Source organism: Rhodococcus sp. NPDC019647, from assembly GCF_044389235.1.
Taxonomy (GTDB): Bacteria; Actinomycetota; Actinomycetes; order Mycobacteriales; family Mycobacteriaceae; genus Rhodococcus_F; species Rhodococcus_F oxybenzonivorans.
This window is the reverse complement of sequence record NZ_JBIRXS010000011.1, coordinates 1-57,671: the sequence shown is the minus strand read 5'-3', so window position 1 is coordinate 57,671 and position 57,671 is coordinate 1. Positions and strand designations below refer to the sequence as shown.

General features: G+C 65.1%; 51 protein-coding genes and 2 pseudogenes (1 of these 53 running past the window's edge). 34 read left to right on the top strand and 19 right to left on the bottom strand.

Annotation, left to right across the window (positions count from 1 at the left end; translation table 11 throughout):
• A protein-coding gene (locus ACH49N_RS20375) for an aromatic ring-hydroxylating dioxygenase subunit alpha (protein ID WP_358274252.1) crosses the window boundary here: on the bottom strand, positions 1–332 show its start. 790 nt of this gene lie to the left of the window's left edge; the window shows 332 of its 1,122 coding nt (coding positions 1–332); it begins with the start codon at positions 330–332; its stop codon lies off the left edge, out of view.
• Positions 333–459: 127 nt separating this feature from the next.
• Here ACH49N_RS20375 and ACH49N_RS20370 point away from each other — a divergent pair, with 127 nt between their 5' ends.
• The gene (locus tag ACH49N_RS20370; RefSeq protein WP_358274250.1) at positions 460–1,107 is read left to right on the top strand and encodes a PadR family transcriptional regulator; all 648 of its coding nucleotides are present in this window, start codon (positions 460–462) and stop codon (positions 1,105–1,107) included.
• Between the two features lie 47 nt (positions 1,108–1,154).
• Here ACH49N_RS20370 and ACH49N_RS20365 read toward each other — a convergent pair whose 3' ends face one another.
• Positions 1,155–1,973, bottom strand: a complete 819-nt coding sequence (locus tag ACH49N_RS20365) for an SDR family NAD(P)-dependent oxidoreductase (RefSeq protein WP_317767066.1) — start codon at positions 1,971–1,973, stop codon at positions 1,155–1,157.
• Between the two features lie 270 nt (positions 1,974–2,243).
• Between ACH49N_RS20365 and ACH49N_RS20360 the strand changes: the two genes are divergently transcribed.
• Together ACH49N_RS20360 and ACH49N_RS20355 are read left to right on the top strand one after the other, a co-directional pair.
• Positions 2,244–3,587: an MFS transporter gene (locus ACH49N_RS20360; protein WP_250772371.1), complete on the top strand. Its 1,344-nt coding sequence runs from the start codon at positions 2,244–2,246 to the stop codon at positions 3,585–3,587.
• A gap of 229 nt (positions 3,588–3,816) precedes the next feature.
• Complete coding sequence (locus ACH49N_RS20355) at positions 3,817–4,731, top strand: NAD-dependent epimerase/dehydratase family protein (RefSeq protein WP_358274248.1); 915 nt, start codon at positions 3,817–3,819, stop codon at positions 4,729–4,731.
• Positions 4,732–4,807: 76 nt separating this feature from the next.
• Here the strand turns inward: ACH49N_RS20355 and ACH49N_RS20350 are convergent, their stop codons facing one another.
• A complete protein-coding gene (locus tag ACH49N_RS20350; protein WP_358274246.1) occupies positions 4,808–6,274 on the bottom strand; it encodes an ornithine decarboxylase in 1,467 nt (488 codons plus the stop codon).
• A gap of 124 nt (positions 6,275–6,398) precedes the next feature.
• Between ACH49N_RS20350 and ACH49N_RS20345 the strand changes: the two genes are divergently transcribed.
• The 4 genes from ACH49N_RS20345 (at position 6,399) to ACH49N_RS20330 (ending at position 9,339) form a co-directional block, all read left to right on the top strand.
• Positions 6,399–7,454 carry a C45 family peptidase gene (locus ACH49N_RS20345; RefSeq protein WP_358274244.1) on the top strand — a complete coding sequence of 352 codons (1,056 nt, stop codon included), beginning with the start codon at positions 6,399–6,401 and terminating at the stop codon, positions 7,452–7,454.
• A gap of 137 nt (positions 7,455–7,591) precedes the next feature.
• The gene (locus ACH49N_RS20340) at positions 7,592–7,843 is read left to right on the top strand and encodes a hypothetical protein (RefSeq protein ID WP_358274243.1); all 252 of its coding nucleotides are present in this window, start codon (positions 7,592–7,594) and stop codon (positions 7,841–7,843) included.
• Between the two features lie 168 nt (positions 7,844–8,011).
• Positions 8,012–8,770: a ParA family protein gene (locus ACH49N_RS20335; RefSeq protein WP_213576444.1), complete on the top strand. Its 759-nt coding sequence runs from the start codon at positions 8,012–8,014 to the stop codon at positions 8,768–8,770.
• Positions 8,770–9,339, top strand: coding sequence for a hypothetical protein (locus tag ACH49N_RS20330; RefSeq protein ID WP_358274241.1), 570 nt, complete (start codon positions 8,770–8,772; stop codon positions 9,337–9,339). The genes ACH49N_RS20335 and ACH49N_RS20330 overlap by 1 nt, the downstream gene beginning before the upstream one ends.
• Positions 9,340–9,432: 93 nt before the next feature.
• Here ACH49N_RS20330 and ACH49N_RS20325 read toward each other — a convergent pair whose 3' ends face one another.
• Complete coding sequence (locus tag ACH49N_RS20325) at positions 9,433–10,857, bottom strand: MFS transporter (RefSeq protein WP_358274240.1); 1,425 nt, start codon at positions 10,855–10,857, stop codon at positions 9,433–9,435.
• Between the two features lie 237 nt (positions 10,858–11,094).
• Between ACH49N_RS20325 and ACH49N_RS20320 the strand changes: the two genes are divergently transcribed.
• The 5 genes and pseudogenes from ACH49N_RS20320 to ACH49N_RS20300 form a co-directional block, all read left to right on the top strand.
• Positions 11,095–11,514, top strand: a complete 420-nt coding sequence (locus tag ACH49N_RS20320) for a hypothetical protein (RefSeq protein ID WP_358274239.1) — start codon at positions 11,095–11,097, stop codon at positions 11,512–11,514.
• 28 nt (positions 11,515–11,542) lie between these two features.
• Positions 11,543–13,066 (top strand): alpha-amylase family glycosyl hydrolase, encoded by a 1,524-nt coding sequence (locus ACH49N_RS20315; RefSeq protein WP_358274237.1) that lies wholly within the window; start codon positions 11,543–11,545, stop codon positions 13,064–13,066.
• Positions 13,063–15,792, top strand: coding sequence for an MGH1-like glycoside hydrolase domain-containing protein (locus tag ACH49N_RS20310; RefSeq protein WP_358274235.1), 2,730 nt, complete (start codon positions 13,063–13,065; stop codon positions 15,790–15,792). Before ACH49N_RS20315 ends, ACH49N_RS20310 begins: the two co-directional genes overlap by 4 nt.
• A 207-nt stretch (positions 15,793–15,999) precedes the next feature.
• Entirely contained in the window at positions 16,000–17,604 is a 1,605-nt protein-coding gene (locus ACH49N_RS20305) for an MFS transporter (RefSeq protein ID WP_358274233.1), read from the top strand.
• Positions 17,605–17,834: 230 nt separating this feature from the next.
• Positions 17,835–19,616: pseudogene (locus tag ACH49N_RS20300) on the top strand (glycoside hydrolase family 15 protein); the annotation flags it as partial.
• Between the two features lie 36 nt (positions 19,617–19,652).
• Here the strand turns inward: ACH49N_RS20300 and ACH49N_RS20295 are convergent.
• From ACH49N_RS20295 to ACH49N_RS20270, 6 genes are all read right to left on the bottom strand, one after another.
• Positions 19,653–21,368 (bottom strand): SulP family inorganic anion transporter, encoded by a 1,716-nt coding sequence (locus ACH49N_RS20295; RefSeq protein WP_358274232.1) that lies wholly within the window; start codon positions 21,366–21,368, stop codon positions 19,653–19,655.
• 10 nt (positions 21,369–21,378) lie between these two features.
• Positions 21,379–24,132: a cation-translocating P-type ATPase gene (locus ACH49N_RS20290; protein WP_358274231.1), complete on the bottom strand. Its 2,754-nt coding sequence runs from the start codon at positions 24,130–24,132 to the stop codon at positions 21,379–21,381.
• 28 nt (positions 24,133–24,160) lie between these two features.
• Positions 24,161–25,003, bottom strand: a complete 843-nt coding sequence (ppk2, locus tag ACH49N_RS20285; RefSeq protein ID WP_358274230.1) for a polyphosphate kinase 2 — start codon at positions 25,001–25,003, stop codon at positions 24,161–24,163.
• 25 nt (positions 25,004–25,028) lie between these two features.
• Positions 25,029–25,427, bottom strand: coding sequence for a hypothetical protein (locus ACH49N_RS20280; RefSeq protein WP_358274228.1), 399 nt, complete (start codon positions 25,425–25,427; stop codon positions 25,029–25,031).
• Between the two features lie 162 nt (positions 25,428–25,589).
• The gene (locus ACH49N_RS20275; protein WP_358274226.1) at positions 25,590–26,999 is read right to left on the bottom strand and encodes a hypothetical protein; all 1,410 of its coding nucleotides are present in this window, start codon (positions 26,997–26,999) and stop codon (positions 25,590–25,592) included.
• 6 nt (positions 27,000–27,005) lie between these two features.
• A complete protein-coding gene (locus ACH49N_RS20270) occupies positions 27,006–27,404 on the bottom strand; it encodes a hypothetical protein (protein ID WP_159924432.1) in 399 nt (132 codons plus the stop codon).
• A 203-nt stretch (positions 27,405–27,607) separates the two neighbouring features.
• Between ACH49N_RS20270 and ACH49N_RS20265 the strand changes: the two genes are divergently transcribed.
• From ACH49N_RS20265 to ACH49N_RS20240, 6 genes are all read left to right on the top strand, one after another.
• On the top strand, positions 27,608–29,038 hold the full coding sequence (locus ACH49N_RS20265) for a DUF2252 domain-containing protein (protein ID WP_358274224.1): 1,431 nt from the start codon (positions 27,608–27,610) through the stop codon (positions 29,036–29,038).
• On the top strand, positions 29,035–30,402 hold the full coding sequence (locus ACH49N_RS20260) for a diacylglycerol kinase family protein (protein WP_358274222.1): 1,368 nt from the start codon (positions 29,035–29,037) through the stop codon (positions 30,400–30,402). The genes ACH49N_RS20265 and ACH49N_RS20260 overlap by 4 nt, the downstream gene beginning before the upstream one ends.
• Before the next feature lie 112 nt (positions 30,403–30,514).
• The gene (locus tag ACH49N_RS20255) at positions 30,515–30,919 is read left to right on the top strand and encodes a hypothetical protein (RefSeq protein WP_358274220.1); all 405 of its coding nucleotides are present in this window, start codon (positions 30,515–30,517) and stop codon (positions 30,917–30,919) included.
• Between the two features lie 88 nt (positions 30,920–31,007).
• A complete protein-coding gene (locus tag ACH49N_RS20250; protein WP_358274219.1) occupies positions 31,008–31,496 on the top strand; it encodes a hypothetical protein in 489 nt (162 codons plus the stop codon).
• Between the two features lie 112 nt (positions 31,497–31,608).
• Positions 31,609–31,923: a three-helix bundle dimerization domain-containing protein gene (locus ACH49N_RS20245; RefSeq protein WP_358274218.1), complete on the top strand. Its 315-nt coding sequence runs from the start codon at positions 31,609–31,611 to the stop codon at positions 31,921–31,923.
• Between the two features lie 120 nt (positions 31,924–32,043).
• Positions 32,044–32,517, top strand: coding sequence for a hypothetical protein (locus ACH49N_RS20240; RefSeq protein WP_358274216.1), 474 nt, complete (start codon positions 32,044–32,046; stop codon positions 32,515–32,517).
• Positions 32,518–32,530: 13 nt separating this feature from the next.
• On the opposite strand, the gene ACH49N_RS20235 is transcribed toward ACH49N_RS20240, so the two are convergent.
• Entirely contained in the window at positions 32,531–33,331 is an 801-nt protein-coding gene (locus tag ACH49N_RS20235) for an MBL fold metallo-hydrolase (protein WP_358274214.1), read from the bottom strand.
• Between the two features lie 34 nt (positions 33,332–33,365).
• On the opposite strand from ACH49N_RS20235, the gene ACH49N_RS20230 reads away from it, so the two are divergent.
• The 6 genes from ACH49N_RS20230 (at position 33,366) to ACH49N_RS20205 (ending at position 39,845) form a co-directional block, all read left to right on the top strand.
• Entirely contained in the window at positions 33,366–35,399 is a 2,034-nt protein-coding gene (locus ACH49N_RS20230) for a phage holin family protein (protein WP_358274212.1), read from the top strand.
• Positions 35,400–35,539: 140 nt separating this feature from the next.
• A complete protein-coding gene (locus ACH49N_RS20225; RefSeq protein WP_358274210.1) occupies positions 35,540–36,685 on the top strand; it encodes a glutamate--cysteine ligase in 1,146 nt (381 codons plus the stop codon).
• A 122-nt stretch (positions 36,686–36,807) separates the two neighbouring features.
• The gene (locus ACH49N_RS20220; RefSeq protein ID WP_358274207.1) at positions 36,808–37,260 is read left to right on the top strand and encodes a DUF6325 family protein; all 453 of its coding nucleotides are present in this window, start codon (positions 36,808–36,810) and stop codon (positions 37,258–37,260) included.
• 31 nt (positions 37,261–37,291) lie between these two features.
• Positions 37,292–37,573, top strand: a complete 282-nt coding sequence (locus ACH49N_RS20215) for an SHOCT domain-containing protein (protein WP_159924470.1) — start codon at positions 37,292–37,294, stop codon at positions 37,571–37,573.
• Between the two features lie 29 nt (positions 37,574–37,602).
• Positions 37,603–37,980: an SHOCT domain-containing protein gene (locus ACH49N_RS20210; protein ID WP_358274423.1), complete on the top strand. Its 378-nt coding sequence runs from the start codon at positions 37,603–37,605 to the stop codon at positions 37,978–37,980.
• Positions 37,981–38,129: 149 nt separating this feature from the next.
• A complete protein-coding gene (locus ACH49N_RS20205; protein WP_358274206.1) occupies positions 38,130–39,845 on the top strand; it encodes an alpha/beta-hydrolase family protein in 1,716 nt (571 codons plus the stop codon).
• Positions 39,846–39,867: 22 nt separating this feature from the next.
• On the opposite strand, the gene ACH49N_RS20200 is transcribed toward ACH49N_RS20205, so the two are convergent.
• The 6 genes from ACH49N_RS20200 to ACH49N_RS20175 all read right to left on the bottom strand — a co-directional run bounded on the left by ACH49N_RS20200 (position 39,868) and on the right by ACH49N_RS20175 (position 46,545).
• A complete protein-coding gene (locus tag ACH49N_RS20200) occupies positions 39,868–41,439 on the bottom strand; it encodes a long-chain fatty acid--CoA ligase (RefSeq protein WP_358274204.1) in 1,572 nt (523 codons plus the stop codon).
• Between the two features lie 36 nt (positions 41,440–41,475).
• Positions 41,476–42,063: an alpha/beta hydrolase gene (locus ACH49N_RS20195; RefSeq protein WP_358274202.1), complete on the bottom strand. Its 588-nt coding sequence runs from the start codon at positions 42,061–42,063 to the stop codon at positions 41,476–41,478.
• Between the two features lie 16 nt (positions 42,064–42,079).
• The gene (locus tag ACH49N_RS20190) at positions 42,080–43,408 is read right to left on the bottom strand and encodes an MFS transporter (protein ID WP_358274201.1); all 1,329 of its coding nucleotides are present in this window, start codon (positions 43,406–43,408) and stop codon (positions 42,080–42,082) included.
• A 107-nt stretch (positions 43,409–43,515) separates the two neighbouring features.
• On the bottom strand, positions 43,516–44,568 hold the full coding sequence (locus tag ACH49N_RS20185) for a 3-keto-5-aminohexanoate cleavage protein (RefSeq protein WP_358274200.1): 1,053 nt from the start codon (positions 44,566–44,568) through the stop codon (positions 43,516–43,518).
• A gap of 49 nt (positions 44,569–44,617) precedes the next feature.
• The gene (locus ACH49N_RS20180; RefSeq protein ID WP_358274199.1) at positions 44,618–45,532 is read right to left on the bottom strand and encodes a TauD/TfdA family dioxygenase; all 915 of its coding nucleotides are present in this window, start codon (positions 45,530–45,532) and stop codon (positions 44,618–44,620) included.
• Positions 45,533–45,570: 38 nt separating this feature from the next.
• Positions 45,571–46,545: a quinone oxidoreductase gene (locus ACH49N_RS20175; protein ID WP_358274197.1), complete on the bottom strand. Its 975-nt coding sequence runs from the start codon at positions 46,543–46,545 to the stop codon at positions 45,571–45,573.
• A gap of 202 nt (positions 46,546–46,747) precedes the next feature.
• Between ACH49N_RS20175 and ACH49N_RS20170 the strand changes: the two genes are divergently transcribed.
• The 5 genes from ACH49N_RS20170 (at position 46,748) to ACH49N_RS20150 (ending at position 50,982) form a co-directional block, all read left to right on the top strand.
• Positions 46,748–47,758, top strand: a complete 1,011-nt coding sequence (locus ACH49N_RS20170) for an AraC family transcriptional regulator (RefSeq protein ID WP_358274195.1) — start codon at positions 46,748–46,750, stop codon at positions 47,756–47,758.
• A 151-nt stretch (positions 47,759–47,909) separates the two neighbouring features.
• Positions 47,910–48,731, top strand: coding sequence for a class II glutamine amidotransferase (locus ACH49N_RS20165; protein WP_159924492.1), 822 nt, complete (start codon positions 47,910–47,912; stop codon positions 48,729–48,731).
• A gap of 56 nt (positions 48,732–48,787) precedes the next feature.
• The gene (locus ACH49N_RS20160; RefSeq protein WP_358274193.1) at positions 48,788–49,150 is read left to right on the top strand and encodes a PH domain-containing protein; all 363 of its coding nucleotides are present in this window, start codon (positions 48,788–48,790) and stop codon (positions 49,148–49,150) included.
• A gap of 589 nt (positions 49,151–49,739) precedes the next feature.
• Positions 49,740–50,336 (top strand): hypothetical protein, encoded by a 597-nt coding sequence (locus ACH49N_RS20155; RefSeq protein ID WP_358274191.1) that lies wholly within the window; start codon positions 49,740–49,742, stop codon positions 50,334–50,336.
• Between the two features lie 7 nt (positions 50,337–50,343).
• Positions 50,344–50,982, top strand: coding sequence for an RES family NAD+ phosphorylase (locus ACH49N_RS20150; RefSeq protein WP_358274189.1), 639 nt, complete (start codon positions 50,344–50,346; stop codon positions 50,980–50,982).
• A 210-nt stretch (positions 50,983–51,192) separates the two neighbouring features.
• Here the strand turns inward: ACH49N_RS20150 and ACH49N_RS20145 are convergent, their stop codons facing one another.
• The gene (locus ACH49N_RS20145; protein ID WP_358274187.1) at positions 51,193–51,567 is read right to left on the bottom strand and encodes a hypothetical protein; all 375 of its coding nucleotides are present in this window, start codon (positions 51,565–51,567) and stop codon (positions 51,193–51,195) included.
• A gap of 289 nt (positions 51,568–51,856) precedes the next feature.
• On the opposite strand from ACH49N_RS20145, the gene ACH49N_RS20140 reads away from it, so the two are divergent.
• The gene (locus ACH49N_RS20140; protein ID WP_159924498.1) at positions 51,857–52,420 is read left to right on the top strand and encodes a helix-turn-helix domain-containing protein; all 564 of its coding nucleotides are present in this window, start codon (positions 51,857–51,859) and stop codon (positions 52,418–52,420) included.
• A gap of 10 nt (positions 52,421–52,430) precedes the next feature.
• Positions 52,431–53,003 carry a PIN domain-containing protein gene (locus ACH49N_RS20135; protein ID WP_358274185.1) on the top strand — a complete coding sequence of 191 codons (573 nt, stop codon included), beginning with the start codon at positions 52,431–52,433 and terminating at the stop codon, positions 53,001–53,003.
• 126 nt (positions 53,004–53,129) lie between these two features.
• Here ACH49N_RS20135 and ACH49N_RS20130 read toward each other — a convergent pair whose 3' ends face one another.
• Positions 53,130–53,720: a TetR/AcrR family transcriptional regulator gene (locus ACH49N_RS20130; RefSeq protein WP_159924500.1), complete on the bottom strand. Its 591-nt coding sequence runs from the start codon at positions 53,718–53,720 to the stop codon at positions 53,130–53,132.
• Positions 53,721–53,813: 93 nt separating this feature from the next.
• Between ACH49N_RS20130 and ACH49N_RS20125 the strand changes: the two genes are divergently transcribed.
• The 3 genes and pseudogenes from ACH49N_RS20125 to ACH49N_RS20115 all read left to right on the top strand — a co-directional run.
• Positions 53,814–55,064 carry a macrolide family glycosyltransferase gene (locus tag ACH49N_RS20125; RefSeq protein ID WP_397504753.1) on the top strand — a complete coding sequence of 417 codons (1,251 nt, stop codon included), beginning with the start codon at positions 53,814–53,816 and terminating at the stop codon, positions 55,062–55,064.
• Positions 55,065–55,359: 295 nt separating this feature from the next.
• Positions 55,360–55,908 (top strand): annotated as a pseudogene (locus ACH49N_RS20120) (recombinase family protein); the annotation flags it as partial.
• 109 nt (positions 55,909–56,017) lie between these two features.
• Positions 56,018–57,671: zinc ribbon domain-containing protein (locus ACH49N_RS20115; protein WP_358274182.1), on the top strand; the 1,654-nt coding region annotated here is incomplete at its 3' end.

Genomic DNA, 57,671 nt, shown 5'->3' with positions numbered 1-57,671 from the left:
GCCACCATCGCCGACGGGTTGATCGTCTCCTGCGCCGGCATCTTGGTGCATCGCCCGGCGGAGTTGAAACGCAGGCCATGGTAGGGGCACTGCACCTCGTCCGCACCGATGCGGGTGCCCAGCGACAACGGGGCGAGCCGATGCCAGCAGGCGTCGGCAAGGGCTACCGGACGGCCGTCCGTGGTGCGGTAAATCGTCATCGGCTTGTCGGCAATCCTGCGGGCAAGCAGCTTCGCGGAGGTCACTTCGTAGTCCCATGCCGCGACGTACCACGCGTTGAGGGGGAAGGCCATGTTCTTGGCGGTCGCGCCGCCCGGGCCGAGATCGGTCATGCGATGTCCTTGGGGGTCGTCACCTACTGAAATCCGCAATAACTACATGCATAGCTATTGGGTGATGTGACGCACACACTATCTATCGATATAGTGGTTGGCAAGACAGCCCGGCCGATGAGGAGACATGAGCCTTCGCTACGCATTGCTGGCCCTGCTCACAGCGGGCCCGCTCACCGGATATGACGCCGCCAAACGGTTCGGGGGTTCCGTCGGGCACGTCTGGCACGCACCCGACTCGCAGATTTATCCCGAACTGCGCCGCATGCAGAAAGACGGATTGATCGAGGGCGAGCAGGTCAGGTGGGGACCCCGGAGCACCAAAACGCGATACAGCATCACCGACGACGGCATCGCCGCCTTCCGAGCGTGGATGAATACTCCGCTCGACCACGCCCCTGAACGCGATGCCCACCACATGCAGGCCGCCTACTTCGAATGGGCAGACCCTGATCGTGCGCGGGAAATCCTGCACAAGCACATCGAGTACTACAGCACTCAAGTCGAGTTGCTCACCGCCGTCCGGGACGGAATCAAGGCCGGTACGGATCCAGCAATCGTCCGGCGACTCGATCACTACCCGGCGCACGAACACGCACGGATCATCGCGTACAAGGCTTACACCTACGACGGCATGATCGCCCGGAGCCGGTCCGAGATCGACTGGGCGCACAAAGGACTTGCTCTCCTTGACGAGCTTGCGGGCACCGAGTCGTCACCCCCGGACCACGACGATGACAGCGCTACCGAACACCCGGTCGCTCTGCACTCGTAATTCGGATCGGGTAGGACGACTGCGGCCGGCGGTTATTCCATTTCTGGTCAAGGGTTTCGGGGGCGGTTTGTCCAGCCACCGGTCGGGCGCGGCACCCAGCCCCCGGCACCGTGCGTGCCGCCGTCGACGTGGATAGTGCTGCCCGTGACGAACCGGGACAGGTCGGAGGCCAGAAACAGCGCGGCACCCGCGACGTCCTCGGGTTTGCCGGGGCCGCCGAGCGGTGACCACAACGGCCACAGTGCGCGGTCCTGCTCGGGCACCAAGTCTCCGTAGGGAACTTGTGCCGTCTCGATCAGGTCCGGGGCAACCGCGTTGACCCGGATTCCCGCCGGACCCACCTCGGCCGCGAGCGAGCGGGTGAATTGCATCAGCGCCGCCTTGTATGCGGAGTAGACGGTGTGCCCCGGAATTGCTCGGTGCGCCTCGACGGTGGTGAGGTTTACCACCGCTCCGCGGCCGCGCTCGGTCATCCCCGGAAGTAGTGCATGCGTCAGCCGCAGCGCATGCGCGAAGTTCACCTCATGTAGGCCGGCCCACTGCTCGGCGGTGTCGGCGGTGAACTCTTGAGGCGCGCGTACGAAGTGGCCGACGTTGTTGACCAGGATGTCCGGTCGGTGCTCGACCAGTGCCGGTTCTACCTGCGAAGAGCAGACGTCGGCCACGATCGCGTCCAGCCGCCCACCGGCCGCACCGTCGAAGTCGACGACTCCGATGGGGTTCACGTCAGCGATGAGGACATGCGCGCCGTGGGCCGCGAAGCTGCGCGCGATTGCGGCTCCGATGCCGGCCACACCGCCGGTGACGACGGCACGCCGGCCACGCAACAGTGCGCCTGGTGTGAAAGTGAGGGTCATGCTTGTCATCTCATGACATGTTGGTGCCGCGATACCCCTTTGCTCCCGGTCACCGGGAGGTTCACACCGCTCCACACGGTCTTTCGGATTTCATCGAGCCCGTGGGCAATGCAAAAGCACGCCGCCGGACTCCGTGCAAGGCGAACTACGTTGACCGATGATGGTGAACCGGTGAAATGACGTTTGTCTCAACCCTACTGGCGAAATGACCCTTCCGATCCGATCGGTTCGGAGCCCATCGCCAGTCAGCTTCCCTGTAAATCTGCAAAGGAGCACCTGATGACGAATCCGCCCCAAGTGCCGCCCGCACGCCAGGCGACACCCACCGAGGACCGTCTTTCCTCGCACGACGGATCCCTGCTCCGCAAGGTCGCATTGTCAAGCCTCCTGGGAACAACCATTGAGTACTACGACTTTCTTCTCTACAGCACCATGGCTGCCCTCGTATTCGGGCAACTGTTCTTCCCGGCCTCGAATCCGGCTGTCGGTACAGTTGCCGCATTCGGAACCCTTGCCGCCGGTTACGCCGCGCGACCGCTCGGCGGTGTGATATTCGGGCACTTCGGTGACAAGCTCGGCCGAAAGTCGATGCTGGTAATCACCATGACCACTATGGGTATCGCCAGTGTGTTGATCGGAATGCTGCCCACATATGAGGGGATAGGAATCCTCGCGCCGATCCTGCTCATCGTCCTTCGCGTTATTCAAGGCATCGCGGTGGGTGGAGAATGGGGAGGTGCGGCGCTCATGGTCGTCGAACACGCGGATGCGGACCGCCGCGGGCGGTGGGCCGGGATCATGCAACTCGGAACACCGTTCGGCTTTCTTCTGTCGACGGCAGCGATTGCGGTCGTGACTCTCCTCCCGGAATCTGCGCTCTTGACCTGGGGATGGCGAATTCCCTTCCTGTTGAGCGCTATCCTGATGGTGATCGGACTCTACGTCCGACTCCACGTGGTCGAGAGTCCCATTTTCGTGGAGGCGTCAGCCAAACGAAAGGACAGGCGCAGTCCCGCCCTGGAGGTACTCCGCCGTCCGAAGCAACTCGTCTTGGCGGTAGCCGCCGGCCTGGCTCCGTTTGCCCTGACCTCCCTGACAAGTACGCATGTTGTGGCTTACGCATCCGGAATTGGCTATGCGGTCTCCGATGTCATGGGTGCGCTCCTCGCAGTGGTCGCCATATCGATCGTCTTCATACCACTGTTCTCGACCCTCTCAGACCGGCTTGGTCGACGTCGAGTCATGATCTCCGGGGCCATCGGAACGGTGTTGTTCGCGTTTCCGCTGTATGCGATGATCAACACGAAATCCATGTTGGTCATGGTAGGCGCTTTGATGTTTGCGCAACTCCTGCAGAATGCAATGTACGCGCCGCTGACGCCGCTGCTGTCCGAAATGTTTGCTACCCGTGTGCGCTACACAGGAGTTTCCATGGCGTACCAGACCGCAGCCCTTCTCGGTGCCGGATTCACTCCCCTGATCGCCAGCGGCCTGGTCGCGGCAACCGGGTCGAGTGTGCCGTTGAGCTTGATTGCCGCAATCACCGCTCTCGCCTCGATCGGAGCACTCGCACTCACTCCCGAGACCAATGGACGTGACCTGAATCAGAATCTCGTACCGTAGTTTCGAGATCATCAGACAGAAGTCCCCGCACGCGGTGGCCGGGAGATCGAGCCACACGCCCCACCGATGACCACTGAGTGGGAATTACGAATCGAAAAGACCGTGATCAACGGCTAGGTTGGGCGATGCATCCGGCCAATTACGCCGAGGTCCAGAACACTCACACGCATACCCCGCTGCTCCCTCGGCCAGCGGCGCTGGGGGCAGGCGCGAAGAAGGGCGAACACGAATGAAGGTTCTTATCGTCGGCGGCACCGGAATGATCGGCGCCTACACCGCACTACATCTGCGTGAGCAGGGCAACGACGTCACCGTGGCAGCGCGCAACGCTCTCGGCGACGAGTCCCCGGTCCGAGACTTCCCGGTCCTGCTCGGTGATTACACCGAGCAGACCTTCACCGTCGAGCAGCTTTCCCCTTTCGACGCCATTGTCTTCGCCGCCGGCCAAGACGTGCGCCACATGAGCGGAGACGTTGATCAAGCGGCGTTCTGGGAGAAGACGCAGATCTCCGGCATTCCCCGCTTCGCTGCGCTCGCCAAGCGCGCCGGTGTGCCGCGTTTCGTCCAGGTGGGCAGCTACTACCACCACCTGCGTCCAGACCTCGCCGACACCGTCCCCTATATCGCGGCTCGGCGTGCTGCCGACGAGGGTGCTCGGGCGCTCGCCGACGAGTCGTTCAACGTCTCCACTCTCAATCCACCATCGATCCTCGGTGCTATCTCCGGAGTCTCCGCGCGGCGGTATGGGCGGATGATCGCGTGGGCAGCCGGTGAGTTGCCGGATATCCCGGACTTCGCGCCGCCCGGGGGGTCGAACTATATGTCGGCTGATTCTCTTGCGCAGGCGATCTGGGGCGCACTTCAACACGCCGAACCGGGCAAGGCGTACCTCGTCGGCGACGAGAATCTGACCTTTCGCGAATACTTCCAGATGCTCGTCGACGCCGCGGGCGGTACACGCAGCATCGACGAACGGGACGAGGAGCACCCCCTGCTGCCCGACACGATGATCGTCCAGGGCCGGGGCAACACCATGCACTACGAGCCGGATGCAACCGAGACCGCGTTGCTCGGCTATACCCAAGCAGATTGCACACGTGCCATCGCGCAGATCGTGCACACCGCCCGTCGCGCTTCCGTATGAGACCGCGCACAGCACAAGGGTCTCTCCCGCGGACCCGCTCGATGGCCATACGATCCGCGCGTCGACCTGTCCGTCATCAGTTGTCGACAACGACCCGGAATTGTTGGAGTGAGGCATCGGTCGCGTCCGGAATGTTCATTCCCGCGTCCACACCGCTGCGCAGGTAGTCGACGACGGCCTGATCGAGCAGCTCTCCCGGCACCACTGCGGGAATACCCGGTGGGTACGGAGTGATCTGCTCGGCTGCGATTCGGCCGGCCACCTCACCGGCGTCGACCATCTCGGCCTTACCGAAGAACGCATCCCGCGGCGACAGCACCGATTCGAGCTGCAATTCCTCGGGGCTCGGCAACGAAATCGAGGGTGGGGGATCGAAAGAGGCAGCGGCCTGGGCCACTTGGTCGAGTGCGGTGACGAGTCGGTCGGCGGTGTCGTCGTCGTCGGCCATCGACATGGTCGCCATGATCCGGCGATGATCGTGCATCCCGAGGTCGAGGTGGCAGTTTTCCCGCACCCAGTCGGTGCACTGGAACCCGGACACACCGAGTTCGCTGACGTCGATGAGGATCTGCAACCGGTCGAGGTCGTGCGACGCTTCCTCACCGAGCAGCCGGTCCTCGAGTACGGTCAGTCCGTCGATTCCGGCGATTCGTTCCCTGGTGCGGCCGGCGAGCGCAAGAGCACGGCCGAGTAGGTCCGCGCCGTGCTCGACCATCTGCCGCCGCCACCCGTCCATGGCCGAATACAGCATCACGTTCGGGCTCGTCGTCATCAGCAGGTCCGCGCACGCGGACAGATGAGTGCCGTCGACCAGGTCACCCTGCACGTGATACACCGAGCCTTGCTCGAAGCCCGCGCCCATCTTGTGGACGCTCACCACGCAGACGTCGGCACCGGCGTCCATCGCCCACGTCGGTAGGTCGTCGTGGAAGGGAAGATGTGCACCCCACGCCTCGTCGACAATGAGCGGCTTGCCCCGCTCGTGGCACACCTTCGCGATGGCACCGATGTCCGCACAGGTGCCGTAGGGGCTGGGACTCACGATCAGGGCACCGGCCGCGTCGGGATACTTCTCCCACATGGCCCGCACCTGGTCCGGCGATGGAGGATGAGAAAAGTGCATCTCCTCATCCCAACGTGGGGTGATCCACCGGGGCGTCACACCGCTGAACACCAATCCCGCCACGATCGATTTGTGCGAATCGCGTGAGACCAGCAACCCGCCGGGATCATTGCCCGCGACGGCCATCATCGCGGCCTTCACCGACAGCGAGCTGCCGCACGTCGAGAAGAAGGCCTGCTCGGCCCCGACCGCCTCCGCCATCAGCTGCTCGGCCTTGGACAGGTAGCCGTTACTCGACTTCCGGTCATCCAGACCGCCGGAAGCGAGCACGTCCGAACGGAACGGACCAACGCCGAGGACCTTCGTCACCCGATCGTCCGCGCCGCGTCCCTGACGATGCCCCGGCGGGGAGAACCCATATCGGTCGAGCCGATGATATTCCTCCAACGCATCCAACAACGGTGTCTGCGACTGATCCATACCGAGACGTGTACCCGCCCTATCAAGTCCTGAACACCGACGCGTCGAAGGCTCCCGCTCCGCCCACCGGCCGACGGTTCGGCGTACCTTGCGGGTTGTATTCGCACGGCAGCGAGGAGGTCCGATGACGGTCATCGAATGTGCCGGAAACGGGCGGGAGCGCGGCCGCGCCCACGGCGAGCAGGCCCGCGACTCGGTACAGGCCGCCCTCGAGCGGTGGCGAGAGGGTACGAGTGCTCGCAGTCGTCAGCACCTCGCGGCGACGGGGCTGCTTGCGACGGTGGAGGCCGCGGTTCCCGACCTGGCCGAGGAGATGCGCGGCATCGCGGAGGCGGCAGCGGTCCCGTTCGCGGAAATCCTTGCGTACAACTTCATGGACGAACAGTGGTGGGTGCACCGGGAACACATCGAACTCGGCTGCAGTGTCCTCGGAAAGGCCGACGCCGATGGCGTGTATCTCGCCCAGAACATGGACTTGCCCGACTTCATGGACGGATCCCAGATCGTTCTGCGCATCCGTCCGGAGGTAGGGCCCGCGGCACTTGTGCTCAGTTCGGCGGGAATGATCGGATTGACCGGAGTCAACGACGCCGGCGTCGGCGTCTGCGTCAACGCCCTCGGCATGTTGCGCCACAACTCCGCCGGGCTGCCGGTGGCCGCTGCGATTCGGGGTGCGCTTGCTCATTCATCTCGCGACCAAGCGGTCGACTTCCTGCACCGCATCTCACATGCGAGCGGTCAACACTACGCCGTGGGGGATGTGAACGGATTCCACGGTGTCGAGTGTTCGGCCGATGAGGTGGTGGTCAGTTGCCCCGCGGACTCACCGCTCTTGTTGCACACCAACCATCCGCTGGCGAACGACGACATCGATCCGGATGCCGAACGAGAACTGCAGAGAGAAGGACGGTTTACCGATTCCGTGGCTCGCCTCGACTTCCTCGAGGCGAACACCAACAGGGCCTGTGATCGCATCACCGCCGAGGTGCTTCTCGCCGACCGCACCGCACCCCTGTGCGTCACACCCCGGCAGGGACGCCGGACCCAGACGTTCGGGGCCGTCTCCTTCGAGCTCGACACAACTCCGCCCACGGCACGCTTCTGCCTCGGTCTCCCGGACGAGCAACCCTGGATCGAACCCGGATGGCACGCGCCACCTTCGCCTGACCATTCCGCATAGATCGCAGACACCACCGAGCGAAACGCCTTGGGTCGTCGAGGCCTGCGGCCCTGCAAGCAATGACCGGCCGTGAGGAATTCTGTCCGGTGCGGCGTGTCGGTTAGGTCGTTCGACTTTCTGGTCCCAGAATTGCGGGCATGGCCGAGATTGTTGCTTCCCGCCGCCGAGGGCGGCCCAGCAAGGGAACCCGTGCTGTCGTCAAGGCGCTGGTGCCACCAGAGCTCAAAGAAGCAGCTGCCAGCGCCGCGAAGGCGCACGGCATGACTGCGAACGACTACATCGCGGGGCTGATCGCGGCCGACACGGGCCTGACCGAGCTCATGGCATCGATTCACGAGAAACGTTCCGCCACAAACCAGTCCATGGAACCCCGAAGATCAGGACCGTGACGGATCGCCGGTCCGGGCAGTGAGTGGCGACCGGTTGCTCGTAGCGATAGTCACAGAAAATCGTCCTCCGCCAAAGATGGTCTCAGGACTGAAAAAACTCAACGCGACACGTACGCCGTCACGGATGAGTACTTTTACGTCACGATATTTTCACGAAGGGACAGGCCCATGACCCGCACCATCGCAGTGGTCAACCATAAAGGCGGCTCCACCAAAACCACGAGCACGGTCAACCTTGCCCAAGCCCTCGTCGAAGCCGGCTACACCGTCCGCGTCGTCGACCTCGACCCACAGTGCAACGCCACCACCTGGCTCGGCGCCACGCCCGAAGCCGTCGACAACGATGTCCTGTCGGTACTCATGCTGGTGTCGAGCATCGAAGACGCCACCACCATCACCGCGTCCGGGATTCACCTCGTTCCTGCCACCAAGGAACTCGATTCCGTCGGGCCCTACTTCCTCAAGAAGCCCGGTGCACACGGCATCCTGCGCAAAGCCCTCGCCGGCGCCCCCGACGTCGACTTCAACCTGATCGACTGCCCCGGAGACTTCGACCACCTGACCATCAGCGCACTCGTCGCCTGCACCGAAGTGCTCGCCGCTGTCATGACGGGGGCCATGGAACTCGAAGCGCTCATGCGGATCGAGAACTACATCACCCAGCAGGTCGAGCTGCTCAACCCCACTGCAAAGCTCAATCACATTCTGTGCGGCCGCGTCGAACTCGGACAGGTCATCGACCAGCAGGTCCTCGCCGCGCTCCGCGAGACCTATCCCGACCAGACGATGCGCACCATCATCCCGAAGTCCGTCCGTGTCAGCGAAAGTTACAGCGCCGAAGAACCCGTCGTCAGATGGGCACCGTCCTCGTCCGCAGCACGGGCCTACCGCGATGCCGCCCAAGAACTCGTCGAAAGGACCTCGTGATGAGCGCGACACGTAAGCCTGGACTCGCCAACAACCCGCTCGAACGCCGCCACCAGCCCCGTGCAGGCGCCCACCCGGAGGGGACGTACTCGAAAACTCGTCGCGTGGACGTGCTGACGAGCGTCGCACGGAAGCCCGGACTCGCCAACAACCCGCTCGAACGCCGCAAACCACGACTGCCGAACCTCGTCGAGCAGGGAGTGGACGTCACAGGACCCGCCAACAACCCCTTCGAACGCCGCAAGCGACGACTGCCGAACCTCGTCGAGCAGGGAGTGGGCGTCGCACAGGAGGCAGCGGCCACAGCCGAACCGGTGGCTCCTGGGGAGGAAAGGAAGACTCCCACACGGGCCCCCGCAGACAAGAAGCAGGAATCGGTCTACATCAAGCGCGCCAAGGTTGAGGACGGCAAGAATGCCGTCGCCGCCATTGGCCACATCGCCGGCGCCCCCAACAGTTGGTCCAACCTCGTCGACGAAGCCCTCGCCCACTACCTCGCCGTTCTCGCACGCAAATACAACAACGGCGAACCCTTCCCGCCGCGCAACGCCGAACTCGTCCGGGGGTAGCCACACTTACCACGCCAGTGTGCAGAGTGGCGGGATGCGTTGCGGGGAATCGCTTTCCGCGATGTGAGCCCTGAACGCGCCGAAAGGTGCAACCTAAGCACGCCGGGCGTCGCCATCGGGTGGGAGCGGCGGCGACAGCGTGCGGGGGAGTAGCACGGACGCGGCGAGCCCGACGCAGCCGACGGCCGCGAGGACGATCATGGCAAGCGCATACGAACGCTCGGGGGTGGAGGTGATCCCGGCGACGAGAATGGTGCCGGCGATCGCGGCGCCGAGGGAGGACCCGAGATTGGATACGCTGCGCGAGAGCCCGGAGATCTCGCCCTGCAGCTGCTCGGCAAAACTCGACTGCACGACGTTGACCGACGGGGTCAGCATGACACCGAGTCCCAGCCCGATGAGCAGCAGTCCCGGCGCGAACGCCCAGACGTTCGGGGTTCCGCTCACCAGCGCCAACAGGACGGCTATGCCGCCGATCACGACGAGGAATCCGGCGAGGATCAGGGTGCGTTGCGCGCGGCGCTTCGCGAACCGTTCCGCAGCGAGGGAGGCGGCCAGCAGACCCGCTGTTTCCGCGGTGAAGATCACGCCCGTCTCGATCGCGTCGTAGCCGCGCACGACCTGAAGGTAAGCCGCGACCACGAATGAGACGCCGGTGAGAAGCAGCCACTGGGTGTTCTGGGTGATCAGGCCCAGGTTGGAAGTGCGGTTGTGGAACAAGGCGCTCGACAGCAGCGGTTCCGTGCCAGCGCGTTCCTTGGCGCGCACCGACCAGAAAAACCACACCAGCACGAGGGCACCTGCAAGTATCAGAATGATCGTCAACCAGATGTTGTTGTCCGCGGCGAGGATTCCGGTCACAACAAGGATGAGGCCGACCGCGGAGAGTAGTGCCCCGCCGACATCGAACGGACGGCTGCGGTCCGGCGGCAGCGGATCGGTGATATTGCGTGCCAGCACCACGATGACCGCGACGACCAGGGCCTGAAACACGAACGCAGCCCGCCAGCTGATCGCCGACGTGATCAGCCCGCCGATCAACGGCCCGGCGGCCGCACCGATGCCACCCATCGCACTGATCGCCCCGAACGCTCGGGCTCGCGAGGTGACCTCGGTGAACAGCAGCGTGGTGAGTATGTAGACCGGCGGAATCAGGAGCGCCGTGCCCACTCCTTCGAGAATGGAGTTGCCGAGAATGAGCACGCCCAGCCCGGGGGCTGCCGCGCTCATGAGGGCACCGACACCGTAGATGAGCAAGCCGACGGTGAAACAACGCTTGCGCCCGAATTTGTCGGTCAGCTTTCCGCCGGGAATCATCAGTGCCGCCATTACCAGCAGGAAGATGGTGATCGCGACCTGCACACCTTGCACGCTGGTATCGAGGTCTTCGCTGATGTCGTTGATCATCACGTTCATGTTGGAGCCGGCGAAGCTGCAGATGAACTGTGCCAGCGCCAGCGGGATCAGTACTCGGCGCAGGGTGGCGGAGCGGTGACCTGCCTGGTCTCGTGGGGCCATCTCACACCTGCCTCGGGTCGCAGCGGTGTCGAACAACCCGACGCACTCCACGAATCCGATACCAGTTCGTCCCGCGCGTGGGGATCTGCTGCTCGATAACCCTACCCGCACGGAACCTGCCATGGCCGGTGGTTGGCGGGGGTGCATTCCTATTGTGAAGTGCCACGCCAAGCTGCCGGTTCGGAGGACAATGATTTCGCCGGAACACTTCACGCGTTGCCCGGGAAGGGAACGGTCATGTCCGAGAAATCTCTGGTAAAGCAAGGTACGGCGCAAGGAACCGCGATGGGCGGGGCGGTCCTCCTCGTCACCGTCGGTGTCCTCGAAGTCCTCCAGGGCCTGTCCGCGATCGCCAAGGACGAGGTGATCGTCACCGGAATCGACTACACCTATCAATTCGACCTCACCTCGTGGGGCTGGACGCACCTGGTGTTGGGGGCGATCGTCACCGCAGTCGGGATCGCCCTGTTCACCGGTGCCAGTTGGGCGCGAGTGGGTGCCATCGTGATCTGCGCCGTGTCGATCCTCGTCAACTTCCTTTGGCTGCCCTACTACCCCATGTGGGCGATCACCATCATCGCCCTCAACGCCGTGGTGATCTGGGCCGTGTCGGCCGGGCGCGGAGGCACCGTGCAGAACGGCCAGATCGCCAGGTGACGTTCTTCGACGAGAGGACGGTGTGAGTGTGGACGTCGCACATGGGAAAGGCGGGCCCGCGGCTTCGCGCTGGCAGTCCGCGACCCATCCCTTCCTGTACGAAATCAACACATGGCCGTGGCTGGAAGGGTTGAGCACCGGCACCGGTCATCGCGTCGATTTGGGAAACGTGCCCGACGAGCACTGGGACGTCATCGCGGACCTCGGTTTCGACGCAGTGTGGCTGATGGGCGTATGGGAGCGCAGCCCGGCGGGTGTCGCCATCGCGTTGGCCGACGACGAACTGGTCTCCACCTTCGAGGCGACGCTCGACGACTACGTTTCCTCCGATGTCGTCGGGTCGCCCTATTGCATCCGTGACTACGAGGTAGACCCCTATCTGGGCGGTCGTGCGGGCCTCGCGTCCGCGCGCGCTGCGCTCGCGAAGCGCGGACTCGGCTTGATTCTGGACTTCGTCCCCAACCATGTGGCGCCCGACCACTCCTGGACGACGATTCATCCGGAGCGCTTCATCCAGGGCACCGCCGCGGATCTCCGAAACGACGCCACATCGTTCGTCGATGTCGCCGGCCGAGTGCTGGCCAACGGGCGGGATCCCTACTTTCCGGCGTGGCCCGATGTCGTTCAGTTCAATGCCTTCTCCCCGGACCTTCGGTCGGCGGTGGTGGAAACGCTCCGCCGGATCGCCGACCAATGCGACGGCGTCCGTTGTGACATGGCGATGCTCATGATGAACGACGTCTTCGCCGGAACGTGGGGCGACCGCGCGGGCGACGCTCCCGTCGAGGATTACTGGCCGACCGTGATTCCCGCGGTGCGCGAAAGCCACCCGACGTTCCGTTTCATCGCCGAGGCGTATTGGGACCTGGAGTGGGCGCTGCAACAGCATGGCTTCGACTTCTGCTACGACAAGCGTCTCTACGACCGCCTGGTTCAGGCGGACGCCAAGCAGGTGGCCGGCCATCTCCTCGCCGATCTCGACTACCAGGAGAAGCTGGTGCGCTTCACCGAGAATCATGACGAGCCACGGGCCGCGACGGTGTTCGGTCCGGCGCAGGTGAACGCCGCAGCGGTGGCGACGCTCACCCAGACCGGAGCGCGTCTGGTGCATGAAGGCCAGATGGAGGGCCGACGTGCACGGCTGCCGGTCTTCCTCGGGCGCTTCCCGGTAGAGCCAGGTGACGCCGAGCGGTCCGCGTTCTACCGTTCGCTTTTGACCGCACTCGGGGACACCACCTTCCGGACCGGTTCGTGGCAGCTGTGTGACCGCTCGGGCCGGCCCGGTAACGACAGTGTCCAGAATCTGGTGGCATGGTGCTGGGACGGCGATCGTCGATGGCTGGTCGTGGTGAACCTGGGCCCCGACACCGCGATCGGCTCCGTGCGCGTGCCGTGGCACGACCTGCGAGGAGTGTCCTGCCGGCTCGTCGACCCCACCCACGACGTCGTGTTCGAGCGTGCCGGCACCGACCTCTGCGACGGACTGTACGTCGAGCTCGGTCCGTGGCAGTGGCACCTGTTCCGCATCGACTCGCCCGAGGAGCATTCATGAGCAAGTCCGCATCCCATGGACGAACCACGGCGGAACACGCGCGCCTCGCCGAGGCCACCGGGCGGGCCGAGGAGGACTTGTTCACGGCGAACCCGTGGTACGAGTGGGGTCCCTACCTGTCGGAGCGGGCGTGGGGCACCGTCCGCGAGGACTACAGCGACAGCGGGGACGCCTGGGATTATCTTCCCCACGACCACGCCCGTTCCCGCGCGTACCGGTGGAACGAGGACGGGATGGCCGGGCTGTCCGACATCCATCACGACCTCTGTCTGGCGCTCGCGCTCTGGAACGGCGCCGATCCGATTCTCAAGGAACGGATGTTCGGTCTCACGGGCCCGCAGGGAAACCACGGTGAGGACGCCAAGGAGTACTGGTGGTACCTCGAGGGACTTCCCAGTCACGCGTTACTGCAATGGCGGTATCACTATCCCCATGCCGAGTTCCCCTATCAGCAGCTGATCGACGAGAACGCTCACCGCGGCCGCGACGATTTCGAGTACGAACTGCTCGATACCGGGGTGTTCGACGACGGGCGCTTCTGGATCGTCGATGTCACCTACGCGAAGGCCGGCCCCACCGAAGTACTGGCCCGTATCACCGTCCAGAACCACGGACCTGAGGACGCCGACATCGACGTCCTCCCCACGACATGGTTCCGCAACACGTGGCGTTCGTCCGGGAGCGCCGATATTCCGGGCCTCTCCCTGGATGGGGACTCCGTTGTCGTCGACCACCCGCGGTTGGCCGGGTATCGGCTGGAGGCCGCCCCCGCGAGCGACGGCACACGGCCCGAGCCCCTGTTCTGCGACAACGAAACCAACACCGCCCGGCTGTTCGGTGCGGCACCGGTCACGCCGTTTCCGAAGGACGGAATCAATGACCACATCGTGTCCGGCACCGACACCGTCAACCCCGAGCTCACAGGAACGAAGGCGGCATGGCGTTATCACCTGACGGTGGGTGCCGGGGACACCGTGGAGCTCCGACTGCGCCTGTGGCGGCCTCAGCAGTCCACCCCTGCAACACAATCGAGGGACTGGTCGGCGACCGCGTTCGATGACGTCTTCGCCTGCCGGCGCGCAGACGCCGACGAGTTCTACCGCACCCTCGCTCCGCGTGACATCGACCCCGAGCGCATGCGGGTCCTCCGGCAATCGTGCGCTGGTCTGATCTGGAGCAAGCAGATGTACCCGTATCGGATGACGAGCTGGCTCGACGGTGATTCTGCTGAGCCGCCTCCACCACCGGGGCATCGGAACGGGCGCAATACCGGGTGGCGGCACTTCGACTCGTTCGACCTCCTCGCGATGCCCGACCCGTGGGAATACCCCTGGTTCGCCGCGTGGGACCTCGCATTCCACACGGTCCCCTGGGCACATCTCGATCCCGCATTCGCCAAGTATCAGCTCATCGTGCTGCTCAAGGAGTGGTTCATCCACCCCAACGGGGCAATCCCCGCCTATGAATGGAGCTTCGACGACGTGAACCCGCCCGTTCACGCCCTGGCCGCGCTGCGGGTATTTCTCATCGACGGCGCCGAGGACGTCGAGTTCCTCGAACGCGTCTTCCAGAAACTCCTGCTCAACTTCACCTGGTGGCTCAACCGCGAAGACCCCGACGGAAACAATCTCATCGGTGGCGGCTTCCTCGGGCTCGACAACATCAGCCCGCTGGACCGCTCTCACCTCCCGCCGGGTGTGCGGCTGGAACAGGCCGACGGCACGGGTTGGCTGGCCTATTACTCCGCCACGATGCTCGTCCTCGCTCTCACCCTCGCCGACCGCAACGAGGTCTACGAGGACATGGTCGTCAAGTTTCTCGAGCAGTTCGCGCTGATCAAGGGGGCGCTCGACGAGTCGGGTCTGTACGACCCGAATGATGGATTTTTCTATGATCGGCTCGTCGACGCCGCTGGCAACGCGACCCCGATCCGGGTGCAGACCCTCGTCGGGGTGATACCGGTCCTGGTGGCGGTGTCCCTCCCGGAGCGCAATTCGGAACGAGCGCACCGGCTGAGCAAGCGGTTCGCCCGCATGGTGCGCGCGAACGCACGGAGCGCGGATCAGTCGTGGCGGGTGCGGACCACCGGCACGGAACGCCGACTGCTGCTGTCCGTACTGACGGAAGAACAACTCCGCACCGTGCTCGCCACCCTCTTCGACGAAGGCACCTTCCTCTCACCACACGGGCTGCGTTCGCTGTCCAAGCAGTTCGAGTCCCCGTACACCCTGCCCGGGTCACCAGATGCGGTCATCGACTACCAGCCGGCCGAGTCACGCACCCCGATGTACGGTGGCAACTCGAATTGGCGGGGCCCGGTCTGGTTCCCCGTCAACTACCTGGTGATTCGGGCGTTGCTGCAGTACTCCCAGTTCTTCGGTGACGAGTTCACCGTCGACTACCCCACCGGTTCGGGGCAACGCCTCACCCTGCGGCAGATCGCCGACGACCTCGCCGACCGCCTCGTCGGCATCTGGCTCCCGGACCCCGAAGGAAACCGGCCGGTGAACGGCGGTCAGAAGCTACTCCAGAGTGACCCCGCATGGAAGGACAACCACTTGTTCTACGAATACTTCCACGGCGACAACGGTGCCGGACTGGGCGCCTCCCATCAAACCGGCTGGACGGCGCTCGTAGCAGATCTGATCCTCGACCCACCGGGTCGTAGCGGATGGGTCGCAGGATCCGGCGACCCATCCGCCCCCTCCGGAACTTCCCGTGGCTGACCGACGCGTCCACGGTTCGACCCGGATTCTGTTGCTTGACTTTTCGCTCGCGCCGAGTCGACAGCATCAGTTGACTTGCGTTCTAGATGGGTTGTCCCGACACGTGAGACACTCATGTGTCGGGATGGACGTCACGCTCGCGTCTACCCACCCCATTCTGCCGACCCTGGGGCCTGACAAGGGCGGGTGTGTGCAGGAGGTGTGGTCGTGACCGGAGGACCGAAGACCAGCAATCCCTCGGAGAAGGCAGCGGGCTCACAGCGCCTGCTCGGATTACTGCTGGCGATGGCGATGTTCGTGCTTGTGGTGGACACGTCGCTGATGAACGTGTCGATCTCCTCGGTGGTTCGCGACCTCGACGCCACCGTCAGCGGCGTTCAGGCGGCGATCGCGCTCGAGGCGCTGGTATCTGCGGCGTTCATCCTGATCGGCGGCAAAGTCGGCGATCTCATCGGACGCAAACGCGCTTACGTGCTTGGTCTGCTCGGCTACGCAGTGGGTGCGTCGGCAATGGCACTCGCGCAGAGTCTCACCGCGATCATCGTCTTTTGGGCAATACTCGGTGGAATCGGCGCATCGCTGCTGTTGCCCGCCATGCAGTCCCTGATCCACGGCAACTTCGAAGGGGCCGCTCAGAAAAAGGTCTACGCCCTGGTCGGGGCGGCCGCTGCGATTGCCGCGGCCGTCGGACCGCTCCTCGGCGGTTTCATCACCACCTATCTGTCGTGGCGCGTCGGTTTCCTGCTCGAAGTCGTCATCATCGCCGTTGTGCTTTCCGGCATCCGGCTCGTCAGGGATGTTCGGTACACCGGACCTCGGGTCATCGACCTGGTGGGAGCGGCGCTCTCCGTTCTGGGCATGGGCGGCGTCGTGCTGGGCATCCTGGTGTGGCAGGAGGGCGGCGAAGCCGTGGGTGCACTCCTGGCGCTCGGTGCAATTGCGATGGCCGGGTTGGCGTACTGGCTCGTCCGGCGTAAACGTGGTGGTAAGCCGACGCTGCTGGACCCTGATCTCTTCCGCTCCAAAATATTCCGCCTGGGTATCACCGGGCAGATGCTCCAGCAGATCGCCCTCGGTGGCACGATGATCGCGCTGCCGATCTACCTACAGATGGTGCTCGAGTACAACGCGATGCAGGCGGGATTGTCCCTCGCACCCCTCTCCCTCAGCATGTTCGCAGTGGCGTTGCTCGCAGGCAAGAAGGCGGGCGACCGGCGCCCGAGCAGCATCATCCGGTGGGGATTCGTGCTTCTGACGGTGGGGATCGCAGCACTGATTCCACTGGTGCCGCGTGCCGAGTTCGGTTGGGGCCTGGTAATTCCCTTGATGATCGCCGGGTCCGGGTTGGGATTACTGGTGTCTCAACTCAACAATTACACACTCGCCCCGATCGAGGAGGAGCGAATCAGCGAAGCCGCCAGCGTCAATTCCGCGGCGGGATCGTTCGGGCTCTCGTTCGGACTGGCGTTCGCGGGCGCCATCATGCTGGCAACGCTGTCCCTCACGTTCACTGCGATGGCGCAGTCGAGCGCCGTGCTCCCGCCGGCAGAACAGCAACAGGTGGCGCAGGTGCTCGAGGACGACGCCGAGGTCATGAGCAACACCCAGCTGGAACAGTTGCTCGTCGGCCAACCCCCCGAAATCCAGGAGGAGATCATCCGCATCAACACCGATGCGCGACCTCTTGCCCTGCAATTCGCCCTACTCATCCCCATCCTCGCGGGCCTGATCGGGGTGTTCAACTCGTTCCGCATGAGGCGTATCCCAGACCGCGCACCGCAGAGCTCCGACGAACGCCCAGAGGATGATTGACGGTGCCCTCGGGATGGGACGTACATCGTTGTCAATGTGCTCGTCGCCGGGCGCCGATCTCGTCAACTTCCCCTGGTTGCCCTACGACCCGCGATATTCTGAAAGCCTGGCGCACAGTCGTCCGCTCTTGTGCGTGCATCTATGAGGGGAGATCAGATGATCGCTCTTCTCACGCTGTGATGTGGTCTGCAACAAATCTTTTCGGTGACAAATGAGGACGACGGTGGAATAGGGGATCGGTCATGCGCATCGAGAATTACGGGCTCATCGGAGATTTGCAGACCGCGGCGCTGGTCGGCGACAACGGCACCATCGACTGGCTCTGCCTGCCCCGCTTCGACTCCGCGTCGTGTTTCGCCGCTCTGGTCGGCGACGAGCGGCACGGCCTGTGGAGCCTTGCACCGAGCGGTGAGACACGAGTCAGTGCCCGCCGTTACCGTGCCGGCACGCTGGTGCTCGAATCGGACTTCGAGACTGCCGACGGCATGGTGCGCATCATCGACTTCATGCCGCGCCGCGGCGACGGCCCACCGCGGGTGATGCGGATCGTGCAGGGTGTGCGTGGCAGGGTGCCGATGCGGATGGAACTGGTGATTCGTCCCGACTACGGATCCATCTCCCCGTGGGTGGAACCGGCTCCGGACGGAATGCGCGCTACCGCTGGACCGGACACCTTCCGCCTCAGCACGCCGGTGCCGCTGCACATCGGCGAGGGCACCGTCGGGGCCGAGTTCGTGGTCACCGAGGGAGGCCGGGCGCGTTTCACCCTGTGCTGGCACTCCTCGTTCGAACCGGCACCGACCATCGAGGACGCCGACTCGGCGCTGGCGCGCACCGAAGCGTGGTGGCGGGAGTGGAGTGGGCGTTGCACCTACTCGGGCCCCTACCGCGACGAGGTACTGGCCTCACTGATCGCACTGAAGGCGATGACGTCGGAAAATACCGGCGGAATGGTCGCCGCGCCCACGACCTCCCTGCCCGAGGACATCGGGGGTGTGCGGAACTGGGACTACCGCTATTGCTGGCTGCGCGACTCCGCGCTCGCCCTCGAGGCGTTGCTTGCTGCCGGATACACCGACGAGGCGCTCGCCTTCCGTGGTTTCCTCTCCCGCGTCGGCACCGGCGACCCGAAAAAGATCCAGATCATGTATGGAATCAGCGGGGAGCGGCGCCTGACCGAATTCGACCTCGACGGCTTCCCCGGCTACGAAGGCTCCACACCGGTCCGGGTCGGCAACGCCGCATCCGAACAATTCCAGCTCGACGTCTACGGCGAGGTCGTCGCCATGCTGTATGCGGGTACGCAGATTCTCGGCACGATCGACCCGCAGTGGTGGCCGCGCTGGCGCACCGTGGTCGAGTACATCGAAACGATTTGGCGCGAACCCGACGACGGCATCTGGGAGACTCGCGGGCCACGCCGACACTTCACCCATTCCAAGGTCATGGCCTGGGTGGTGTTCGACCGGGCCGTGCGCCTCGCCGAGGAGTTCACACTCGATGCTCCCGTCGAACGTTGGGCGCAGGTGCGCGACGAGATCCATCGCGAGGTGTGCGAACACGGTTTCGATGCCAAGCGCAACACCTTCACCCAGTACTACGGGTCCGAGGAACTCGACGCCAGCGTGCTTACCATCCCCCTCGTCGGGTTTCTGCCCGGTACCGACTCCCGCGTGAGCGGAACGATCGACGCGATCACCCAGGAACTCGGCCGCGACGGGTTCGTCTCGCGATATTCGACTGCACAGACCGACGATGGACTACCCGGTGACGAAGGACAGTTCCTCGCCTGCTCGTTCTGGTTGGTCACCGCGCTGGCCCTCAACAAGCGCACCGACCAGGCGCGAGCATTGTTCGAGCGACTCACCGCACTGTCCAACGACTTGGGTCTGTTGGCCGAGGAGTACGACGTCCGCCTGCAACGGCAGGTCGGCAACTTCCCGCAGGCGTTCAGCCATCTGACCCTCATCGGCGCGGCGTATGCCATCGCCGGCGCTGAAGCCGACGCGTGACGGGAGATCTTGTCGAGCTTGACCGGTGTGGTCGGTTCACTCGTCGGCCAGTTCACCGGGGTGGTCGGCTCTGTTGTGGAATGCTGTCACGGCGGACTCGACAGTGGGATAGAAATGAGTCGAATCGAACCGGTCACCGACGCCGAACCGGATCAGTTGGTCCTTGATCGGACCTTTCATTTCCGCGAAAGCCAGCCGGATTCCTTTGCTTTCCAGATAGGTGTCGAGGTCGACAAGTTCGTCGACGGCGGTGGTGTCGAGTCCGGTGATGGGTTCGGCGGCGACGATCACCCATTCGACCGGGGTAGGCGCTGTCGCCACGACCGAGCGCACGTACTCGTCGAAGATTTCGCCGTTCGCGAAGAAGAGGGGGGCGTCGAACCGCACGAGCACGAGTCCGGGGATGCGCTGGCCATCGGGGTGGCGTTCGATGTCGTGGAAGCCAGGACGGTCCGAGGTTCGGACGAGTTCGGTGCGGTACGGCTGCCAGGCCTGCGCGACGACCGCGACGAAGGACAGTCCGATCGCGACGAGGATTCCCTGCAGGACTCCCACCAGGGCGACCCCGAGGAATGCGGCGACGGCGAGTCCGAACTCGACAGAGCTCATACGCCACATCCGGACCATACCCTTCACGTCTACCAGTGCAGTGGCGGCGACGATCACCACTGCCCCGAGAGTCGCGTCGGGAAGGTACGTGGTGATCCCGGGGGCGACGAGAATGAAGACCAGTACAGCGAGGGCGCCTACGACGCACGCTAATTGGGTGCGGGCACCACTCTGCTCCGCCACCGGGGTCCGTGACCCGCTGGCGGAGATCGGGAATCCGCCGAACAGTCCACCGGCGATGTTGGCCACACCGACCGCCTTCATTTCCGTGCTGCCGTTGACGTCGTCACCGCGCCGCGCGGCGAACGTGCGGGAGAGCACCCCCGTATCGGCGAACGCGATCAAAGCGATACCGGCCGCGGGACCGACGAGCTTTCCCACGTCTCCCCAGTCGACCCCGCCGAACGAGGGCAGTGGCAGGCCTGCGGGCAGGGCGCCGACCATCCCGATGTCGTCGGTAAGTCCGAGCGTGGCGGACAGGATGATCGCCCCGATCACGGCCACGAGAACGCCCGGGATGCGGGGCAGCCAGATACGGAACCCGATGATGACGGCGAGGGAACCGATGCCCATCGCGGCGGCGACGGGGTCGATCTCTCCCCGGATCACGGACTGTCCGATCTCACCGATCTCTCTGATGAGGCCGGACGCGTCGACGGAAAACCCGAGGAGCTTGGGAAGTTGGCCGACCACGACGATGAGTGCGATCGCGTTCAGGTAGCCGAGCCTGATGGGCTTGGACAGTAATTCGGTGACGAAGCCGAGATGCAGGAACCCGCCGACGAGCAGTATGACCCCGACGAGGACGCCGAGGATTCCGGCGAGTGCGAGCGCGCTTTCCGGGTCGTCGGCCACGGCCAGGGGCAACACTGCCGCGGCGATGAGCGGTGCCAGTGACGAGTCCGGGCCCAGGACAAGAATTTTCGACGGTCCCACCACCGCATAGGCCAGGAGCGGAATGATGGTGGCGTAGAGGCCGGCGTAGGCCGGCAAACCGGCGGCCTCGGCGTACCCCATCCCGGCGGGAATCAGCAGGGCGGTAAGGACGAGTCCGGCGGTGATGTCGGGGCGCAGCCACTCCCGGCGGTACGCCCGGGCCGTCGCGATGCCCGGCAATTGCGCGAGGCTACCTGTCCAGGACATTGTTCGGGCCTCAGCGCGCGCGTTGCGGGTTGACGGCGGCTGTGGCGGTGATCGGCGTGCTCGGTGGTGCATACCTGCGCCGACGGAACGCTTTCTCCGCCTCGACAACGATCGGGATGATCAGTGACCACCCGATGCAGGCGAGCCACTGACCACCAGTCAGCGACATGGTCATGAGGAGGTCTTGGAGGAAGCCGATCTCGACAGCGAACACGGTGACCACGACCGGGACGGACAGGATCTTCAGCGCGGTGAGGATCGGTGCGGTGAGGCCGGATTCGGGGTCTCGCCGCATGACGAGTCCTGCGAGGATGGACCCGAATGACAGCACCACGAACGCCGTCGTCATGGGGACGCTCGCCTCGGTGGTGCTCATGTCGCCCGGCGCGAGAAGCATCGCGGCCAGCGTGACGGCGAACTGCAGGACGCCGTACGCCAGCCACTGCACGAACGCCGTTCGGTTGGCGATCGGCATCTTGGGGTTGCGCGGCGGTTTGTTCATCAGGTCCGGCGCCGGCGGGTCCATCATGATGACGGCGACCGGAAAGAGCGTGATGAAGAAGTGCTGGAACAGAACCATCAGCGGGGTGAGCGCGACTCCGTCGTTGATATCGAAGATGCTCGCGGCGAGGAAGAGCAGCACCAGCGAGAACAGTTTCGACATCTGGTACCGGATGTACGACACGATCTTCTCATAAATGTTGCGGCCCAATCGGATCGCGGTGATCAGGGTGCCGAAGTTGTCGTCGGTGAGAATCATCTTCCCGGCCTGTTTCGTGACCTCACTGCCCGATCCCATGGCGACGCCGATGTCGGCCTTCTTCAATGCGGCGGCGTCGTTGACGGCGTCCCCGGTCATCGCCACGACTGCGCCGTTCTTCTGCATGATGTCGGCCAGGCGGAGTTTGTCCTGGGGGGTTACCCGGCCGAACACGTGCAGGTTCGGAAGCGCGGCCGCAAGTTCCTCGTCGGTCATCGCCTGGAGTTCGGGACCGCCGATGGCGCCCGGTCCGAGGCCGAGTTCGGCGCCGATCGCGGATGCGGTGATGGCGTGGTCCCCGGTAATCATGCGAACCTCGATGCCGGCGGTCTGGGCTGTGCGCACGGCGTCGACTGCTTCCGGCCGTAACGGGTCGATGATGCCGACCATGCCGACGAACGTGAGGTCCTCGACGAACGCCATGGGGTCGGCCGCCGCAGCCTCCTCCTGGCCGTCGAGTCGACGGACGGCGAACGCCAGTACACGCAGGCCCTTCTCGGACAGCGCTCGGTTCGCTTCGGTCAGTTCCTCCCGCACCTCGTCGAGTGGCGCCACCTGTCTGCCGGGCCGATAGGCGGTGGCACATCGGGCGAGGACCACATCAGGTCCCCCCTTGACGAGCTCCACGAACCGGGTGCTGCCGTCCACCGAGAGATGGTGGAAGGTCGCCATGAACTTGTATGCGGAGTCGAACGGCACCTCGGCGACGCGAGGATATGTCCTGCGGGTGAGTGGGGCGTCGACACCGATCTTGGCGGCGAGCACCACCAGTGCGGCCTCGGTCGGATCCCCGACTACCTCTCCGGTGTCGGAGACGGTGGCATCGCTGTCGAGGCACAGTCCGTATGCGAGCAGGGTGAAGTCGGGAGTGGCCTCGCCCGCGGTCTGGGTGATCCGACCCGTCTTGCTGTATCCCTCACCGTCGACCAGGTACCACCGGCAATGAAAGTACAGCGACCGCACCGTCATCTGGTTCATCGTGAGCGTGCCGGTCTTGTCCGAGTTGATCGCGCTGGTGGCGCCGAGTGTTTCGACGTCGGTGAGGTTCTTCACGACGGCCTTCGCGTCGGCGAGTTGACGGGCCCCGAAGGCCAGCATCGCCTGCACGAACGTCGGCAGGCCAGTCGGGATCGCCGACACACCCATCGAGATACCCAGCAGCAGCACCGTCGCCAGGCTCTGTCCGCGGAGTACCCCGAGAACCACGATGAGAGCGACCGCCGACCACGCGATGATGCCGAGCACCTTGGTGAGCGAATTCAGTTCGCGCTGAAGGGGCGATTTGCCCGGTGCGACGGCCGAGAGCATGGAGGCGATCTGACCCATCTGGGTGTGCATACCGGTCTCGGTGACCACCATGGTGGCGGTGCCGCGGGTGACCGAGGTGTTCTGGAAGACCATGTTGGCACGGTCGCCGAGGGGGACATCCTCGGCGGCGAGCGTCCGAGGGTCCTTCGGGACGGGTGCGCTTTCGCCAGTCAGCGCGGCCTCCTGCGTCTCGAGTGTGGCAGTCGTGAGCAATCGGCCGTCGGCCGGGACGATGTCACCGGCCTCGAGTTGCACGATGTCACCCGGTACGAGGTCGGTAGCGTCGAGTTGGATCAACGTTCCGTTCCGGGTCACCCTTGCCTGGGGCGTCTGCATCTTCGCGAGCGCGTCGACACTGGCGCGTGCCTTCAGTTCCTGGTGCGTGCCCAATACGATGTTGAGCCCGACGAGCACCGCGACCACGATCGCGGTCGGAACCTCGCCGATGACGACGCTGACCACGGCCACCGCGACCAGCATCAGGTTCATCAGATCCTTCAGTTGAGCCAGCGCAATCGCCCACATAGACGGCCCGGGCTCGGAGACGATCTCGTTGGGGCCATGCCGTCTGCGCCGTTCGTCCGCTTCCCCGGCCGTCAGACCGGACTGCCGATCGGACATTGCGACGGCCACGACGGCGTCGGGATCCTGGGCGTGCCATAGGTTCTGGGGCTGCGCGTGTTCCGTCGAGACCATGACCACTCGTCCTTTCCGGCTCGAATCCTCAGTAGGGGGTGGGGATCCAGTGCAGTGGTTGCCTCGGCGCCTCGTAACCGTGCGGGCCACGCCGCTTCGGCAAGGTGATGTCGGGGCGTTCGAGCGGTTCGTAGGGAATTTGGCTCAGCAGGTGGCTGATGACGTTGAGGCGGCCGCGTTTCTTGTCGTCGTTGACCGCGACGTACCACGGTGCCCAACCGGTGTCGGTGAAGTGAAACATCTCGTCCCGTGCGCGCGAGTAGTCGTACCAGTGGGTGTACGACTCGAGATCGAGGGCCGAGAGCTTCCAGATTTTTCGTGGATCGTCGATCCGGCTCTGCAGGCGCAGCGTCTGCTGTTCCTGGCTCACCTCCAGCCAGTACTTCAGCAGGATGACGCCGGAGTCGACGATCGCGCGTTCGACCGTCGGAACGAGTTGCAGGAAGTTCTGAGCTTCCTCCTCGGTACAGAAACCCATCACCCGCTCGACGCCCGCGCGGTTGTACCAACTGCGGTCGAAGATGACGACCTCCCCGCCGGACGGGAGGTGCGGTAGGTACCGCTGCACGTACATCTGCGATTTTTCGCGGTCCGTGGGGGCGGGCAAGGCGACGACACGGAACACCCGCGGACTGACTCGCTCGGTGATCGCCTTGATGACCCCGCCCTTACCGGCAGTGTCGCGGCCCTCGAATACGATGCAAATCCTCGCACCCGACGATTTCACCCACTCCTGCAACGCGACGAGCTCGACGTGGAGCGGATGGAGCAGGCGGCGATACTCCTTGTCTTTCATCGGTGAGGCGGCCTCGCCTGCGTCCGGACGGGGCAGGTCGAACCCGGACTTCTCGTGTTTCGACTTCTTTCCCACGGTTCGCTCCCGGGCCGACGAATGATCAGACCCGGTCCGGCTTCCAGGTCGAGACCGCCCAGATCACCACGATGTCGAGGGCGATGATGAGTACCGACCACCAGGGGTAGTAGGGCAGCCACAGGAAATTGGCGAGAATCGAGATCGCTGCAATCACGATCGCCGTCACCCGCGCCCATCCCGCACCGGTGACCAACGCGAGACCTACCGCTGCAACGACCGCACCCAGCACGATGTGAATCCAGCCCCACGTGGTCAGGTCGAACTTGTAGACGTAGTCCACCCCCGCCACGAACACTTCGTTTTCGGCGACCGCGGCGATTCCTTGACAGAACTGAATGATTCCCACGGTCACCATGATGATGGCCGCTCCGATCGAAGTACCTGCCGCGATGCCCTGCTTGACCGACCTTGTCTCGGACATGACCGTCCCCTTCCTTCACCGAACCCAGGCGGCCCGGTAGGATTATTGTCCGCTGATCCACGCCGCTGTGGTGGTAAACCTGCAATCTGGGCAGACGGGTCGAAAATCCTCGAGCAACGGATTATTCGGCGTTCGGCGGTCACGCCCGCGGACAGTCAGTAATCAAGGCGAAGGCACCGGCGTAGATTCCAGGTTTTGCTCAGTGGCTGTGCGGGCGGGACGGATGAGCAGCTCGAGTGCCGCGAGTGCCAGCAAGGCACCGAGGACAATCCACAAGACGACCAGACCGGTGGGGTAGCGCCAGAACATCAGCAACACGGCTGCGATGCCGATGATGGCGCACCGCAGTGGTACTCGAAGCTGATGAGCCCACCGTTCGATCTCGTTCGGTGGCCGGCCGCTGCCGGTTCGCCGGGCGAAGTCCAGCGACTGTCCGAAGCCACGGCGAACCGTGGTGGCGGAAGATGAACCGCCGGTGAGGTAGGCGCCGAGGGCAATCACCAGGCCGAGGACTGCGACCGCGCGCAGGCTCGTGCGCAACGGCACCAGCACGGTGTCGATGACGGCCGTGGCCGCATCGGGCGAGAGGACGTCGGGTGGGACGCTGTCGAGATAGATCGCTCGTCCGATGAGAATACCGATCGCGAGGAGAAGCATCCCCACTGCAATCGACAGTCCGACGAGGGCGAGGGCGCGAAGCCGACGCCCGGTGGGGGCGACGGCGACAGCTGCGGCGGCACAGGCAATTCCCAGCCACGGCAGGATTGTCGCCGCCCTGTCGAGTGCGGCGACGGCCCGCTGCGCCTTCACCAGTTCCGGCGACTGGAACAGTACAAATTGTTTGTCCACGGACGGGATCTTGTCCGCGAACGCAAAGCCCCTCTCGTTCAGTGCCGCCTTCACCCTGTCGATCACGGTGCCGAGTGAGATGCTCACGGTCCCGCTCTGGTCGACTTCGACGGAGCTGAGGCCGTAATTTCCCGTCATCACCGCGACGAGCGTGTTGTGGGCAGCCCGATTCGCCTGGATCCAGAGGTCTTCGAACTGCTGGGACTGCACGAGAGAGCTGACGGTGTCGTGGACGAAGTTCCTTGCCTGACTGGTGAGCACGGGTGCGAGACCGATGACGGCCCGGTCGAGGCGGGGGGCGTTCGTGGCCAGGTTCGAGACATCGGTCAGTGCGGTCAGGGCGTCTTCGGTCAGCCCCTCGACGTCGACTCGGGTGAAAATCTCGTCGGTGATCTGGTTGGTGATCTCCGCCTGGAGAGCCGGATCGTCGCCCAGGGGTGCCACCGTGCTGACGTAGCGGTCGGTGTCGAGGATCTGGCTGCGGGTGAAGCGAGCGGTGACCGACGCGATTGCGAGAAGGGCCACCAACACCAGCAAAATCGCCACGCCCGCCCACCGCAGCCCGTGCCGGGGTCGACGCGTAACTGGTCGGGTAGGAACGTCGGCGGTGGTGCCGCCGGTGGGTTCGCGCAGCGTCGCGACTTCCTCACGTAGTCGGAGGAGTTCGGCGCGTTCGTCGTTGTCGAGTGAGCCGCTGGCGGGAGTGCCGCTGCCGTCGGTCATCGCCGTTCAGATCTCGTCGGGATTCCAGGTTGCGACCGCCCAGATCACGACGGCGTTCAGGGCGATGATCGTGATCGCCCACAGCGGGTAGTAGGGCAACCAGAGGAAGTTCACGAATATCGACAGGGCGCACAGGATCATGGCACCGACTCGTGCCCAAGCCGCCCCGGTGAACAGCACCGCGCCGACGGCCGCGACGATCACGCCGAATATGAGATGGAACCATCCCCACGTGGTGACGTCGAACTGATAGGTGTATTCGATGCCGACGACGATGACATCGTCCTTGGCGATCGCGGAGATTCCCTGAAGGACCTCGAGCGCCCCGACCGTGACCAGCAGGACTGCCCCGCCCATCGACGTTCCCTTTGCCACACCCTGCTTGACCAACGAGTCCTCGGACATCATCGTTCCCTTCCCGGGCGACGTGTGAAGTGGTCGTACCGAAGATCAGTGTCCTCCCTTACCACACACCGTGGCTGCATTTTCGCCGACCTGACTTTCGATTGGGCAGGTGTGTGCGGTCGCCGTATCCGGTCGACACCGATTGCACCCGAAACGATGACGTGAGGGCGGAGTGCGCGAGATCATGGGCGTGGAGGCACGCCATGACAGAGCGAGACACTTTCCCCGACCCGGGACACGTCGGGGTCGTCGATCAGCCGACGCGGGCGGAGCGCCTCGCACACGGCGAGAACGTTCGGCGTCGAGTTCCCTTCGATACGATGGCCGAACACGTTCCGGCACGCGACCGGGACCCTATCGGTTTGCTCGAATCTCAGGCGGAGACCCGGGTCCCGGATCTGGTCCCCATCCGGTATGGGCGGATGGCTCAGTCGTCGTTCGCGTTCTACCGCGGCGCTGCGCTGGTGATGGCCGACGACCTCTCCCGAGCCCAGACCACCGGCCTGCACACCCAGTTGTGCGGGGACGCGCACCTGAGCAACTTCGGACTCTTCGCTACACCGGAGCGCACACTCGCGTTCGATGTCAACGACTTCGACGAAACGTATCCCGGCCCGTTCGAATGGGACGTCAAGCGACTGGTGGCCAGTCTCGCTGTCGCCGGACGGAGCAACGATTTCAGCGGTAAACAACGCAAAAGAATTGCCCTCGCCTGCGCCGCGGAATACCGCCAAACCATGTCATCCCAGGCGGAGCGCGGTGAGCTCGAGGTGTGGTACTCCCATATCGACGCCGCTGCCCAGTTCGATGAGCTTCGCGACGTCCTGGACTCCTCGACTCGCAGACGCGTCCAGAAGACGATCGACAAGTCTCGTGGCCGCGACAGTGTGCAGGCACTGTCAAGGCTGACGACAGTGGTGGACGGGCGGCCGCGGATAGTGAGCACACCGCCGCTGATCGTACCGATCGAAGAAATCTTCACCGGCACCGAAGCCGAAGAGATCGACCGGGAGCTGAACCGACGACTGCGCGACTACCGTGGCACCCTGCCCCCTGCCCGACGTGTGCTGCTCGATCGATACGAGTACGTCCAAACCGCGCGGAAGGTGGTCGGGGTGGGCAGTGTCGGCACCCGGGCCTGGATCGTCCTGTTGCGCGGCCAAGGTGGTGACCCGTTATTCCTGCAGGCCAAGGAGGCGCAGCAGTCGGTCCTCGAGAAGTACGCCCCCGGACCGTCATTCGTGAATCACGGCGAGCGAGTCGTGACCGGGCAACAGCTGATGCAAGCGGCGAGTGACATCTTCCTCGGCTGGCAGCAAGGACCCGACGCCGCCGGAGTGATGCGGGACTTCTATGTACGCCAATTGCGTGACGGCAAGGGGTCAGCGGTCGTGGAAACCATGAAGCCCGACCTCATGACGATGTACGGCCGATTGTGTGCCAGGGTGCTCGCGTATGCGCACGCACGCGCCGGCGACCGGTTCGCCATCGCCGGGTACCTCGGTTCGAGTGAGGACTTCGACAAGGCGCTGGCCGCCTTCGCCGAGACCTACGCCGACCAGAATGAACGCGATCACACCGTGCTGCGGAAGGCGATCGACGACGGCCGCATTTCCGCTCAATCGGGGACATGATGGCGAGCGACGACAGCTCGGCGGTACCCGCCGCCGCCCACACCGCGACCGGTTCCCGACGCTGGTGGGCGCGGGCGGCATTCGCGCTCGCGATCCTCGCCGCTGCGGTGCCGCTGGTGTCCGCGGGTCTTCTCAGCACAGTCGGCCTCCTCCTCGTCGGAGTCGGTGGTGTCGTCGTCACCGTTGCCGCCCTGTACTGGTTCCTCGCCAGTCGCGGTGTCCTGCGCTGGGTGGCACTGTCCATCGCCGTGCTGGCGCCGATCGTGGTGCTGGTCCTCTTTATCCGCGCCGCTCTGCTGGCCGTCGTTGTCGCGTCCCTTGTTTTGATCTTTCTTTCAGTGCTCTGCGCCCGCACCGCCCTGCGTGGACGGCCATCGGACACCGCCGTCCGAGAGGTGCCTGCCCCGCCGGTGCGGCATCCGGTGCTGATCATGAACCCGCACTCCGGTGGGGGCAAGGTCGGGAAATTCGACCTGCAACGCAAGGCTGAGGAACTGGGCGCCGAGGTGGTCCTGCTCGGAGGCCCGAATAAATTCGACGTCACCGGCGAGGCCCGCCAGGCGGTCGAGCGCGGAGCCGACCTACTCGGCGTGGCCGGTGGGGACGGGACGCAGGCCCTCGTGGCTGCGGTCGCGGCAGAGAACGACCTGCCGTTCCTGGTCATCAGCGCCGGGACACGCAACCACTTCGCGATGGACCTCGGCCTCGACCGCACCGACCCGAGTCGGTGCCTCGACGCCCTGCGCGACGGCGTCGAGGTCACCGTCGATCTCGGCCGGATAAATGGGCGCCCGTTCGTCAACAATGCCTCGTTCGGGGTATACGCCGAGGTGGTCCGCAGCCCGGCGTACCGCGACGACAAGGCCGGCACCGTGCTGCAGATGCTTCCGGACCTGCTCGCCGGACGAGCGGGCGCCCCGCTTGTGACCCAGATCGGGGACATCACGGTGCGGAACCCGCAAGCAGTGCTGGTGAGCAACAACCCCTACGGCACCAGTGATCTCGCCGGCCTCAACCGGCGAGACCGACTCGATCGCGGGGTCCTCGGCGCCGTGACCGTCTCGGTCGCGAGCGCCCGCCAGGCCATCGGCCTGCTACGCCGCGCGAACGTGCGCGGATTGACGCAGCACACGACCACCGAGGTGATCGTCGATTCCGACACACCCGAGACTCCGGTCGGCGTCGACGGCGAATCGCTGCTCCTGCCCACCCCTGTGCGGTGCACGATCGAGGCCGGCGCGCTTCGGGTCCGGGTGCCCCGCGACCGCCCGGGCGTGCGCCCCGCCGCACCCACCGTCGACTGGGTCCGGCTCCGCGAACTGGCATGGCATCGGCAAGCAGGCCGAGATCTGTCAGCACATTAGCTGAGGCCTATCGAGTGACCGGCTTGAAATGCACGAATTCGGGGATGGCGTCCCCTTTGTGCGGCGCACACTGGAAAGGATTCACAGTATCCGAGCCGGAGAGGTGACCGTCGTGACCGACAAGTCGACCGACAGGCAGAAGATCGCAGCCGACACGATGATTGGGGCCGCGATCTTGCTCGTGACCATCGGCGTCTTGCATATCGCTCAGGGGATCGCCGCGGTCGGCAACGACGCCGTCGTCACGGTCGGCACCGACTACACCTACGAGTTCGACCTCACCGTGTGGGGTTGGATCCATATCGTGCTCGGGTTGCTGATCGCGCTGGTCGGCGGCGCCCTGTTCCGCGGTGGATTATGGGCGCGGACGTTGACGGTCACTATCGCGGCAGCATCGATCGTGGTCAACTTCCTGTGGCTGCCCCACTACCCGGCGTGGGCGATCCTCGTCATCGCACTCGACACGGTCATGATCTGGGCGGTCATGACCGCGATTCCCAACTCCGACTGGCACTGATATGGGCCAGTTGGCCTCTCGGCCACTAAAGTCTGCTGTCCTTGCCGAAAATCGACCTGACCGACCACGCGCGATGCAATGATGAGGCATGCGCCGCCATCGCTGGCCGGCTCTCGCGCCACCCGCCGACCGGGGCCTACCCGTAGAGGCCCCGATGCCGATCGCCGCCGAGAGAGATTTGACTTTGGAGCTGTCCGCGGTCACCGCTTTCCCGTCTGGGTTGCTGCTGCAACTGGCAATGAAGGTCACCGGGATCCGCGCCGACTTCGCCCGCTACGAAACCCGTCCCCTGACCGACCCCCACGACTGGTCGGCGCGGTGGTCTTATCTGACCGTGCGGGTCCGCGCCGACGAACTCGACGGCCTTGCCGACCCGATCCATTCGAGCGAGCCGCCCACCGGCGAGACCGGGCCGTATCGGACGACGCCGTTGTACTGGATCGGCACCTACCCTCGCACCGGGTCGCTGACCGTCACCACGAGCTGGACCGAGATCGGATTCCGCCCGGCCTCGATCGTCGTCGCTCTCGGCCCCAGCCCGTTTCCCACCGCCTCCGAATCCGGTGCGGGAAGATAACCGGCGGAGTCGAGGTCACCGAGGCCGACCCGCGTCCACACTGAAGCAGAATGAGTCGAAATGATATCGAAAAGAGTCCCCGCAGGCCCGACACAGCGGGACAATTCTTCTCATGGACGACAATGAAAGACAAAATATAGACGTCGTCCGAATACGGCTGATTCAGCGGTTCCCAAACCTCGAGCCGGGGGTGGTCGAGGATCTGATCGAGGCAACTCTCCACCGGTTCGACGACTGCCGCATACGAGACTTCGTCCCCCTGCTGGTCGAGCGGTCCGCCACGCGCACGCTCGACGCCGTATACTGCCGTGCACCGATGCTTCCGACGGAACCCCTGCTCGTAAACGAAGAGCCAGATACACGATCGGTGACGAGCAGCGGAAAAGTGTGGAGTGTATTCGCACGGCGCTCTCCACGCCTGTCGTAGCGTTGACGAAGAATTGACGAGGTCGCCCGGTTCGTTGGGAATTGGAATTTCGCCGCGAACGCACCACGCGGCGGCAGATAATTGTGGTTCCGGTACATCGTAGCTCGGGAAGGGTCAGCCATGTCCGATCGTAGCTTCGGAGTGAATCCAGCGAGTTCTGAGTATCCATCCGGCAAACAGGGTTTCGCGGCAGGTACGTCGATGGCGGCGGCCGTCATCATGGTCACCGTCGGCATCATCCAGTTCTTCCAGGGCATCGCGGCAGTCGCCGAAGACGAAGTATTCGTCAGCGGCATCAACTATGTCTATAAATTCGACCTCACCACCTGGGGCTGGATCCATATCATCCTCGGCGTCATCGTCGCGATCGTCGGCCTCGCCCTCTTCACAGGCGCCGGGTGGGCCCGAGTGTCGGCCATCATAGTCGCGGCTATATCGATACTGGCGAACTTCCTGTGGTTGCCCTACTACCCGGGTTGGTCACTGTTGATCATCGCTCTCGACGTGGTCATCATCTGGGCTGTCTCTACGTGGAATCCGGAGAGGGAGATAAGAGACGCGAACCTCAGCGATACCGGCACTGCCACTCGGTGATTCGACCCGATAATTACACGCCCTGGATTCCCGGCTCACCGAGTTCGTCTCCAGGGTGCAACTCCACCGCCACCACGCCCTCCCGGACGGCGTGGCGGACGAACTCGGCGCCCGGACCGAAGAACCGTCGGGGGCGGACGGCGTCGAAGCCGATGGGCCATAGTGTGCCGTAGTGGATGGGCACAGCCACGCCGGCCTGCACCAGACGCGCGACGACCGCGGCCCGTGGTGGATCGAGGTGACCCTTGCCGAGTGTCGGGCCCCAGCCCCCGACGGGTAGCAAGGCGAGATCTACCGGGCCGACATGCTCGGCCAGGTTCGGGTACAGGTCGGTGTCGCCGGCGAAGTAGGTTCGCCGGTCTCCTTCGACGACATACCCGATCGCCGGCGCAAGCTGCGGGCCGCGCCGCCAGCGCCGGCCGTCGTGTCGGGCGGGCACGGCGCGCACCGTTACTTTGCCTATCGCTATCTGTTCGCCGGGCCGCAGCGGTAGCAGGCGATCGGCGAACTCGCGCAACGCGGGCAGGCCGTCGACCGCTCGCCACGGCACCACGATCGGTACGTCCGGATCGAGCAGCCGCAGCGACGGCAGGTGGGTGTGGTCGGCGTGCAGGTGTGAAAGCAGGACGGCATTCGGGTGTCGCACATGCTCACCGCTCGGGGTGGGGCCGGTGCGGCGGCGCAGGTGGGCTACGCGGTCGGTCAGCACCGGATCGGTCAGGATGACCGTCCCGCGGTCCACGATCAGTGCGCTGGCATGTCCGAGCCAGCGGAGACGGAATGCCTCGTCATCCTGCCCCGCCGTTGCGCTCATACCCCTTACGATTCCAGATGACGAGGGAGCTGCGATGCGCACGGTGAGCGGTGTGGTGCGAGTGTTCGTCGAGTTCCTCGTGCTCTGGGGGTCGTCAGCGCTCGCGATCATCGTGCTCGACCGCCTCCTCGGCGGGGTTTCACTGGACGGGTCGAGTTTCACTCCGCTGCCGACCCTGCCGGCTGCGCTGATTCTCGCATTGGTGTTCGGCGTACTCAGTGCCGCCCTGTGGCCGGTGATGATGTGGCTGATGTCGTGGATCGGTCCGGTGCTGCTGTTCATCGGGGTGTTCCTCGCCGGCGGCGTGATCATGCTGCTGGCGCTGTACCTGGTACCGGTCGCGGTCGTGGACCAACCACGAGATGCGTTCGTCCTCGCAGCGCTGCTCTCATTGTTCACCTCCGTGGTGTCGGGCGCTATCGCGTCTCGCTCCGATACCGCGTACCGAGTGATGCAGGTGCGTCGTCAGCGATTTCGGCTGCGGCGCAACGTCGACCTCGGGAACGCGTCCCCGGGGCTGTTGTGCATCCAGATCGACGGCCTCGGTTACGACGTGCTGCGTCGCGCGATTGCCGATGGTGTCACGCCCGGACTGGCGAAGTTGGTGCGCCACACGCACAGGCTGCGGCCCTGGCACACCGATTGGAGCAGTCAGACGGGTGCCACCCAGCTGGGGGTGCTGCACGGTTCCAACCACAACGTGCCGGCGTTTCGTTGGTACGACAAGGCGACCGGGCACATTTCGGTGTTCAGCAATCCGGCCGACAACGAGCAGCGCGAACTCGAAAGAACCGACATCCCCGGCCTGCTGGCACACGACGGTTCGAGCCGCGGAAACCTGTTCACCGGTGGCGCGAACGACAACGTGCTCGTCGTCAGCCGCATGCGCGGTGCGCGCCTCGGCGGCGGTGCCGGCTACAGCGACTATTTCGCCGACCCGGCGAGTGCGCTGCGCACGTCGCTACGAATGTTCGGCGAGGTGCAGCGAGAACTACGCCAATCCCTACGGCAGAAGCGCAAGGACATTCAACCGCGGGTGCCGCGGGGCGGCGTTTATCCGTTCGTGCGGGCGTTCGCGACCGTGCTTGCCACTGACGTTTCCGTCGCCGCGGTGGTCGGTGATCTGATCAAGGGACGCAGCGTCGTCTACGTCGACCTGATCGGCTACGACGAGGTATCACACCACTCCGGCATCTCCCGGCCCGAGACCCTCGCGGTGCTGTCCAAACTGGACGACATCGTCGAGATGCTGCTCGCCGTGGTGGAACAGTCCGATCGGCCCTACCGCGTCGTCGTGCTGTCCGATCACGGGCAGAGCCAGGGCGCGACCTTTCTTCAACGCTACGGGGAAACCTTGGGGCAGTTGATCATCCGACTCGGTGTGCAGCGAGAACCGACCGCAGTCAAGCGTCACTGGTACGAGCGCGAACCGGACGTCTCCGCACAACCCGGGGCGGAGGGGCGCGGCTACGCCGCGGCCAGCGTGCACGCACAAACGGCCGGCGAGGATGCGCACGCTCCCGCCGGCGAGCCGATCGTGCTCGGCTCAGGCAACCTCGGTCTGATCTACTTCCCGGACCTGCCCGGACGGGCCGACGTCAACGCCATCGAGGCCGCCCACCCTGGCCTGCTCACCGGTCTGCGAGAACATCCAGGAATCGGTTTCCTGCTGGTTGCCGCACCCGGCGGGTCCGTCGTTCTCGGGCCTCGAGGTCAGGTCGACGTCGCAACAGGGGAGGTCACAGGGGAGAACCCGCTCGCTGTGATGGGCCCTGACGCGCTGGAGAAGGTGCGACGTACCGACAACTTCGACAACGTTGCCGACATCATGGTCGGCGGTGCCTACTGGCCCGACACCGACGAGGTCGCGGCGTTCGAGGAGCAGGTCGGCTCGCACGGCGGCATGGGAGGACCCCAAAGCACCCCGTTTCTCATCTATCCAGCAGACCTGCCCGCACCGCCCGACCCGCTGCACGGCGCCGAGGCCGTGCACAAGGTGCTCGTCGGATGGCGGGATCATGCCCTCGAGTCAGACCCAGATGCGTCGGTGACCGGAGTACCGACCTGATCGGTGCAGTCGCGGACCCGACCGTCCTTTGTGCCGAAAGCGTTTCGTATTTCTTTGACGGAAGCACTCGCACGATCGTTGACGACGTGCGACGCTGATCATTGATAGTGATGCATTGACCGGCCGGCTAGGAGCAGGCGATGACGTCCACTTATGCGAATCCTGCCGATTCCGGATGCTCACCGTCGATGGGTCCGCCCACGATCGGGGTGGAAGAAGAATTCCTTCTCGTCGATCCCGAGTCGGGCGTCCCACTTATGTGTAACGCTGCCGTCGCCGCGGCCGGGCAGGCACTCGACATCGAACTGCAACTCGAACTCGCGCAATGCCAGATCGAGACAGCGACCCCGGTGTGCGCCACCATCGCGGACGTGTGCCGGCAGCTGCACCGGGCCCGGTCCTCGACGGCAGCCGCAGCCGCGCGCGCCGGAGCCCGCCTGTTGGCCGCCGGTGTTCCTGTGGTGGGACCGCCACCCCACATGATTACCGATCTTCCGCGCTACCAACGGATGGCGACCCATTTCGGATCACTGGCCGAACAGGTGATCTGCGGCTGTCACGTTCATATCGGCGTCCCCGACCGTGACATCGCCGTGCAGATCAGCAACCATATTCGACCCTGGATGCCCGCTTTGCTGGCCTTGACCGCGAATTCCCCCATCCTCGCCGGTCGGGATACCGGGTACGCGAGCTGGCGGCACATTCTGTGGACTCGGTGGCCGAGCGCCGGGCCGCCGCCGTATTTCCGGTCGGCGCGCCACTATGACGACGTGGTCGCGACGATGCTCGATTGCGGAAGCATCCTCGATACCGCAATGATCTACTGGGATATCCGGTTGTGCGCGCACCAGCCGACCATCGAAATACGGGTCAGCGACGTTCCCGCTACTGTCGAGGAGACCATTCTGCTCGCCACCCTGGTCCGTGGATTGGTCACCACGGCACGAAGGTCGATCGACCGTGGTGACCTCGCTCCACTCGTCGACTCCGAAGTTCTCGGCGCGGCGTATTGGCGGGCTTCCCGCGAGGGCATGGACGGACACGGCGTCGACGTGATCACCCAACAGGTAGTCCCCGCAGCCACAGTGCTCTCGCGACTACTCGCCCACACCCGTGCAGCACTCGAAGAAACCGGTGACTACACCCGCACCAGGGAGGCGATCGCGCGAGTCCACGCCCTTGGTAACGGCGCTCAGCGGCAGAGATCGGCATTGCACGCAGGCACCATGGCGGACGTGCTCGCGGTGCTGACTCCCCACGAGTGCGAGATCCGCGGGCCGGAGTGAGTACCGACGATGGTGCCGTCAGCAGGCGGCGTCATTCTCTAGCGCCGTTGTCCCTCGGCGGGTGATACTGAGATGACGCCCCGCGTGGCTGTCGCTGCCCGCTTCAGAAGAGAGGTCTCGCAGTGAATGACACCGATATCGACGAACTCGGGCCCATCGACTACCTCGTCGTGGAGTTCCCCAGTGATCGACAACCCGACGGATCGGCACTTCCTCACCTGATCGACCTGGTCGAGCGCAACATCATCCGGGTGTACGATCTCGTCTTCGTCCGGAAGGAAACCGACGGATCGATATCCGGTATCGAGATCGAGGATCTCGGCTTCGAGGGCGGCGTGGATGTGACGCTGTTCGCCGAGGCGGCGACGGGCCTGGTCGACCCAACGGACCTCGAGGAGGCGGCCGCCGTACTACAGCCAGGTTGTTCCGGAGCGATCCTGGTGTACGAGAATCGCTGGGCCGCACCGTTCGCCTCGGCACTGCGGCGCGAGGGCGCCCAACTCGTCGCGTCCGGGCGCATCCCCGTCCAAGGCATTCTGGCAGCGCTCGACGCACTCGACGAAACCACCGGCTGACGCACCGAATACTCGAAAGCGGAGGAATATCATGCCAGGACTTCTACGCGGGATGGCCCGGACCGCTGTCGTGGCGGGCACCGCGACCGCCGTCTCCAACCGGGTATCGCGACGGCAGGGACAGCGGTGGGCGGCGAACCAGCCTGCACCACAGCAGGAAGCGGCTCCGCTCCCTGCGTCGAGTCAGCCCGCACCGCCCTCCGGTGGCATGGATCGCATGGCCGCCCTGAAGCAACTCGGCGAACTCCGCGATCAGGGAGTTCTCACCGAGGAGGAGTTCAACGCGGAGAAGGCCAAAATCCTGGCGTCCTGATCCAACCTCGAGTGGACGGAGCTCCGAAAATGGAAGGCTTTTGGGAATTCTTCTGGTTCATCTTCGTCTGTTTCGCCTTTGCGGCGTATCTGACGGTGCTGTTTTCGATCATTACCGATTTGTTCCGAGACCATGAAACTTCGGGGTGGGTGAAGGCGATCTGGATTTTCTTCCTGTTCATCATTCCCTTCTTGTCGGCGCTGATCTACCTGATCGTCAGGAGTGACGGCATGGCGAAGCGATCGATGGCCGCTGCCCAGCAGTTCAGGCAGACGCAGGATTCCTATATCCGGGACGTCGCGGGACAGTCACCCGCCCAGCAGATCGCGGATGCCAAGGCGCTGCTCGACTCCGGGACGATCACCGACGCCGAGTTCCAGGCGATCAAGGCGAAGACACTGGCGTAGATTCGGTGGGTAGTGCCAGCATCGCGGGCATGTCCGTGATGATAATTTCTGGGGGAATTGATAGGTCGCGACCCTCGCATGACGGAGAATGGTAAATAGCGGACGAGGCACCCGAGAGTCCGCCCGTCATGGAGAGGACGCAACGAGCCATGGCGACCGACGTGATCGACAGTGCACCCGGACGCGACACCAGTGCCGCGCGGCCGCCTGGGCATCGACGCTGGCTTCCCGACCGGTACGCATTCGGCGGACTGGTAATTGCCGTACTGTTCGTGTGGCTGTCGTTGACGCCGACGCTTCTGCCCCGTGGGCCGTTCTTCCAGGGACTGGTTACCGGTGTGTCGGCTGCAATCGGCTACGCCGTCGGGTTTCTCGGCTCCAAGTTCGTGCGCTATCTTGTGCAGCGGGAGGCATCGGACCACGTGAAGACGATGGTTCGCCGGACGGCGGCGGTCGTCGGTCTCGTCGGAACCGCAGTGATGCTGGTGTGGTTCGGTAACTGGCAGGCTGAACTCCGGGAAATTATGAGCGCGGCGCCCTTCCCATGGTGGGGCTATCTCGTCATGGGGATCGTGGCGTTGCTGGTGTACGTCGGGTTGGTTGCCACGGCCCGGGTGCTGCTGCGGGCCGTGCGGTGGGTCGAACGCAAGATCAGCCGTGTGGTGCCCCGGCGGATCTCGGCGACCGTGATCGGAGTAATAGTCGTAGCGCTGGTATTCGCACTGGTCAACGGGGCTGCAGTTCGCGCGATCATGTCGGGTCTGAACAGCTCGTTCGCCGCCGTCAACCAGGAGACCAAGGCCGGCGACGAGCCGCCTACGTCACCGCTGCGATCGGGCGGGCCGGAGTCGCTGGTGACGTGGGATTCGCTGGGACGGCAGGGCCGCTCGTTCATTTCGCGTGGCCCGTCCGTCGAAGACTTGTCTGCGTTCAACGGCGGTCGAGCCGCGGTGGAGCCGATTCGGACCTACGCGGGGCTCGCCAGTGGCGGTGATTCGATCCGCGAGAACGCCCAGGTGGCGGCGGACGAGCTGGAACGCGCCGGCGGGTTCGATCGTGCGGTGGTGGGCGTGGCGACCACCACCGGCACCGGGTGGATCAATGAAAGTCTCGTCTCCTCGCTGGAGTACATGTACAACGGCGACACCGCGACGGTCGGGTTGCAGTACTCATATTTGCCGAGTTGGCTGTCCTTCCTCGTCGACAAGGAGCGGGCTCACCAGGCCGGGGAGGCGTTGTTCGACGCCGTGTACGACAAATGGGAGAAATTGCCACCGGAGTCCCGCCCGAAACTGGTGGTGATGGGTGAAAGCCTCGGTTCCTTCGGTGGTGAAAGCGCTTTCGGCAACGTCGACGACGTCGAGGCCCGCACCGACGGTGTGCTGTTCACGGGACCGCCGAATGCGAACGAGATCTGGACCGACGTCACCACGAACCGCGATCCGGGCTCGCCCGAATGGCTTCCGGTCTACGAGCAGGGTGAAACGGTGCGCTTCGGGGCGCGGGCGGCGGAGGATCTGCCGCGCCCCGATGCCCCGTGGGGGCAACCACGGATGGTCTATCTGCAGCACCCGTCGGATCCGATCGTCTGGTGGTCGCCGGAGTTGTTACTGCGCGAGCCGGACTGGCTGAAGGAGGAGCGCGGTTACGACGTTCTCGACAGCACGCAGTGGTTCCCGTTCGTGACGTTCTTCCAGGTTGCGGCGGACATGGCGGTGTCCACAGGTGTTCCGGACGGACACGGACATTCCTACGTCGTCGATATCGCCGATGCGTGGAGTGCGATCCTGCCGCCCGACGGCTGGACTCCGGCGGATAACGAGCGCCTGCGGACCGAGCTCGCCGAGATGGGTGCCGACGGCTGACAGTCTGTTGGCGCGTTCTGGATCAAACCCCGGCTCCGGCGCGGCCGAGTTCGCGTTTGAGGATTTTGCCGGTGGCGGTCATCGGCAGGGCGGTGACGAATTCGACGGTGCGGGGGTACTTGTAGCTCGCCATCTGCTGCTTCGCCCAGGCGATCAGCTCGTCTGCGGTGACCTGTGCGCCGGGTTCGAGAATGATGTACGCCTTGACCTCCTCGCCGTGGCTGTCGTCGGGGACACCGACGACGGCGGCGAGGGAGACGGCGTCGTGGCCGAGGAGGACCTCCTCGATCTCGCGGGGATACACGTTGAATCCGCCGCGCACGATCAGGTCCTTGGCCCGGTCGACGATGTAGTAGAAGCCGTCGTCGTCGACGCGAGCGAGGTCGCCGGTCCGGAACCAGCCGTCGCGCACCACTTCTGCGGTGGCGTCCGGTCGGTTGTAGTAACCCTTCATGACGTTGTGGCCGCGCAGCGCGATCTCGCCGATCCGGTCGGCTCCGGTGACGGTGTTCCACTCCTGGTCGACGAGCCGGGCCTCGATTCCCCACACAGGGACGCCGATCGACCCGGGCCGTGGCTCACGGCCGGGGTCGCTGAACGTCGCGAGCGGTGACGTCTCGGACAGTCCGTACCCCTCGAGGATCTGCACCCCGAAGCGGTCGGCGAACCGGGTGAGGATCTCCACCGGTAACGCGGCGCCACCGGAGATCGCGAGGCGCATGTTGCCGGCGATGCGAGCGATGTCGGCGGGGTGTTCGTCGAGGGCGCCGAGCAGACCCCAGTACATGGTGGGCACCCCAGCGAAGACCGTGATGTTCTCCCGTTCGATGAGGTCGAGTGCGGCGGCGGCCTCGAACCGGGGCAGCAGCACGAGGGTCGCCCCCACCGAGATCCCGGCATTGAGGGTGACGGTCTGGCCGAACGAGTGGAATAGCGGCAACGTCACCAGGTATCGGTCGTGAGTGGTAGGTGTGCTCTCGAACAGGCGGTTGGCGGTCAGCGCATTGAGCACCATGTTGGCGTGTGTGAGCTCGGCGCCCTTCGGTTTTCCGGTGGTCCCGCTGGTGTACAGGATGACGGCGGTGTCGCCCGCTTCGCGCACGACGGTCTCGAAGGCGGCGTTGTGTGGCGCCATGGCGTCGGTCAGTGTGCCGATGCCGTCGATCGTCACGGGCGCGTCCGGGTCGGTGGTGATGCGGAACATGCTGCGGCAGTGCGGACTCTGCGCGAACGCGGACCGCCCGTACTCGCCCATCGGCAGGTCGGGAGTGCCGTCGTAGCAAAAATACGCCGTGGCGTCGGAATCGGCGAGGTGATAGGCGATCTCACGCTCCTTGAGCAGCACGTTGAGTGGCACGACTACCGCACCGGCTTTGAGGATGCCGTAGTAGACGACGGGGAACTGCGGGATGTTGGGGCAGGAGAGCGCAACCGTGTCGCCGGGTTGGACACCCGTCGACACCAGCAGGTTCGCGACCTGGTCGGACCGGGCGTCGAGATCGGCGTAGGACATCCGCTCGTCGCCGAGAATCAGGGCGTCACGGTCGGGGAATCGGCGGACGGAGTCTTCGAGAAGTACGGAGAGGTTCAGCACGGGACACTTTCTCGGAGTAGGAAGGTGGGCGATGCGCTAAGACAGCGCGGCGGCGGCCGTCGAGTCGATCAACTCCCGGAGCAACTCCTCGGCGTACGGCCAATACCCGTAGCCGGCGGCGGGATTGAGGTGACCGACGGCTCCGAGGTCGACGAGCCGGCTGCCCCACGACTCGGCCATTCCGGCGACTCGGCGGAAGCGAGCCATCGGATCGTTGGTGCTGGCGGCGACGACGCTGGGGAACGGCAGCCGGCGCCGGGGGACGGGCTCCCAGCCACCCTGCTCGAGGTCCTCGGGGGTGGGATACCCCGCGGGCAGTGGTTCCTCGAGGTCCGGTGGAGTGGCGAGCAGGGCGCCCTGGACCGGGCGGGTGCACCGCTGGGCCCAGTGGACTGTGATCGCCACTCCCGCACTGTGCGCGACCAGGACTACCGGGCCGTCGATGTCGGTGAGGACGTCGTCGAGTGCCGCGATCCGGGCAGCCAGGCTGAACTTGTCGCGTTCGAGCGGCGGCACCGTTCGCACGGTGTCGAGTCTCTCGGCGAGCAGCGTCTGCCAGTGGTCGGCGACGTGGTCGCGCAGTCCGGGAACGATCACCACGGTCGGTGAGGTGGAGGTAGTCACGAGTGGCTCCGGTTTCCTATGAGGTAGCGGTGAGGGCGGCGAGCTTGCGGCGTCCGGCCGGGTAGGCGCGCTTGCCGAGGATCAGGGCGACGATCGCGACGATGTAGATCAGGGGTGCGATCTGTAATGCGGTGACAAGCCCGAAGCGGTCGGCCAGCACCCCGACGACGAACGGTCCCAGTGCCAGTCCGAGGAGGTTGTTGGCCAGGGTTAGTGTGCCGAAGGCGGAGGCACGCACCGACGAGTGGGTGAGGTTCGCGACCATGGCGGCGATGGGACCGGACGAGCCGGCGGAGAAGAAGGCACCGATGCCGATCAGAACCAATTGGAGCGTGCCGGAGGGCATCTGGAAGCCGGTGCCGAGGAAGACGAGGGAGATTACGCCGAAGACCACCGCGGTGGTCCATTTACGCGCGGGATCGTTGCGGCTGATGCGGTCGGTGATCATTCCGCACACCACCATGCCGCTGCCGACGAGGAGGACGAAAATCGACGCCATCGCGCCGGCCTTGTCGAGTGCGAGGCCGTAGGAGCGGTTGAAGAAGCTCGGCAGCCAAGCCAGCAGGACACCCGCGGTGAACATCTGGAGACCACCACCGACGTAGGCGAACACGACGGCGGGGGTGGTGAACAGGCTCGAGATCGGCGCCCGGAATCCGGTGGGACCGGGTGTGTCGGCCGGGTCGTCGTCGGCCGCATGCAGAGCCAATTTTCGTTCGGAGACGAGAGCCCGGAAGAGGGCGACGAGCATGAGTCCGAAGACGGCCATGGCGGCGAACGACCAGCGCCAGCCGAGGTTGACAGCGATCACGCCACCGAGGGCGACGCCGATCACGGACCCGAACGATCCGCCACCCATGAAGGCGCCGCTGAGCGTGGAGTGCACTCGCGGGGCGAACACGCTGAGGACGACGGCGATGCCGACGCTGCCGTAGGCGGCCTCACCCACGCCGACGAGGAATCGGGCTCCGAGCATCTGCTCGTAGCTGCTTGCCACCGCGCAGAGCAGTGTGGCGATGCTCCAGAGCACGGCCATCAGGACCAGGCTCTTCACCCGGCCCCACCGGTCGGCCAGCAGCGACAGCGGGAGCGTCAGCAGGCCGACCATCAGTGCGACGATGCTGCTGAGCGACGCCAACTGCGAATCGGTCAGCGTCCATTCGGCTTTGAGGATCGGAAAAACGGCACTGAGGACCTGGCGGGACATGTAGTCCGACAGCAGCAGACCGAAGGTGAGTGCGAAGACGATCCAGGGATAGAACCGGGACCGGGAGGCCGGTGCGGTCTTCGGGGCAGTGGTCTTCGGGGTGGTGGTGTTCAGGGCGGTGGTGGCAGGCAGTCCCATGAGGCCTCCTATGGCGGACAGGAGTGATAAAGGGGTGGGGAGAGAGCGAGCGGCGATCTGCTCGGCTCTCTCCCCGGTCACGATGCGAGTTCCCCCGGCACCGACACTCAGGCGTGCTGGGTGAAGCCGAGCTGTCCCGGCCGGCGGCTGGGCGCGAATCCGATCTTGGCGAGGGTCTCCTCGGCGTCGGCGTACCGCTCGTCGAGCTTGTAGATCTCGCGGGCCTCCTTGCCGGTGGCGACCTCGCGGCCGAGTTCACCGGCGATGCGGACGAGTTGCTCGATTTGCTGAACGGAGGTGATCTTCTCGCCCTTGCGACCCCAGATGGTGTCCTCGTTGCCGCAGCGGGCGTGCAGGCCCATGGCGATCGCCATGGTGTTCATCGGGAGCACGCTGCGCATCAGGGTTTCGAGGGTGAGCACGGCGCCGTCCGGGGTGCGGCGGATGAACTCCATCATGTTGTACGGGTTGGGGCCGTCGAAGCCGCCGCCGATGCCGACCCAGGTGACCATCAGCGGGCCGGTGTACACGCCGCGCCGAATGAGGCGTTCGACAGTTTCGAGCTGGGCTACGGTGGCGAGCTGGAAGTGCGGCTGAATTCCTGCGGCCTGCAGACGCTTCAGGTGCTCCTCCACCCACGACGGTCCGGAGGGCACGACCATCTCACGGTAGGCGTCTGCGATCTCCGGACGCAGGAACGAGGTGCCGGCGATGTCGTCGGCGGTCATCAACTCCATGATGTTCATCTGGTTCGTGTTGATGGCGATGGTCACCTGGTCGGGCTTCGGGTCGAGTTCGGCGAGCATGTGCCGAGCGTCGTCGCTGAGCCACTTCGCGTCGGCGCCTTCACCTTCGGGTGCGAACGAGATCGATCCGCCCACCTGCAGGATCATGTCCGGTACGGCCTCCCGGAGGCGGCCGAGCAGTTCGTTGAACTTCGACAACCGCTTGGAGCCCTTGCCGTCGAGTTCGCGGACGTGGATGTGCAGGACGGTGGCGCCGGCCTCGTAGCAGTCGACCGCCTTCTGGACGTGCTCGTCCATTGTGAGTGGCAGGTCTTCGCGGAAGTCGTCCGGCTCCCACTCGGGGCCGTACGGGGCGGCGGTGATGACCAGCTTCTCCTGGGTCTCGGGGAAGAGGGCGTCGTCGTGGAAGTGCATGGGTGTTCTCCGTTCGAGGTGGTTCGGATCAACAGGGGGAGAGAAAGTTTCAGAAGGGCCGATCGCCGATGATCCCGGCGCGTTCCATCTTGCGGACGGCGGGCCAGTAGTCCTGGACCGCGTAGTGCTGGGTTGACCGGTTGTCCCAGATCGCGACGCTGTTCTTGGTCCAGCGCCACCGCACCTGGTACTCGGGAATCGACGCCTGGCTGATCAGGTAATTGAGCAGGTTGCTGCTGCCGGGCGCGTAGTCGATGCCGTACCGGATGTGCTCCGGGGTGTGGTAGTTGACGAAGTGGGTCGCGAAAGCATTGACGAACAGGATCTTTTCGCCGGTCTCCGGGTGCGTGCGCACCACGGGGTGCTCGGCGTCGGGGAATCTCTGGTGCAGCGCCTGCCGCTGTTCCGGCGGCTGCGCGGCACCGAACGACGCCTCGATGCTGTGCCGGGCGCGTAGTCCGTCGATCTGCTTCTTCACCGCGTCGGGCAGCTTGTCGTAGGCCAGGGCCATGTTCACCCAGATGGTGTCTCCGCCGATCGGGGGCGTCTCCACGCAACGGAGCACGCAGCCCATGGGCGGATTCTCGCGCCAGGTGGCGTCGCAGTGAAAGGCATTCTCGTAGTGGTCGGCCGGGCTGTCGAGGTCCTTGTAGATGCGCACCAGCCCGGGGTGGTCCGGGTCGCTCCCCACGGCGGGGTGGTCCTCGAGCGGGCCGAACCGCTCGGCCAGCGCCACGTGCTCGGCGCGGGACATGTCCTGGTCGCGGAGGAACAGGACCTTGTACTCGAGCAGCAGTTCCCGCAGTTCGGCGAACAGGGCGTCGTCGCGGGCGGCATCGCCGAGGTTCACGTCGAACAGTTCGGCGCCGATCGAGCAGGTGAGTGGTGCGATCCGGAACGACCCGGAAGGGGAGAGGATCGTGTGTGGTTCGGGCGAGTAGGTCAGTTGCGCGGTGTCGGTCATGGTGGTGTCTCCGTCGGGGTGAATGTGGTGGCCCGCTGTCAGAGTCGGAACACGGAGGAGCCGATGCTGCGGCCGGATTCGAGATCGTGGTGCGCCTGGACGGCGTCCTCGAGCCCGTAACTCTGGTTGATCTCGATCCGGATCCGGCCGGCCTCGACGTGTCCGAACAGTTCACCGGCGAGTTCGGCGCGCTCTGCCGGGTCGGCGATGTAGTCGGCGAGAGCGGGGCGGGTCACGAACAGCGAACCCTTGACTGCCAACTGCATCGCGTTGATCGGCGGAATCGGTCCGGAGGCCGTTCCGAAGCACACCAGCAGTCCGCGCCGGGCGAGGCAGTCGAGCGAGGTCTGAAAGGTGGACTCGCCGATGCTGTCGTACACCACCGGGACGCCGGCGCCGTCGGTGATCTCGCGAACCCGCTCGGCGACGTTCTCCCGGGTGTAGACGATCACGTGCTCACACCCGTGGGCGCGGGCGATCGCGGCCTTCTCGTCGGTCGACACCGTGCCGATCACGTTGATGCCCAGCAACTTCGCCCACTGAGTGAAGATCAGGCCGACGCCCCCGGCCGCCGCGTGCAGCAGCACGGTGTCGCCCGCCTTCAGCGGGTAGATGCGGCGCAGCAGGTATGCCGCGGTCAGACCCCGCATGGTCATCGCAGCCGCGGTGTCGAAGCGAATCGCCTGCGGCAGCGGGATCAGCGGTGCGGCCGGCATCACGCGTTCGGTGCTGTAGGCGCCGAGCGGGCTGCCCGTGTAGGTGACGCGGTCGCCGACCTGCACGTGGGTCACGCCGGAGCCGACCTCTTCGACGACACCGGCCGCCTCCACACCCATGCCTGCGGGTAGTTCGGCCGGGTAGAGGCCGGTACGGAAGTAGGTGTCGGCGAAGTTCAGTCCGACGGCCTCGTGCCGGATCCGGACTCCGTGGGGGCCGGGCTCTCCGACCTCGACGTTCTCCCACTTCATGACCTCCGGAGCGCCGTGCTCGTAGAACCGAACTGCCTGTGCCACAGTGTTTCTCCTCTTCAACGTGATGATCGGTGCGGTGCCGCGGCTGGCCGCTCGCGGCCGGTTGGCGGGGTTGATTCGGTGTGGCCGATCACCTCTCCGCGCCGCTTCTGTGATGCACCTAACAGTACGGTCATGCGGGGCCCGGCGCTTATCCTGACGGGACAGTCGGCCTATCATTCTGGGACAGGCAATCGGAGGTGGCATGAAACCCCTTGCGCGCTACGCGTCGCTGAATGGCTACCTGGAGCTGTGCCGGTCGTTCGGGATCGACCCGGCGCCGTTGATGAGATCCGCGGGCCTCGATCCGTCCGGCCTGGCACTACAGGACCGGTGGGTCCCGGCCGCGGCGATCGCGCGCCTCCTCGAGCAGTCGGTGGAGGCGTCCGGGCAAGAAGACTTCGGAGTGCGCCTTGCCGAACGCAGACAGTTCTCCAACCTCGGCCCGCTCAGTCTCGTCGTCCGCGAGGAACCCGACGTCCGCAGTGCCCTGCGCGTGCTCACTCGGTATGCGCACACGTACAACGAGGCGTTGCGGACGCGGATGTCCGAGGTGAGCGGCCTGGTGACCCTCCGCATCGAACTCGATCTCGGCGAGGCACTCGAGACTCGGCAGTCCATCGAACTCGCGGTCGGCGTGCTGCACCGATTGCTGCGCGACTTCCTCGGCGGCGGCTGGAGACCCCTCACGGTGTGCTTTCCACACCCGGCGCCGGCGGACACGGCAACGCATCGGCGATTGTTCGGTCCAGTCGTCACGTTCGAGAACGAGTTCGCCGGCATCGTCATCGAGGCGGCCGACCTGGACGCGCCGAACAAGATGTCCGACCCGCTCCTCCGCCCCTACACACAGCAGTTGCTGGACTCCTGGGAACCGGTCGACGACGTGACGATCGTGAGCCGGGTCCGCGAGCTGATCGAACTACTGCTCCCCACCGGCCGCTGTTCCGTCGAGCAGGTGGCCCGCAGTCTAGGTGTGGATCGGAGGACTGTGCACCGCAGGCTCGCGGAGAATGGTGAGTCGTTCTCGACGGTCCTCGACAGCACCCGCGCCGAGCTCGCCGAACGGATGGTGGCGAATCCTCGGCTGAGTCTCACCGAGATCGCGGACGTGCTGGCTTTCTCGGCGCCGAGCAACTTCTCACGATGGTTCCGCGGGCACTTCGGGGTCAGCCCCAGCCGTTGGCGGGAGCAGCGAACGGGTGAGCGCGGTTAGCTCATGTCTTCCGGGCACGGGGCGGCGAAGGGGGGCGTTGATGGTCCCGAGGTCGAGGCACACCACAGGACGAGCCAGCTGTCGAAGAGGATTTCCCAGTTCCGCCCCCGCGGCCGGTGGCGAGTGCTTGGATTGAGGTATGTGCCGGTGGATGGCCTACTCGGGTGAACCGATCCTCGCGGAGGACCTGTTGTTCCGCCCTAAACACTCGCTGATCGATCAGAGTCTGCACTCGCGTCTCGGGGCGACGACCACCAATGGTGACGGATTCGGCGTCGGCTGGTACGGCGAAGGCAGTGAGCCGGCGGTGTACAAGAGCATCGAACCGGCCTGGAACGACAGCAACCTGCGGGAGATCGCCGGCCAAGTGCGAACGCGGATGCTGCTTGCTCACGTGCGTGCCTCGACGGGAACACCGGTGCAGCGCAGCAATTGTCACCCCTTCCGGCACGGGCGGTGGTTGTGGGTACACAACGGCGCCCTGCGCGGATTCCACGAGATCAGACGCGACCTGGTGATGGCCGTCGACCCGGCCCTGTTCCTCGACATCGAGGGTTCGACAGATTCCGAAACGTTGTTTTTCCTCGCCCTCACATTCGGCCTCGCCGACGATCCTTTCGGTGCGGTTGCCCGCGCGGTCGGCTTCGTCGAAGACGTCGGCCGAGCACACGGTGTCGACCATCCGGTGCAGATGACCGTCGCCACCACCGAGGGTGAATCGCTGTGGGTCTTCCGGTACTCGAGTGAACGGCAGTCGAGGTCGCTGTTCTTCTCCACCGAACTCGCGAAGCTGCGCGCATTGCACCCCGAAGTCGAGGTCTTGCACGAACTGGGTGGGGAGACTCGTTTCGTGGTTTCCGAACCCCTCCGCGACCTCGAAGGCGCGTGGAACGAGGTGCCCGAGTCCTCCGCCGGAGTCGTTCGACCCGGGCAGGACGAGATCCGGCCATTCGAGCCGATCTCACCCGGCTGAGTGCAGGGCCTCTCTCTGCGAGAATGGACTTCCGCACCGATATCGAAGGAGTCGCCATGACTGAACCGATCTTCGACAAGTCGGAGCAGCTGAAGCAGGTCGAACAGGGAATCCTTCCCGGTGAGCAAATCATCGCCGTCTACGACTGCATCGGCGCGGGTACCGGCTTCCTCGGGATGACGAACCTGCGCGTCGTGATCCAGGACAAGAGCTTCGTCGGCAAGCGCACCGCGATCACGTCCATCCCCTACAAGCACATCCGGTCGATCGCATTCCTCAGCAACAAATCGTGGGCCGGCCAATTCTTCTCCTCCAGCAGCATCGCCCTCGCCGTCGCTGGGACCACATACGAAGCCGACTTCCGCGGCGTCGACAAGGCCCATCACGTTCACACCGTGATCCTCGGACACATCACGTGATGTGGCGGAAACTGTAAGTTTTTCGAACTCGCAAGGTGACGTGCCTGGCGACGGGGTGGAGAGCTCGCCAAGTGCAACGTGCGACGTCGTGATCTCGTGCAGGTGGTCCCTGTGCCGGAGGATTCACGTAACGCCGGGAACCCCGTCAAGAAAGACGGAGCAATCTGTGTCAACATCAAATTCGTCTTTACCTATCATCGCGAGAAAATAGAAGACGGGCTGCGGTCGGCACCTGCAAGCGAAAAAGCCTGGTAATCACCATCGTTGCCGACCCACAATCCGGGGGTACCTTCGTGCGCGCAATGCTTGGGGGACCTTGCTGGTAGCCGGAGATATACCGGATCAGCTCGTCAACGGGCTGCCAGTGGTGGCCACCACTGCCCGCACCACCGGTGACTCTGCCCGCCGTCGGCACCGATGTCGAGCACCTGGCCACGGCGGTCCGCGACGTCTCACCCGAGGACTGACCGCGATAGCCGAGATGATGGCAGATGCTGTCCCGCGGCGAGTGGACGCCCGTGTTGTCCACGGCCCTATCCTGACACGGACGGTACGCGGTACACTTCTGGCACCAGCGGAGGTGATGCACATGCTCGTCGACCGAGATCGCGCACGCGACTCGATCCATGCCTTGTCGGACCCGGACCTCGTCGAGCTGTTGGTCGAGGAATTCTCCCGCCGGCCGGCCCTGCGTCCCGTCCGCGACGACGTGACGGCGCTGCTGTCGATGAGCCCTGCGCTGGCACGTCAACAGGAGCGTGCGGTGGCCAACCCGGCCGCCGCGGCCGTCGCCCGGACGCGAATCGTCGCATCGGTACTGAACTCGATCGTCGACCAGCACGAGATGCTCGACTCCACCGCCGTCAGCCGTGTCCTGGGAAAGGCGGCAACCAGCCGGAACACTGCAAGCCGCTTGTCGGCGTCCGGCACGGTGATCGCGCTACCGGTGTCGGGACACAAGCTGTATCCCGCCTTCCAGTTCGACGCCGAACGCCGGCTGGTCCGCCCGATCGTCGCCGAAATCAACCGCACCCTGGGTGCGAAGGAGGACCCGTGGGGGGTAGCGTCCTGGTGGCTGAGCCCGACCGACTTCGCCGACGACCCGCGATCACCGGCTGCGCTCGCCGTCGAAGGCGGGCACGATCAGGATCTGCGGGACATGGCCGACGACCTGACGCAGGATTGAATCGGCAGTGACTTACCCGGATCCACCCACACCGTTGCCTGCTGCCCTGATTACCACGATCCCCGCCGATACGTCGCTGTGGCGCATCCACAGCGCCACCCGCGATGCCGCGGAGTTGAATCCCACCGCCCGACCTCGCGCGCGCGTCGGGGGCCGGTTCGACAGTCTCGACGGCTCCTACGCGTACCTGTACGTCGGTGACAGCCCGGGCGCGGCAGTTGCCGAGACGCTCTGCCGCAACCTGCCGGTCGACCAGTCCCCTCGGCTGATCCCGCAGGTGAAGATCGCCCGCCGGGTGCTGAGCGAACTGCGGACCACCCGCATCGTCCAGGTCGTGGATCTGACCGGGACCGGGGCGTCCCGGATCAATGCCGGCGCCTGGTTGTCGAAGTGCGACCCCTCAGGGTATCTACACACCCGTCGATGGGTGGCCGCGATCCTCGCCGCGAACCCCGATGTCGATGGTGTGCAATACCGTCCCCGGCACGACGAGAACACTCTCGCCTGGATGCTGGCCGACGAGCCCGCAGCACATATCCATCCCGCCGTCACCGCGGTCGGAGGCGTGATCGCGCTCGACTCCGCAGACGGCCACTACCTGTTGGGTGCGATTCTCACCGCGCACAACGCGGCACTCGGACCTTGATCCGCCCACTGGGCGCTCGATCTGTTCTCGATGGCCGATCCAGGGGCCACTCCGATCCCGCATACGGATCGGTCACAGAATGCTATACCCGCCCTACAGTTGACAGAAGTCGAAGTGCCGGCACCGCGGAAAGGATTGGCTGTCAATATAGTTCGCGTCACCGGTATGCTCCGGCGGCGAGGGGAACTCGGCGACGGAGCCCGGCGGTGGTCAGATCCAGGGCATGTCGGGGTCGAGGGAATGGGAGATCACGCCGTCGTCGGGTTCGAGGGGGTAGTTCGCGGCGTGGTACGTGGCGCTGGAGTTGCCGAACAGGTCGACGCCGCCCGGCTGGGTGAGTGAGGTGCCCGGCTCATAGAGTTCGACCTGCTCGGGGACATCCTCGTCGGGGGCATCGCAGGCGACCATGGGCCACGCGTTGGCGCATCCGATACGGTCGCGCACCTGGAAGGTGTGCGGGAAGTTCGGTCCGGCGGCATCGGTGGGTACTGCTGCGGCGGTGGCACTCTGGGCCAGTACGGCACCGAAGGCGAGGGCGACGCCGGCTGCGGCTGCGGCTGCGGTGCGTGTTGTGGTCGAGGACATTCTGTGGCTCCTGAAGTTCGGGGTTTTGGTGTTCTCGGACGACTACTAGTTTTCGCCGGAAGTCGGCGTTCGATAACTCCCCGGAGGGGGTGGTCGGTGACCCGCAGGGGGAAAGGAACTACCCCTGGGAGGGGTTCCGCGGAGATCGCGCAATGTCTGTTTCGGCTCGGCAGGGGGAGTGGCTGCCCGCGCCGTCGGGCTCGGTGATCACTCGTCCCGGGTGCAGGGCACGCACCTATTCGAAAGAATCGAAATATGTTACGATTATTTCGAATGGAAGGGGTTCAGAATGGGTGCGCAGGCGTTGGATCAGCACACGTACCTGCCGCAGGCGGCAGAGGGCGCTGGGTTGGCGGAGGTGGTGGGGTTCCTCGATGCGCATGAGCGACGACGCGGCGACCGGGTGGAGCCGCGGTATCTGTTGGTCGGTGCAGGTGAGCATGATCAGGTGGAATTGCCGGCGGAGGTGCATGCGGCGCTCAAGCAGGTTGTGGCCGCATTGCAGGCCGGGCGTGCGGTGACGGTGGCACCGCGGGCGACGATGTTGACGACGCAGCAGGCCGCGGATCTGCTGGGAGTGAGCCGGCCGACGGTGCGCCGGCTGATCGATGTGGGGGAGTTGCCGGCGGAGAAGGTCGGCACTCGGCATCGGCTGTTGTTGCGCGATGTGCTCGAGTATCAGCAGCAGCGCCGGGCCCGCCAGTACGAGGCGCTCGCCCAGACGGCTGTCGAGATCGACGACGAGGACGATCCGGCGATGGTGGCTGAGCAGTTGAAGATCGCGCGACGGGCGGTCGCGGAGCGTCGGCGCACCCGCAGTGGTGGCGGGTCAGCTGCGATGGGTGGTCGATAGGGCTGCCGGGGTGTTCGCAGCAGTTCTCGATACCTGTGTTCTCTGGCCGAGCCTGCAGCGGGACTTTCTGCTGTCCATGGCCGTTGAGGGCTTGTACCGGCCGTTGTGGTCGGAGGCAATTCTCGACGAGCTCGAATTCCATGAGGCCGCCAAGCTCGAACGACGCGGGCACAGTGCGGCGGCGGCGCAAGCGACTGGTGCGCGGCTCGTGGGGACGATGCGCGAGCACTTCGACGACGCCCTCGTGACTGGCTGGGAGCCGCTCGAGGGTACGTTCTCGCTGCCGGATCCTGACGATGAGCACGTCGTTGCGGCCGCCGTCGTGGGCGGAGCCGGGGTGATCGTCACCCTGAATCGGAAAGACTTTCCAGAAGCCCAAATTCCGGGACACATCCAGGTGGTCTCGCCGGCGGAGTTTGCGGCCGATACGGTGTCGGTGTTACCGACTGCGGCGGCGCGGGCGGTCGAGATGCTTGCGACCCGCCTGGCGCGACCACCGATGACCGTGGACGAGGTCCTCGATCAGTTGGTGGCGCGTTACGGCATGGACGATGCGGTAGCGCTGCTGCGCGATCGAGGCTGATTGCCATCCGGACGTGGCCCTCACGTGCTGAATTGAGCTGTGCCGCGGCGGTTTAGCCGACCTCCTTAGCTAGCCAGTCAGTCGGCGTTTCATCGATGGTCTTGCCTCTGTTGGACTGCTTTTTCGTCAGGGTGCGAGGGCGCACATCGCCAGGTCGACGACGGCGTCCGCGTGGTCGTGGGTGAGTGGATGCGCTCCGCTCTGCCAGCGGTAGAACATCGGCGCCATGAACAACTCGAACGCGAGGACGAGGTCGACGTCGGGCCGCATCTGGCCGGCGTCCTGCGCGGAACGAAACCGAGCCGCGACGAACTCGAACTGCGGCCGGTAGATCCGCTCGACGATCTGTTTCTGCAGTGCAGGATCCTGCAGCGATTCGATGGACAGCGCCCGGAACAGTGGTTCGAATTCCGGTGAGGTGAACTCGTCGACCGTGGCCCGTAAAACCAGGCGCATGTCGGCGGCGAGGTCGCCGGTGTCCGGTAGGACCAGCGTCTCGTGAGCACGGGCCGCGTTCTGTTCGTGCAGGGCGTCCACGACGAGCGCACCCTTGGATCGCCACCACCGGTAGATGGTCTGTTTCCCGACCTTCGCGCGCGCGGCGATACCTTCGATACTGATTCTCGCGTAGGGCAGTTCGCGGATGAGTTCCTGCGTGGTTTGCACGATCGCGGCGCGGGACCGTTCGGAACGGCGGGGATTGTCGGCGGACGGCATGAACTGATCATAGACCAGACGAGACGTATCGTCTTGACTCAGACTTTCGCACGTGCCACTATTGACCGAGACGGACCGTTCCGTATCGAAAGGATGAAGATGACTCGCTCACACATCGCCATGGTCAGCATTCCGGCGCCCGGGCACGTCAACCCGAGCCTGGAAATTCTCCGCGAACTTGTCGAACGCGGTCACCGCGTGACGTACGCCAACGACGCCGCCGTCAAGGACGTCATCGAGAGCGCCGGGGCGGAGTTCAAGGAGTACACCTCGACGCTGCCGCGCGTGAACACCGCGGCTGCGACGGAAGGGTCGGAGAAGTCCTGGGAGGGAGACACAATCGATCAGCTCACCCTGTTCCAGACCGAGTACGAGTCGATGCTGCCGCAACTACGGTCGCTGTACGAGGACGACCGCCCCGACCTGTTCCTCTACGACATCGCGGGAGGGCCTGCCCGGGTTCTCGCCGAGGAATGGGGTGTGCCGATCGTGCAGCTGTCGCCGACGTACGTCGCGTGGGAGGGCTATGAGGACGACATGAGATCGTTCGTGGAAACGATGCGGGCAGACCCACGCGGGGCGGCCCTGTACGAACGGGAGCGCAAACTTCTGGTGGACAACGGTGTCGAGACCGACCCGGACGAGTTCTACGGGCGCCCCACCCGAGCGGTGGTGCTGATCGCGAAATCTATGCAGCCCAACGCCGACCGAGTGAACGAGGATGTCTACACGTTCGTCGGACCGGCGCTGCCCACCCGACGGCCTGCCGACGGCCGGTGGCGACGTCCGGCAGGCGCGGCCAAGGTGCTGCTCATCTCGCTCGGCGCGGCGTTCACCGATCACGCCGACTTCTACCGACGCTGCATCGAGGCGTTCGGCGACCTCGACGGCTGGCATGTCGTTCTGCAGATCGGGCAGCACGTCGACGTCGCCGAACTCGGAACCGTGCCCGGCAACGTCGAGGTTCACCGCTGGGTGCCTCAATTCGACATTCTGAGGCAAGCCGACGCGTTCCTCACCCATGCCGGCATGGGCGGGTCCAGCGAGGGAATGTTCACGGGAACCCCGATGATCGCCGCACCGCAGGCCACCGACCAGTTCGAGAACGCCGACGCCCTCGTGGCCGCCGGAGTGGCGGTGCGAGTGGACAGTTCGGAGGTGTCGGCCACCGGATTGCGGGACGCGCTCGCGCACATCGACACCGAGCCGGTCCGGCGCCGTAGCGCGGAGCTCGCGGCCGAGCTGCGTTCTGCGGGTGGGGTGGATGCCGCCGTCCGGGTGATCGAGGAATTTCTCGAGGAAAGATGCTCACCGATGGCGAGCAATGATGCGGGCCGTGGGTAGCTCGACGATCTGACGGGATCGGCAATCACGCGTTTTGAAGGGCTTCTCATTGCACCTGCCGTTGCCGCTGGCGCGTTCGACAGCCAAAGGCGGGCCTGGGTAACAGCACGGACGGGCTGGTGTGTCCCTGCAGATCACAGCACATCGTCAACCTGCCGCAGCGCGTCACTGATTCGTGAACGCGCGGCTTCGGCGAGACCCTGCACCGGCTGCGGCAGATTGGGTGATTCGACGAGGCCGAGGTGTTCCGCGATGGCGGATACGACGCGCAGGCTCTCAACAGTTGATGTGACGTATGATACTTCCTGATTCTTTCTGCTGCTCTCGATTCATGCGAATTGGTGAGGCCGCGGCGTATCTGAACATGTCGGTCGTGGGCGTCCGTAAGGCTGCGTCGGAAGGCCGGTTGCCCTCCCGGCGTACGGGTTCCGGTCAGCGCGTGTTTGATCGCGCTGACCTCGACGCCTACCTCGGCCGACCTGCCACTGACAACGCTCCGGTCGACCGGGTGGAAGCGTTGTACTGCCGGGTGTCCGGCTCGACTGGGCAGGAGTCCTCGCTCGCCGATCAGGAGTCGATGTTGCGCGAGAGCGCTTCCGGGTCCGTGTATCGGGTGTACAAGGATCGCGGTTCTGGTGTGCGGGAAACGCGGGCCGGTGTGGACCGGATGCTCGACGACGCCGCGAAAGGCCACTTCACGGTGGTGCGGGTGGTGTGGCGGGATCGGTTGGCCCGGTTCGGAGTCGCCTGGATCGAAAGGTACTTGTCGGTGGTCGGGGTTACGGTCGAGGTCCTGCGGGAGCATGGCGACACATCGGTGGGGGAGGAGTTGATGGATGACTTCATGGCGTTGCCGGCGTCGTTGTCGGGCCGGTTCTACCGGCTGCGGTCGAAACAGAATCAACGCCGACTTCTCGGGCGATGCGGCAGCGAGGTTGGAGGAGGGATAGCCGATGACTGTTGCCGGATTCACTGTGCCGCGTCAGTTTTCGTTCACCACCCGCCCGTACGCGGCGGTCGACGACGCTACCGGCGCCCCGATTGGGCTCGATACCATCGATTTTCGTGTTCGGTGGCTGCTGAACCTGATCGATGCCGCGCAATCGGAGTTGGTGTTCCGGTTGTGGCAACCGGCTACCTTCGATGCCCTTACCGCCGGACGTGACAGTTCGGGCCGGAAGCTCCCGGTGCAGGGGCATGTCGCTGCGGCGCGTCTGGGCTGGCACCCGACCTACCCCACCGGTGTGTACGTGCCATCGCGGGTGACCCGGGTGGTCACCTCCCAGGCGGTTGGCACGCTACGCACCTTGGCGTACCGGGATACCGCAATCGGGTCGCTGTCGGCCAGGTTCGACCCGGCTACCCGCCGACTGACGCCGCCCACCACGGCTGGCGACTATGTGCCGGCCGGCTTCGCGCGCGGCGTGGCACGGCAACTCACTGCGCGCTCGCGCGGCACTGGAAGCGGGGGTGGTCCCACTACTTGCTTGCGGATCACCGACGTGCAGGGACCGCCGCGGACGCCGGTGATGGCGAGGCTTTCCGCCGCCGACAAGCAGCTCTCGCAGATCACCGTCGCAGACGGTGTCATGGTGTTGACGGTCAAACTTCCCACGAATCCGGTCCCGACCGGGCGGGCGCACTGGCGGCGGGTCCGGTTGATCGCCGCGATCCCACCGCACCTGCAGACCAGAGCTATTACGGACTGGCATCTGCCGACTCTCGTCCTCGATCACCGAGGCCTGCTGCTGCGTTGCGCTGCCACCGAATCTGTTCCAGCGCCCGATCTGACGTCGGGATCTACGGCGGTGGGAGTGGATTGGTCACCGTCCACCCTCGGAGCAGCCGCCATCGTCACCGAAGGCCCGGACGGGTTGGTCTCGGACTACCGGGGCTTCACCTACGACGACCGGGGCCTGGGAATCAGGCTGGCCCGCCTGCAAGCGGAAGGTCAACACCTGCATCGTAAGGCTGCACGTTTGACGCGGCTCGCCGCGACCGCACCACCCGAGGTGCGCGTCAACCTGGAAAACAAGATCGCGGTCCTCGACGCCCACCGCGTCGCGGTCGGTGTCAAACGGGGCAAGATCAACCGGGAACTGGCCGTCCACTTCGCCCGCCACATCGTCGAGTACGCCGCCGCGGCGGGCGCGACGGTGATCGGGGTGGAAGACCTCAGCACCCTCGAAACCCGGGGGCACGGCCGGGTGAACAACAACCGGGCCGCGCAGTCCGCGCGCCGTAAAGCCGTCGACGCTCTCGCACACACGGCCGCGGGGGTCGGTGTGGCGGTGGTGTCGGTACCGGCCCGCGGCACGTCGGCGTTGTGCCCGGGCTGCAACGACAAGTTCTCCCGGCCGGGCGGCTATCACCGGGCGTGGTGCGCGCGGTGCAAGGTCGGCGGCAATCGTGATCACGTAGCAGGGGTGAACCTCGCCAAACGTGCACTACTGGGGCGCCGCGCAGCAGTCCACAGGCGCGGCCGGAACCCGGAAATTCGGATCGCCGAGCAGGTCAAGTCCCAGGGCGTGGTGTACGACGGTCGTCGCGTGACTCCTCGTAAGGGTTATGCAGTCAGAGCCGCAGGCGCCACCTCCTCGGCGGGTT

Excerpts from the sequence above, each read along its gene's own strand:
- ACH49N_RS20235 (WP_358274214.1), bottom strand. The coding sequence starts at position 33,331 with ATGAGCGCAACGGCGGGGCAGGATGACGAGGCATTCCGTCTCCGCTGG.
- ACH49N_RS20270 (WP_159924432.1), bottom strand. The coding sequence starts at position 27,404 with ATGTCCGAGGACTCGTTGGTCAAGCAGGGTGTGGCAAAGGGAACGTCG.
- ACH49N_RS20260 (WP_358274222.1), top strand. The coding sequence starts at position 29,035 with ATGATGGCGAGCGACGACAGCTCGGCGGTACCCGCCGCCGCCCACACC.
- ACH49N_RS20210 (WP_358274423.1), top strand. The coding sequence starts at position 37,603 with ATGGAAGGCTTTTGGGAATTCTTCTGGTTCATCTTCGTCTGTTTCGCC.
- ACH49N_RS20275 (WP_358274226.1), bottom strand. The coding sequence starts at position 26,999 with ATGACCGACGGCAGCGGCACTCCCGCCAGCGGCTCACTCGACAACGAC.
- ACH49N_RS20360 (WP_250772371.1), top strand. The coding sequence starts at position 2,244 with ATGACGAATCCGCCCCAAGTGCCGCCCGCACGCCAGGCGACACCCACC.
- ACH49N_RS20170 (WP_358274195.1), top strand. The coding sequence starts at position 46,748 with ATGAAACCCCTTGCGCGCTACGCGTCGCTGAATGGCTACCTGGAGCTG.
- ACH49N_RS20320 (WP_358274239.1), top strand. The coding sequence starts at position 11,095 with ATGTCCGAGAAATCTCTGGTAAAGCAAGGTACGGCGCAAGGAACCGCG.
- ACH49N_RS20335 (WP_213576444.1), top strand. The coding sequence starts at position 8,012 with ATGACCCGCACCATCGCAGTGGTCAACCATAAAGGCGGCTCCACCAAA.
- ACH49N_RS20265 (WP_358274224.1), top strand. The coding sequence starts at position 27,608 with ATGACAGAGCGAGACACTTTCCCCGACCCGGGACACGTCGGGGTCGTC.
- ACH49N_RS20330 (WP_358274241.1), top strand. The coding sequence starts at position 8,770 with ATGAGCGCGACACGTAAGCCTGGACTCGCCAACAACCCGCTCGAACGC.
- ACH49N_RS20250 (WP_358274219.1), top strand. The coding sequence starts at position 31,008 with ATGCGCCGCCATCGCTGGCCGGCTCTCGCGCCACCCGCCGACCGGGGC.
- ACH49N_RS20345 (WP_358274244.1), top strand. The coding sequence starts at position 6,399 with ATGACGGTCATCGAATGTGCCGGAAACGGGCGGGAGCGCGGCCGCGCC.
- ACH49N_RS20180 (WP_358274199.1), bottom strand. The coding sequence starts at position 45,532 with ATGACCGACACCGCGCAACTGACCTACTCGCCCGAACCACACACGATC.
- ACH49N_RS20145 (WP_358274187.1), bottom strand. The coding sequence starts at position 51,567 with ATGTCCTCGACCACAACACGCACCGCAGCCGCAGCCGCAGCCGGCGTC.
- ACH49N_RS20230 (WP_358274212.1), top strand. The coding sequence starts at position 33,366 with ATGCGCACGGTGAGCGGTGTGGTGCGAGTGTTCGTCGAGTTCCTCGTG.
- ACH49N_RS20140 (WP_159924498.1), top strand. The coding sequence starts at position 51,857 with ATGGGTGCGCAGGCGTTGGATCAGCACACGTACCTGCCGCAGGCGGCA.
- ACH49N_RS20245 (WP_358274218.1), top strand. The coding sequence starts at position 31,609 with ATGGACGACAATGAAAGACAAAATATAGACGTCGTCCGAATACGGCTG.
- ACH49N_RS20130 (WP_159924500.1), bottom strand. The coding sequence starts at position 53,720 with ATGCCGTCCGCCGACAATCCCCGCCGTTCCGAACGGTCCCGCGCCGCG.
- ACH49N_RS20370 (WP_358274250.1), top strand. The coding sequence starts at position 460 with ATGAGCCTTCGCTACGCATTGCTGGCCCTGCTCACAGCGGGCCCGCTC.
- ACH49N_RS20310 (WP_358274235.1), top strand. The coding sequence starts at position 13,063 with ATGAGCAAGTCCGCATCCCATGGACGAACCACGGCGGAACACGCGCGC.
- ACH49N_RS20160 (WP_358274193.1), top strand. The coding sequence starts at position 48,788 with ATGACTGAACCGATCTTCGACAAGTCGGAGCAGCTGAAGCAGGTCGAA.
- ACH49N_RS20215 (WP_159924470.1), top strand. The coding sequence starts at position 37,292 with ATGCCAGGACTTCTACGCGGGATGGCCCGGACCGCTGTCGTGGCGGGC.
- ACH49N_RS20350 (WP_358274246.1), bottom strand. The coding sequence starts at position 6,274 with ATGGATCAGTCGCAGACACCGTTGTTGGATGCGTTGGAGGAATATCAT.
- ACH49N_RS20365 (WP_317767066.1), bottom strand. The coding sequence starts at position 1,973 with ATGACAAGCATGACCCTCACTTTCACACCAGGCGCACTGTTGCGTGGC.
- ACH49N_RS20240 (WP_358274216.1), top strand. The coding sequence starts at position 32,044 with ATGTCCGATCGTAGCTTCGGAGTGAATCCAGCGAGTTCTGAGTATCCA.
- ACH49N_RS20165 (WP_159924492.1), top strand. The coding sequence starts at position 47,910 with ATGGCCTACTCGGGTGAACCGATCCTCGCGGAGGACCTGTTGTTCCGC.
- ACH49N_RS20290 (WP_358274231.1), bottom strand. The coding sequence starts at position 24,132 with ATGGTCTCGACGGAACACGCGCAGCCCCAGAACCTATGGCACGCCCAG.
- ACH49N_RS20205 (WP_358274206.1), top strand. The coding sequence starts at position 38,130 with ATGGCGACCGACGTGATCGACAGTGCACCCGGACGCGACACCAGTGCC.
- ACH49N_RS20295 (WP_358274232.1), bottom strand. The coding sequence starts at position 21,368 with ATGTCCTGGACAGGTAGCCTCGCGCAATTGCCGGGCATCGCGACGGCC.
- ACH49N_RS20190 (WP_358274201.1), bottom strand. The coding sequence starts at position 43,408 with ATGGGACTGCCTGCCACCACCGCCCTGAACACCACCACCCCGAAGACC.
- ACH49N_RS20155 (WP_358274191.1), top strand. The coding sequence starts at position 49,740 with ATGCTCGTCGACCGAGATCGCGCACGCGACTCGATCCATGCCTTGTCG.
- ACH49N_RS20125 (WP_397504753.1), top strand. The coding sequence starts at position 53,814 with ATGAAGATGACTCGCTCACACATCGCCATGGTCAGCATTCCGGCGCCC.
- ACH49N_RS20280 (WP_358274228.1), bottom strand. The coding sequence starts at position 25,427 with ATGTCCGAGACAAGGTCGGTCAAGCAGGGCATCGCGGCAGGTACTTCG.
- ACH49N_RS20225 (WP_358274210.1), top strand. The coding sequence starts at position 35,540 with ATGACGTCCACTTATGCGAATCCTGCCGATTCCGGATGCTCACCGTCG.
- ACH49N_RS20340 (WP_358274243.1), top strand. The coding sequence starts at position 7,592 with ATGGCCGAGATTGTTGCTTCCCGCCGCCGAGGGCGGCCCAGCAAGGGA.
- ACH49N_RS20325 (WP_358274240.1), bottom strand. The coding sequence starts at position 10,857 with ATGGCCCCACGAGACCAGGCAGGTCACCGCTCCGCCACCCTGCGCCGA.
- ACH49N_RS20185 (WP_358274200.1), bottom strand. The coding sequence starts at position 44,568 with ATGCACTTCCACGACGACGCCCTCTTCCCCGAGACCCAGGAGAAGCTG.
- ACH49N_RS20355 (WP_358274248.1), top strand. The coding sequence starts at position 3,817 with ATGAAGGTTCTTATCGTCGGCGGCACCGGAATGATCGGCGCCTACACC.